Here is a 57,671-nt window from a genome sequence, read left to right as displayed (position 1 = left end):
GTTATTCCGTAATCCTCTGGCTGATCCCGGGTTGTTAGGGATCAGCAGTGGTGCAGCACTTACCGTCGCAATGGTTATTGTTCTGCCTTTCGCCCTACCTGCCAGCATTGCGTTATACGGACATATTATTGCAGCCTTTGTCGGCAGTTTATTGGTATCATCTCTGATATTCATTCTTAACAAATATAATCATGGCAATCTGTCAAAGCTACTGCTTGCAGGCATTGCCATCAACGCATTATGTATGTCATTTATTGGCGTATTGAGTTATATCAGTAACGACCAACAATTACGCCAGTTTTCCATTTGGATGATGGGTTCACTCAGTCAAATAGAGTGGCCAACTCTGACTATTGCTGCATCACTTATTATCCCTGTTTGTATGCTGGCATTCAGCCAGGCACGGAAGCTCAATTTGTTGCAACTAGGAGATGAAGAAGCGCACTATTTAGGCGTTAATGTCCAACGCACCAAATATCAATTATTGCTGTTAAGTGCCTTATTGGTCGGATGTTCAGTCGCTTTAACTGGTGTTATTGGTTTCATTGGGTTAGTTATCCCACATCTTGCCCGACTACGGTTTGGAGGAGACCATACTTGGTTACTACCGATATCAGTTCTGGGCGGCGCATGTCTTTTATTAACAGCTGACACATTAGCCAGAACGTTAGTTTCTCCTGCGGAAATGCCAGTCGGCCTTATCACTGGTTTGATCGGTGCCCCTTATTTTTTATGGCTCATTCTTAAGCCATCGGGAGGTCGTTTATAATGAAACCGATCACGCCAGCTAATTTACTTGAAGCCCAAAATTTAAATTATTTTATTGGGCAGCATCAGATAATCAAAGATGTTTCTCTTTCTATTCGTCAAGGGGAAGTTGTAGCAATTATTGGCCCAAATGGGGCGGGAAAATCAACATTATTGCGTCTGTTAACTGGCTATATCCCACCCAGTTCAGGAGACTGTTTATTAAAAGGTATTCCTATTTCCCGCTGGCCAACCCAACAACTGGCTCGCATTCGAGCAGTAATGAGGCAATATAGTTCCCTATCTTTCCCTTTTAGTGTAGAGGAAGTCATCGCCATGGGACGTGTTCCCCATGATAATGTATACAAAAGAACCGCCATTGGTGAAGCTATTGCATTAACAGAATGTGAAGAACTGAGAAACAGGAATTATCAGCAGTTATCTGGGGGTGAGCAACAACGAGTTCAATTAGCAAGAGTTTTGGCTCAACTTTGGCATCCTGAACCTACTGAATCTTGTCTATTTTTGGATGAACCCACTTCAGCACTGGATCTTTATCACCAGCAGCATACATTGCGATTGGTTCATCGCCTGACGCGACAACAGCCTATTGCTGTCTGCTGTGTACTCCATGATTTGAATCTTGCAGCACTTTATGCCGATAAAATTATTCTATTGCACAAAGGACGATTAGTTGCATCCGGCATTCCACAAGATGTATTGCGTGACGATATTCTTAAACAATGGTACCAAGCCGATTTAGGTGTTACGCAACATCCTGAAACTAACCAGCCACAAATCTATCTTCGGCAATAAAGGCTACGGTTTATCCTCCTTCTTTAATGCCCTTTTCGTTGGTAATAATTTGAAATCTACTTAGTAGATAGCGATAAGGTAAAAATAAACCCTATGTAACAGTTATTAACCGGAAACAGCACATTTTGCGTATACGATAAAAAAGAAATTCTTAAAATGGCTCACACAATAACGTAACTAATTATTTATCTGTATTTTTTTAGCAAAAGCCCACCTATGTGGGAGGTAAACATGTTAGAAAATGTTATCAACGATATTGTCAGATGGTTAGAAAGCCAGCTTCAACAGACTGAAGGCATCAAAATAGATGCTATAGCCCATAAAAGTGGTTATTCAAAATGGCATTTACAACGCATTTTTAAGGAGTTGAAAGGCTGTACATTAGGTCAATATGTGCGCCGACGCCGCCTCCATGAAGCAGCCAAATCTTTGCGTGAAGACAATTTGCCGATTCTTGATATTGCTCTTCAATATGGTTTTAGTTCTCAGGCTACATTTACTCGAATATTCAAAAAACATTTTAATACCACACCAGCTAAATTCAGGGAAAATGGGCAATTGCCTGAGTTAAAAACATTTTTACATTGTGAGGGATAGACCTCTTGAGGAATAAACCTCATGAGAAATAAGCTTCATGAGAAATAAATACCTCAAGAAATCGATACTGCAAAGAATAAATACCCCACCCTATACTTCGGAACCGCATTTATAATAAGTGCCACCCTTTATGGTCAACTTCCCTATCGTTGACCATTTTTTTGCATTTTATCGAACGCCCTTCAATTATTTCAGCTCATTCATCAGCCAGTGGTTAAACTGCTGCAATTCTGCATCCAAAGAGGGATATTGTTCACTGATTTGCTGAACCATTTTCCCAATCGTTTCTGGCTGATACTGCACTCCGACTAGTTTTTCAGACAACACTTCAAGCGGAGCAGGTTCCAAACTGTCAGTAAACATTTGGCAACGGCTAATCACACCATGTTCAACATCAACATGCAGCTCAACACCACCCCAATGAAATCGTGTATCCAGTACATGACTGAATGAAGAAGCCTGACCAAAGTTCCATTCCCAACTGCTCTGTTTAGCAAAAATATCACTAAAACCGGGTAAATCAGGCAAAGCCTGTGGTGAAATAACTTCTGCTTTGACTGCTTCACCGAAGTATTCAAAAAATGCGTCTATAATCCCCTTACAAACGGTTTCATGTGTGATATTTGGCAACAACTCAGTCAAATTCGTTACTCTGGAGCGAACCGAAGTGATACCTTTCGACTGTAATTTTTTAGGGTCTGGATTAAGATAATCAGCAAGTCGATTTAAGTCTGCATTAATCAACAAGGTTCCGTGATGAAAGCCTCTATCTTTAGTTTCCTTATATGCAGAGCCAGAGATTTTACGCTCCCCTTCAGGGGAAGATAAAACCAAATCATTGCGACCAGAAGCTGTGGCATGAATTCCTGATTTTTTTAAACCTTCAAGGACGATTTGTGTAGAAATAGTTTTATCATATTCAGGTTTACCTGCCATAAAAGTAAAACACGTATTGCCCAAATCATGGAAAACCGCGCCACCCCCACTGCTACGTCTAGCCAGTTTGATTCCATCTTGCTCCATTTTTCGAGTATTACACTCTTTCCATGGATTCTGCGCACGTCCCACCACAACAGTATTAGTATTGCGCCATAAAAACAAAACGCGCTGATTTGGAGGCATCTGTCGAAAAATACATTCTTCAACCGCAAGGTTAAACCAGGGATCATGAGAATCTGAAAGCAACAGACGTAATGAGGACATTTTTGACTCCGGCAGAAAAACAGAGCCTTAAGATATCATAAAGCACTGCCGGAATAATGAGATGAAAATGAAGTCACATTCTACGGGCTTGCCAAAAAACACGACGCCAATACACATTATCAAGAGAAGAACGTATTACGCCTTTACTTGTGGATGCGTGAATAAATTCATTGTTAGTATCATAAATACCCACATGCAACCCACTTTTTCCACTACCCGTTTTGAAAAACACAAGATCCCCTGGCATCAGGTCATCTTTGCTGATCTGTGAGCCCAACTTGGTTTGTTCACTTGTTGTCCGGGGTAGCAGGATATTAAAGCGATCATAAAAAGTTCGGTAAACAAAGCCTGAACAATCAACACCATGTCTATCCATACCACCGTAGCGATATGGTGTATTATGCCATTGGTCTAGTTGATCTCTTAACTGAGCGATGACCATTATTGGATCAGAGAGAGCCGCCTTCAATGGAGGCGAGTCAGACTTAGTTACAGGATTGGTACAACCAATAAGAAAAAAACCAAATAATAAGCATAAATGCCCTATTCTTATTGCCATCCGTTTTCCCTCAATCATCATATATACCCTTGGTCTTTCAAGTTACCTCTTTGTTAGCTGCGACGCACCTTGGAATCCATTGGGTATAGAAACGATAAACTTTATCGAGCGAGAAATAAAAAAACAAGCACCGCTTCTGAAACTTTTCATAATAATATGACGTTATATGACGCTTTTATTTATCAATCTTTATAAAAATAATCAATGACATTGATTTTTTTCCGGCCTGCTAATTAACCAAACGCCTAATAAGATGAAAAAAATGCCCAATGTCTTTAACAGTGAGATGGTTTCATTGAACCAAGGCAATAAAACCGCCATTAAATAAACAAAAACATAACTCAAGCTAATAATAGGGTACGCTTTATTCAATGGCAGGTATTTCAACGCGAAAAACCAACATAACATGGATAGCGCATAACCCGCCAATCCGACCATAATCAGCAATAAAGGATTATGATTTGTCCAAAACCAGTCAATGTCCAGCCAATGCGTTGACAACGAAAGTTCTGGCAGGTGGGCAACTCCCCATTTCAATAGCAATTGAGCTACAGTGATCAACAAGACACTCGCCACTCCCCAAAGGTAACCCTTCATTGGCTCAAGCTCATCAATAAAATTCCGAACATAATTGCTAAAACCCCCATCCAGTGCTTTAACCCCACTTTTTCCTGATACAAAAATTGCCCAACCAAAGTCACTATTACAAAATTTATACTAAGCATAGGGTAAGCAGTACTCAGTGGCAAAAATTGCAATAATCGCAACCAAAATATCATCCCTATACTCAATAAAATAATAGCGCTAAGCAACCATATCGCCATAAATACCCCTTTATAAGGGGTATCTTTTTTCTGCCAACAAATAACTGCCTGTTTCTGGCATAATTGTCCCGCGCAGGTTAGTAAACTAACCAAAATCAATAAGGTTATATTGCTGCTCATGGCTGTTTCTTATAAATCACAAGCGCGAATCTATGGCTACGACGCACAAAATCCGGCTCTGGTAATTCAGGCAATTCACCTTTTGAAGATAAGAGAAAAACAATAGCAACTTGACCTTCTTTGCGTGTTTTCGCTAACCATGTAGGAAATCCTTCCTCTGTGATATATCGATATTGGCTATCAGGATAATCAAGTCCATATTTTAATTCCCCTTGACGATCATACATGTAAATATCACTGCGTTTTAACTCCCACGCAATCGACGCACCTACTCCAACAGATTGAGTCAAAATATATTTACTGTCAGCTAACTCTTTTTTATTTTGCTGAATGAAATGCTGGGGAAGCTTGGAATTTATCGTCTTGTCCGGCAATGCACTACCTATAGATAAGCTGATCATAATTGAACAAGCAGCAGCCCATAGCCAATATTTACCATTGCGAATGAAACATAGATAACCAATCCCCCCCCAAACACCAAAGGCAATAATTCCCATCATCCATTTCAACGATTCATCAGGCTGATAAATTGAAGAAATCTTCAAGGTTTTCATAGCAAAAAGTACCAAAATGGCAAGCAATCCGATGAAGACATTCACCAGTCCATTCATTTTCAACGCTTTCATATTGCCATTTTTGACACAATCGACACTATATTTTGCCATCATCAGTGCTAAAGGGCCGATGAAGGGCAAGATATAAGTTGGCAGCTTTCCTTTTGCAATACTGAAAAAGACAAACGGAACAACAAACCAACAAAACAGGAAAAACATTTCCGGATGACTTTTTTTCTCTTTCCAACTTTTAATTAAAGCACCAGGCAGTAAGCCTAACCACGGGATCACCCCTAAAATCAATATCGGTAAGTAATACCAAATAGGTGCAATATGCTGAGCTTCCTCAGAAGCAAAACGCTGTATATGTTCTACCCAAAAGAAATAATGCCAGTAATCCGGTTCACGCAGAGCAATCGCAATTACCCACGGTAGGCTAATCAAAATAGCGGAAATCACGGCAAGAGGCCCAAAACGAACCATTTCCCAAAAGCGTTTCTGGTATATCGTGATGGGTATCATGGCAATCACGGGCAGTGCCAATGCCAGAAATCCTTTTGTCATAAAAGCCATACCACAGGCTAACCCGAGAACAGACCATGCCAGAATCCGTTCTCGGGTCTTAGCAGCCTTAAGCGCCCAATAACAGCCCACAATCCCCGCAGTCACCCACAAAGAAAACATAGGGTCAAGAACACTATAAGTACCAATGGACAAAACAATGAACATGGAAATGTAAATCAGGCTGGAAACAAAAGCAGTCTGGCGACATTTCCACATCATCATTGCCAAACGATAGAGAAGAAATGCGCTGATTAGAATACTGAACACGGAGCCAAAACGAACAGCAAAATTATTGTGACCAAAAATCCATTGACTGATGTTATTGATCCAATATCCTGCTACTGGTTTTTCAAAATAACGAACATCCAGAAAGTAAGGTACTATCCAATCCCCACGTTGCAGCATTTCTCGGCTAATTTCAGCATACCGTGTTTCATCCGGCTGCCATAATAGACGACTATCCAGAGGCAATAAGTAAGTAAGAATAAAAAAAAGAGCCATCAAAACGGCTCCTGCTTTACTCGTCCGAGTATTCAACATATTTGTGTTATACCTCTTGTTGGCAACCTAACCAGCCTTCTCGACCAAAAAAATTCGAACGAACAATTTTCCCAATAGGAAGTGAATCTCTGTTTGCTGGTAACAAATGACTTAATTTGCAGAATTGAATTTCTTGTCGGTAAAGCATGTTCAACAATGTTTGAAACTGTAAAGACTTCGACATGCCTTCGACTTCGGTATGAATCGTATAAACAGGCACACCATGATCATTTTTAATAGCATCAAGGATAAAGTGATTAAAATTTGCATCGCTGACTAATGTTCCAACAACTTCATCATAGGTAGGTAATGTGACAGGGATTTGTACCGTTCCCACACTTCCATCGGGCAAGAGTGGCCTGAATGGATGTGTACCCCGACAATCACTGTTGTAATCGAAACCAAAACGTTGTTTAACAGCCACCACACGTTCATCTGCTCGCCACCCTGCAACAGCGGAACATGTAACGGTTTTCCCTATTGCCTTTTCTAGCGCATCAACTCCCAATCTCACTTGTTCAGCTAATTCATTCTCCGACCAACGCTCTACTTTTGCCTGCCAACCTTGATGATCCCATGCATGCAAACCAATTTCATGACCTGCATCCACCGTTTGCTTCATCAAATGCCCCAGATCTTTCGCAATTTTTTTCCCCGGCCAAGCTGTACCAGCCAGCAAAATATCCAGACCATAGAGAGATGCTGCATTTGATCTCAGCATTTTCCAGAGAAACTTAGGACGCAACAGGCGCCATAAATGTCGCCCCATATTGTCTGGACCAACACTGAAGAAAAAGCTGGCTTGAATATGGTGCTTTTGTAAAATATCAAGCAACCGTGGTACACCTTCCTTAGTGCCTTGATAAGTATCCACATCAATCCTTAAACCAACTTTCTTCATGAAGTTATCTCTCTTCCTAAACCTTCACTTGCTTTTTAGTTTTTCCCTTTGGATTCTTCAACTGCTCCACGAAGAAAGAAGTCCAATGTTTCATCAATGGTTTGCTTCATATCAATGGTGGGTTTCCAACCTATCAGACGCTCTGCATTTTTAATGCTGGGTTTACGGTGTTCAACATCCTGATAACCTTGCCCATAATAGCTGCTACTTTCGATCTTTTTGAATCCAGCAAATGGAGGAAAATGCCCTCGCAATTCATGTTTCTCAAAGCTATCCAACAGCATTTCAGCCAGTTGACAAATGCTCGCTTCATTTGTTGGATTACCAATATTAATTATTTGACTGTCACATAACCCATTCTGGTTTTCAATGATTCTGAACAGTGCTTCAATGCCATCATTAATATCAGTGAAACAACGTTTTTGCTCACCACCATCGACCAACTTAATCGGAGAACCTTCCACCAAGTTCAAAATCAATTGGGTAATAGCCCTTGAACTACCAATACGCGCTGAATTCAAGCTATCCAGCCTCGGCCCCATCCAGTTAAATGGACGGAATAAGGTAAATTTCAAACCTTCTTTTGCGCCATATGCCCAAATGACTCGATCAAGTAATTGCTTAGAGACGGAATAGATCCAACGCTGTTTATTGATAGGCCCGACAATCAGACGCGAAGTGTCTTCATCAAACTCCTTGTCATCACACATACCGTAAACTTCAGATGTCGATGGGAAAATAATCCGTTTATTGTACTTAGCACAATAACGAACAATTTTAAGATTCTCTTCAAAATCTAACTCAAAGACTCGCAAAGGATTACGGGTATATTCAATCGGAGTCGCGATTGCCACTAATGGAAGGATGACATCACATTTTTTGATGTGATATTCAATCCATTCAGTGTGAATGCTGACATCCCCCTCAATGAAGTGAAAGTGAGGATTACCAAGGAATCGTTCAATGGCAGAAGAACCAATATCCATCCCGTAAATGTCATAATTGCCATCACGCAACAACCGTTCAGTCAGATGATTACCGATAAACCCATTGACTCCCAAAATGAGCACGCGTTTGCGACGACTGACTTGAGTTGTTGCTTTCGGACCAACATAGCCTCCTGCCACAATGCCCATTTCAAGCGCTAATCGGTTGCCTTGAACATAAAGCCCTGATTCTCCTTGTCCGCTCATGATTTCCAACACGCCATCACCACAAGCAATAACAAATGGGTTAGTAGAAATTACGGTTCCGGGGCGTTTTTCATGGGCCTGATTAAGTGGTCGTGAACGCCAAATTGTAATTTTACGTTCGCCCAGAAAAGTAAATGCGCCTGGGTAGGGTTCTGTTACTGCCCTCACTAAGTTATTAATCTCTTTGGCAGACTTATTCCATACTATTTCACCATCGTTTGCTGTGCGACGGCCAAAATAAGTTGCCTGACTTTCGTCCTGTGGAATTGATGGATAATGATCTGATTTTATTTGAGGCAGAATATCATTCAATAACTCAACTGTTGCTTCGCATATTTTTCCATGTACTACCAAAGAAGTATCATTTTCATCAACCTGTACAGACTGTTGCGCGATAATATCTCCCGCATCCGCCCCCTCCAGCATTTTATGTAATGTTACACCTGTTTCGGTTTCTCCATTGAGTACTGCCCAATTAACTGGAGCACGACCACGATATTTCGGTAACAAAGAACCATGAAGATTAAATGCGCCTTTTTCAGCCAGTGATAAAATTTCCTGACTAAGCATGTTGCGATAATAAAAAGAGAAGATGACATCCGGCTTCATTTCGCGAATGCGCTCAACCCAAAGTGGATGATTAACATTTTCTGGCGCAAATACTGGTAAGCTCAAATCAGCACCGACGCGCGCAACAGAAGAAAAAAAGTGATTTTCATTCGGATCATCAGTGTGAGTAAATACAGCCTGAATATCAAAGCCAGCTTTTACTAAAGCACTGAGTCCAACACAACCAATATCGTGATAGGCAAAAATAACTGCTTTCATTAGCTTTCTTCCTGATTATCATTGGTCTTTTTAACTCCGACCACCTTTTGAATAAAATAACGCGGGCGAGCACGAACATCGTTATATATCCGACCAATGTATTCACCCAATAATCCCATTGCGACGAACTGTGCCCCGATGAACATGAAAAGAATAGCAAATAGGGTAAACACTCCTTCCGCAGCCCACATTGAGCCAAATATAAGACGTAAAGCAATCAACAACACCGCTAATAGAAAACCCATTATGGCAATGATGCTTCCCACTACACTCAATAACCGCAATGGCGCGGTTGTTAAGCACGTCAGAAGGTCATACATCAGGTTGATCAAGTTCATAAAGCTGTACTTGGAATCCCCAAATTCACGCTCTGCATGGGCTACTTCAATTTCTACCGTTTTGCGTGCAAAAGTGTTAGCAAGAATGGGGATAAACGTACTGCGTTCGTGGCATTGAAGCATCGCCTGAACGATGTGATGTCGATAGGCACGCAACATGCAACCATAATCTCCCATCGAACGCCCCGTCGCCTTGGTTATCATTGCATTGATCATTTTGGAAGCGGCTTTACGGAACCAAGAGTCCTGACGATTAGCCCGACGAGTCCCCACAACGTCATATCCCTCTTCTGCCGTTTTAACTAAACGGGGAATTTCTTCTGGCGGATTTTGCAAATCAGCATCAAGCGTAATAATCAAATCACCGTCAGCTTGATGGAAACCTGCCATAATTGCTGAATGTTGCCCATAATTACGATTAAGTAAGATCGCAATCACATGATTTTCTGGAGATTCAGCCGCTTGAGTTAAAATTTCAGCAGAGCTATCACGACTGCCATCATCGACCAAGATTAATTCGTATTTCTGTTCTAATTTTTGGCACACTGCAAGAGTTCTTTCCAATAACTGGGGCAAACTTTCTTCTTCGTTGTAAACAGGAATAACGACTGAAACTTTTTTAATCTTCTCAAATATCACTTATATGCTCCGCAAGAATTTTAGCTATCGCATTTACGACACGATCCACATCGTCATTGTTCATATCTGGGAAAAGCGGTAATGAACAAAGTGTTGACGAATTCCACTCTGACATTGGCAAGAAAAGTTGTGGATAACGCTCACGATAATATTTTTGTGTGTGTGCAGCCCTAAAATGCAGCCCCGTACCAATATTTCTGTCTTTTAGACGTGCCATGAAAGTATCGCGGTCAATACCACAAATATTTTTATCAACGCGTACCATAAAAAGATGATTGGAATGCAAATGCTCATATTCGGGAACTTTCAGCATTTGCAAAGATGAACCAACAAGAGCAGCAGAGTATCGAGCTACCAACTCCCGACGACGTTCATTCATTGATTCCAGTTTGCCTAGTTGCACAACAGCCATTGCCGCATGAATATCTGATAAATTGTATTTAAAACCTGGCTCAATAACTTCTGCTTGGGGTTTTCTACCCTGAATTTGTCTATCAAACGCGTCAACAGCTAACCCATGAAATTTTAAACAACGGATCCTTTGGGCAAGTTCATCATCATCTGTAACAAACATGCCACCTTCGGCACAGGTCATATTTTTGATCGCATGGAAAGAAAAGATTGCTGTCCCTCGTTCTCCGATCCATTCATTTTTATAGCGGGTGCCGACAGCATGGGCCGCATCTTCAATCAGGGGAATATTGGCTTCTTGAGAAACAACGCGCAGAGCGTCAAGATCACAAGGTGCTCCCGCATAATGGACAGGAATAACAGCTTTGGTTTTTGATGTAATCGCTTGTTTGATTGTTTCTGCGCTGACCATCAATGTATCACGGTCAACATCAACCATGACAGGTTCAGCGCCCAACAAGCAAATCATATTGATAGTGGAAACCCAAGTTTGGGAAGGTGTGATAACTTCATCACCTGGGCCTATGCCTAATGCCAACAAAGCCAAATGCATTCCCGCAGTAGCGGAACTTAAAGCAATAGCATGCTTGCATCCAAACATCAGAGAAAAATCTTGCTCTAGCTGATAGTTTTGTGGGCCTGTAGTAATCCAACCTGAGTGTAAAACTTTCTCGATCGCTTCTATCTCTTCACTGCCAATCGCAGGACGAGAAAATGGCAAAAAACTATCCATAACCGCCTTATGCCTTGTATATCCCAAATTGTATTTTAGTTAGCCAATTCTAACTGATTATTTTTTAACAAAACATCAACAAAAAACAACTTTGGGCCAACTAAACACCAAATGCAAATAGCAGACAATGATTATGGTGGATTTCACTTGTGGAAATTATGCGTGGTTGACCCTCCATAATTTATAGCTGGCATTTTTGATATGTCCAATATTTGCTTCAAAAATCTCTGATAAATTTCGTTCTGTCATTACATTCTGTGGTATACCTGATGCCAACAATTTTCCATGTGAAAGAAGCCATACTTCTGTAGCCTGTTCATACGTGTGGTCAAGATCATGGCTACTCAATATTACCGTCCCCTCCAATGTGCAAAACCTTTTAGTGAGCTTATCTAAAATCGCTTTCTGGGTGATATCAAGATTATTAGTTGGCTCATCGAGTAAGAGTAAATTCCCATCGGGATTCAGATCTGGCCATATTTGCAAAAAAGTGCCTGCTAATCTGACACGCTGCCATTCTCCACCGGAAAGTTGACCAATTGATGAAGAAAGCAATGGAAGGAGTTTCATTTGCTGGCAAAGTTCATGTAACACATTTTCACTCTGAGCCAATGGAGCGGATTCAGGGCGGAACATGTCTAAATACTGGAAAACCGGCATAACAGGAACAGAAGCAGATTGAGAGAGCCACGCGCGGCGCTTCGCCAACTCATGCTGGCGGTAATCCTGCAAATTCCGACCATTCAAACAAATATTGCCGCTATAGGATAACATTCCCGCAATCGCTGAAAGCAATGTACTCTTCCCTGAACCATTTAACCCAACCAAATGAATTTGTTTTCCTCCCGTAACAGATTCGGACAATGACCTCAATCTGTTGTCGACAGTAATATTGTCCAGTTCCAAAATCGGCTGACCGATCATGTTATTATCCTCATCTTCCTGTCCACATTAACAGGCAGAATGATATTTCTTAATAGTGACGTGTTCTTAATAAAAGCCATATAAAAATGGGGGAGCCTAAGGTTACAGTGACAACCCCAATAGGTACTTCTGCATGAGATAATGACAGGCGGGAAACTAAATCTGCCAACAATAAACCACTACCTCCTGCCAATGCACTGGCCGGAAGCAATGCTTTATGATCAGTCAAGCCAATCAACCTTAAGATATGAGGAATAACCAAGCCGATAAAACTGATTGCTCCCGCGAGAGCAACACTCAAACCAACTAATAATCCAATCACCAAGACAAATAAATTACGCCATTTGTGGTGAGATATCCCCAGTTGCCGGGCCTGTAATTCCCCAAGAGAGAGATAATTCAAAATATTGCCTTTGCTGCTTAACCATAAAATGGCGGGAAGCAATGCAATAACTAACCACTTTTGGCGCCAATCAATACCACTAAAACTTCCCATCATCCAATACATCAATTGCCGGAGATCCAAACTTGTACTGAAATAGACCATCCATGTCATCAAGGCACCAAAGATCACGCCAAAAGCAACACCAATCAATAACAGACGGGTATTGGTCACTTGATATTTTCTGGAAAATCCCAGCAAAATAGCGGTCATGAAAAGTGCCCCAAATACCGCTCCAACACTTAATAACCACAATGGAGCAATACCATGAAAGATGAGTATTAAACATACCACTACAACACCGGCGCCATTACTGATCCCAAGCAATCCCGGCTCTGCCAACGGATTCTCAAACAAAGCCTGCATAATTGCCCCTGATAGGGCCAAACTCGCACCAACCACCATCACTGCAATCGCCCTGGGCAACCTCAACTGCCAAACAAACAACTGGGCAGGTTCCGATAACCATTGATCAGGCCAAAACCAGATTTCACCTGCGCATAATGACAAAATAAATAGAATAACGAATAAAACAGACAAAATAGCCATCACTTGATGGTTACGTTTTTTCTGATAAGTGATCAACTCATAAACTGAGTGCATGTGATGTGAGGCCATTTAGAAAATATGTATCCTTCCCATTGAGCGCAATGAGATATAAAAGATAAGAAAAAGGCCGCAAATGCGACCTTTTTATGTACTTATTCTTTGGGTAACGCTTTTTCCACCCGGTTTTTTAGCTTTTGCCCAGGACGAAAAGTGACAACACGGCGAGCCGTAATCGGAATATCTTCGCCCGTTTTGGGATTACGGCCTGGACGTTGATTTTTGTCCCTCAAATCAAAGTTTCCAAAACCAGATAACTTTACTTGCTCCCCATTCTCTAAAGAACGACGCACTTCTTCAAAGAATATTTCTACCAGATCTTTAGCGTCACGTTTGCTAATACCCAGTTTCTCAAATAGATTTTCAGACATCTCAGCTTTAGTAAGCGCCATAGGTTCAGTTCCTCAAGGATTCTTGGAATCGCTGTGCTAATGCAGCTACGCTTTGTTTGCTAATATTCAGTTGCTCAAATAGATTTTCAGATATTTCAGCTTCAATGAGCACCATAAATTCAATCCCTCAAGGATGCTTGGAATCGCTGTGCTAATGCAGCTACACATTTATTGATGGTCGCTGAAATTTCTTCTTCTTCCAGTGTACGTGATATATCCTGCAAGATTAAGCTTATTGCAAGGCTCTTGTAGCCTTCTGCGACCCCTTTACCACAATACACGTCAAATAAGTTTATGCCAACTATATGATTTACGCCAACTTTCTTACATTCAGCCAGAACATCTTCTGCGGCTACATCTTCAGGCACAACTATGGCTATATCACGGCGGTTAGATGGGAAGCGAGAAACTTCCTTCATCTCAGGAATCATGCGATCTACCAGGCTACCCCATAATAACTCGAATACTACGGTACGACTATTTAAATCAAGTTTACGCTCCAATTCTGGATGAACAACACCAATATAACCAATGTAACTATTTTCCAGATAAATCCCAGCACTTTGTCCAGGATGCAAAGCAGGATGTTCTTCTGCTTTGAAGGAAATTGCAGATAGTTTACCAGTCATTTCTAAAACAGATTCTAAATCGCCCTTCAAATCAAAGAAATCAACTGGTTTTTTTTCAACCGACCAGTGCTCTTCGAAACGATTTCCTGCAATAACACCACCGAGCATCAATTCCTGACGAACACCATGTTCCGCCTTGTCATCTGGCACAAAACGCAATCCTGTTTCAAATAAGCGGACGCGATTTTGCTGACGGTTTTGGTTATAGGCGACAGTAGTCAGTAACCCTGTCAGTAAAGACAAACGCATCGCAGACATATCCGCCGAAATCGGATTAGGCAGGATTAACGCTTTTTCCTGTGGGTGAAGATGTTGCTGAACCTTAGGATCAACGAAACTATAAGTAATCGCTTCTTGATAGCCTCTGTCCACCAACATTGTTTTAACCCGCTTCAGTGGCAAATCAGCTTCACGATGTGAAGTCATAATCAGATCTGCACGCACTGGCACATCAGGGATATTGTTATAACCGTAAATACGGGCAACCTCTTCAACCAGATCTTCTTCGATCTGCATATCAAAACGCCAGCTAGGTGCAACAGCTTGCCAGCTATCATTCTGGACAGTTACTTGGCAACCTAAACGCGTCAGGATATCTGTTACCTGTTCATCAGCGACATGATGACCAATCAAGCGATCTAATTTATTGCGATTAAGAGTAATCGTTGCTGGTTTTGGTAAGTGAGATTCGCTAGTAACATCAACAAGTTCCCCTGTTTCTCCACCGCAGATGTCAATCAACAACTGAGTGGCATATTCCATTGCTTTATGTTGAAGTTGTGGGTCAACACCACGCTCAAAACGATGAGAAGCATCGGTATGCAAACCATAACGACGAGCCCGGCCGGTAATTGCCAACGGTGCGAAAAATGCACTTTCCAGCATAATATGCTGAGTTTCCGCATTAACACCAGAATGCACCCCACCGAAAATCCCTGCCATAGCAACTGGTTGCTTTTCATCAGAAATAACAAGTGTTTCAGCAGAAAGTTCTATTTCATTGCCATCTAACAGAGTGAGTTTTTCATCTTGCTCAGCCAAGCGAACAATAATTGAACCATTCAAACGCTCCAAATCGAACGCATGCAATGGCTGACCTAATTCGAGCAAGACATAATTGGTGATATCAACAATCGGATCAATAGAACGAATGCCACCACGACGCAATTTTTCACGCATCCACAATGGAGTGGTCGCCTTGACGTTCACATTCTTAATTACACGCCCTAAATAACGTGGGCAGGCTTCAGGAGTATCAACACGAATAGAGAATGTCGCATCTGTGGTTGGTTTAACCGCTTCTATTTTCGGCTCTGCCATGGACAATTTATTGATGACCGCAACGTCACGGGCAACACCCATGATGCTTAGGCAATCAGCACGGTTTGGTGTAATGCTGATTTCAATCGCGTTATCATCCAATTTCATGTAATCACGCAGATCAACACCAATCGGAGCATCTGCCGGCAGTTCAATGATGCCATCCTGATCGTCAGCAATACCTAGTTCTGAAAATGAACACAGCATTCCTTCTGACGGCTCTCCACGCAATTTAGCTGGCTTAATTTTAAAGTCACCCGGTAGCACAGCTCCGATAGTGGCGACAGCAACACGAAGCCCTTGTCGGCAATTTGGTGCTCCACAAACAATATCCAACAGACGTTCGCCACCGACATTAACTTTTGTAACACGTAACTTATCTGCGTTTGGATGTTGTCCACATTCAACAACTTCACCAACAAATACACTGTGGAATTGACCTGCCACTTTTTCAACACCATCAACTTCCAAACCAGCCATGGTGATTTGATCAGACAATGCTTCACTACTAATGGCTGGGTTTGCCCACTCGCGTAACCAGAGTTCACTGAATTTCATGAGATATACCCGCCTTATTTAAATTGTTTGAGAAAACGCAAATCATTTTCGAAGAATGCACGCAAATCTGTAACACCATAACGGAGCATGGTCAAACGCTCCATTCCCATGCCAAAGGCAAAACCAGAATAGACTTCAGGATCAATACCAACGTTGCGCAATACATTAGGATGCACCATGCCACAACCCAATACTTCCAGCCATTTACCATTTTTACCCATCACATCAACTTCTGCGGAAGGTTCTGTAAATGGAAAATAAGAAGGACGGAAACGTACCTGCATATCTTCTTCAAAGAAGTTATTCAAAAAGTCATGCAGTGTACCTTTCAGATTGGTAAAGCTGATATTTTTATCAACGATCAATCCTTCTACCTGATGGAACATAGGAGTATGCGTCTGATCGTAATCATTGCGATATACACGCCCTGGCGCAATGATACGGATCGGTGGCTGACGCTCTTTCATGGTGCGAATCTGTACTCCAGAAGTCTGGGTACGCAGCAAACGCGTCGCATCAAACCAGAAAGTGTCGTGATCAGCACGCGCAGGATGATGTGCGGGAATGTTCAGAGCATCAAAGTTATGATAGTCATCTTCGATTTCTGGGCCTGATTCAACAGAAAAGCCTAGCTCGCCAAAGAAAGTCTCAATACGTTCAATCGTGCGAGTAACAGGATGTAAGCCACCATTTTCCATACGACGGCCAGGCAATGAAACATCAATTTTTTCTGCAACCAAGCGCTCATTCAGAATAGCAGCTTCCAGCATTGCCTTACGCGCATTCAATACTTCTTGAACTTCTTGTTTCGCCTGATTAATAACAGCCCCTGCCGCTGGACGCTCCTCGGCTGGTAAATCACGCAGCGATGACATCTGGAGCGTTAAATGGCCTTTTTTTCCCAGGTATTCAACTCGTACCAGATCCAACGCGGCAACATCCTGGGCCTCTTCTACGGCTGCTTTTGCCTTTGCAACCAGCTCAGTAAGATGTGACATCGCTTTCCTCTTCCTTTGGCCAGATGGCCCATTAGTTATTAGACTTTGTCCTCACATTATCAATTAATGAGGCCATAAAAATAAAAAAGCCTCCAAACTGGAGGCTTAAGCGCTATTTTTCGTTTCTTTTCTTACGCGCAAAGCCTCCTGATTTCAGGCGCTAAAGTAAAAAAAGAAACGAAAAAAGGCTAACTTCATCATTTTGTTCTTTCTCCTGTATCCTTTTTGCACTCACCAATCGGACTAAATTACAATATTATCTAGTCACATATACTATCTGATCACATACATTTTCCGATCAATAGTAAGCCACATTTTGGAAAAAAGTAAAAGAGGGAGCAAGCTCCCTCTTCTAACCTGACTTATGCCAGAGCGCCCTTCGCTTTTTCAACCAAAGCAGCGAATGCTACTTTGTCGAATACAGCGATGTCAGCCAGAATCTTACGGTCGATTTCAATAGAAGCCTTTTTCAGGCCATTGATGAAACGGCTGTAAGACATGCCGTTCTGACGTGCAGCAGCGTTGATACGTGCAATCCACAATTGACGGAACTGACGTTTACGCTGACGGCGGTCACGGTAAGCGTACTGACCAGCTTTGATAACAGCCTGGAAAGCAACACGATAAACGCGCGAACGGGCACCGTAGTAACCTTTCGCTTGTTTCAAAATTTTCTTGTGACGTGCACGGGCAATAACACCACGTTTTACGCGAGCCATATACTTCTCCTATCGTCTCTAAATTCTAATCTAAAAAATTTGCTTATGCGTATGGCAGACAAGCAATAACCAGGCCCAGATCACCTTTGGAGACCATGCCTTTTGGACGTAAATGACGTTTACGCTTAGTTGATTTTTTAGTCAGAATGTGACGAAGGTTAGCGTGCTTACGCTTGAAACCGCCGCTTGCGGTTTTTTTGAAGCGTTTAGCTGCGCCGCGTACTGTTTTAATCTTTGGCATTTTAATTTCCACTTCGCATTGTTGATTACAACGAACTAGTAAGGCGAATAAACTCCAACCAAAATTAGCTGGAGTCTATTACTTGCTTGCCTGACTATTTCTTCTTAGGAGCGAGCACCATGATCATCTGACGGCCTTCAACCTTCGATGGGAAGGATTCGACCACAGCCAGTTCAATCAGATCGTCACGGATACGGTTAAGCATTTCGATACCAATCTGCTGGTGCGCCATTTCACGCCCACGGAAACGCAGGGTGATTTTGGCTTTATCGCCATCTTCCAGAAAACGAATCAGGTTGCGTAGTTTGACCTGATAGTCGCCTTCATCTGTACCAGGACGGAATTTAATTTCCTTAACCTGAATAACCTTTTGTTTCTTTTTCTGTTCTTTGACTGACTTACTCTTCTCATAGAGGAACTTGCCGTAATCCATAATACGACAAACCGGCGGTTCGGCATTTGGGCTGATTTCAACTAAATCAACACCAGCTTCCTCAGCTTTCTCAAGAGCTTCTCTCAGACTGACAATACCAATCTGCTCGCCATCTAATCCAGTTAAACGAACTTCAGAGGCGCGAATCTCTTCATTAATGCGATTTGGGCGCGCCGGTTGAATTCTTTTTCCGCCTTTAATACCTTATTCCTCCAATTGATGAAGATTACGACTGCGTATTTCTGTCAGCAGCTTTTCTGTAAACTCACTGACGTTAATGCTACCTAAATCTTTGCCGCGGCGAGTACGAACAGATACTTTTCCTGATTCGACTTCTTTATCACCACAAACAAGCATGTAAGGTACACGACGCAGAGTGTGTTCACGGATTTTAAAACCAATCTTCTCATTTCTCAAGTCTGCTTTTGCACGAATGCCTGCATCTTGAAGTTTTTTAACCAATTCCTGTACATAATCTGACTGACCGTCAGTGATATTCATGACAACGACCTGCTGAGGAGCCAACCATGTTGGGAAAAACCCAGCGTATTCTTCTGTCAGAATACCGATAAACCGCTCCAGAGAACCCAGAACAGCCCGGTGAATCATTACAGGAACCTTACGTTCATTATTTTCACCTACATATGACGCATTTAGACGTGCTGGCAGTGAAAAATCGAGTTGCACAGTACCACATTGCCACGCACGATCCAAACAATCATATAGAGTAAATTCAATTTTAGGGCCATAAAATGCCCCTTCACCCGGTTGGTATTCAAATTCAATACCATTTTGGTTCAATGCTTCAGCAAGATCTGCTTCTGCTTTATCCCATTGTTTTTCCGTACCAATACGTTTTTCTGGACGAGTTGATAATTTAACAACAATCTTCTCAAAGCCGAATGTGCCGTACACATCATAAATCATTTTGATGCAGCTACTGACTTCTTGAAGAATCTGATCTTCAGTACAGAAGATATGTGCGTCATCTTGAGTAAAGCCACGTACACGCATCAAACCATGTAAAGCACCAGATGGTTCATTACGGTGGCAACTACCAAACTCAGCCATACGCAAAGGTAAGTCACGGTAGGATTTCAACCCTTGATTAAAGATCTGGACATGGCCCGGGCAGTTCATCGGTTTTACGCAATATTCACGGTTTTCCGATGAGGTTGTAAACATATTCTCTTTATAGTTTTCCCAATGCCCTGTTTTTTCCCACAGGATACGGTCCATCATGAATGGACCTTTTACTTCCTGATATTGGTACTCTTTGAGCTTCATACGGGCAAAAGTTTCCAACTCGCGGAAAATGGTCCAGCCATCATTATGCCAAAATGCCATGCCTGGTGCTTCTTCCTGCATATGGTACAGGTCAAGCTGCTTACCAATTTTACGGTGATCGCGTTTCGCAGCTTCTTCCAAACGTTGTAAATAGGCATTAAGCTGCTTTTTATCAGTCCACGCAGTACCATAAATACGCTGCAACATTTTGTTGTCGCTATTGCCGCGCCAGTATGCACCAGCAACTTTTTGCAGTTTAAAGTGATGGCAAAAACGCATGTTAGGGACATGTGGCCCACGGCACATATCAACATATTCTTCATGGTGATACAGACCTGGACGATCATCATGGCTGATATTTTCATCCAAAATCTGAATCTTATACTCTTCGCCACGAGCCGCAAATGCATCGAGTGCTTCCTGCCAGCTAACTTTTTTCTTTATAACATCGTAATCTTTTTTGGCAAGTTCCAGCATACGTTTTTCAAGCAGCTCGATATCTTCCTGCGTCAAAGAGCGATCCAAATCGACATCGTAATAGAAACCATTGTCAATGATAGGGCCGATAGCCATTTTCGTATCAGGCCACAACTGTTTAATTGCATGACCCAATAAATGTGCGCATGAGTGACGAATAATTTCCAAACCTTCTTCATTCTTGCTGGTAATAATAGCAAGATTGGCATCGGTTTCGATTAATTCACAGGCATCAACTAATTCACCATTAACACGACCAGCAATACACGCTTTTGCCAAGCCAGCACCGATATCACTAGCTACATCCATTACGGAAACAGCATGCTCAAATTGACGTTGACTACCGTCAGGAAGAGTAATTACAGGCATTTAAAATCCTTATATACAGTGGTGACCCACACGAAAGATCACTTGCATTAAATCAAATTCATTATTAATTAGCACGTTAGAAACAAATTCTTGCTTCACTCCGCAAGATGTGTACACATTTAAGGACACAATTTCAAAAGCATCCGGTACATTTACCCTAACTCGCCCGACATACTATCACACAGAGTCGGTGTTAAAATAGTTCATCTTGACATTAAATCAGCTTCATCAATAGCCGATGAATTCAGGGAGGCAAAGAGTTAACACGCCATACGTATACCCGGATGTGCTTAACCTGATTATTCAATAGGTGCTGGTGAATGGTTACTCAAATCCTGCTAGAATACGCGGCGTGAAATAAGCATTATCGTAGTGAATTGACAACAAATAACACCAACAGGTTAATTAAATGGAAAGTATGTGCCATAAACTGAATATTCTGCGTAAAGTTGATAACTTCTTAATGGCTCATAAGCCCAATAACAGCACAGGTGTTAAGCGATTTATTTTAGAGTTTCTTTTCTTTGGATTGATTAATGCACGCTCGTGCTTATTTGCTGGTTTCTTTTTTTTGGCTTTATTTTTGATTCCAGCAAAAGGCATCGTGGGCATACCGCGTTATGATGTACTATTAGTATTTGCAGTGACCTTTCAAGCATTACTAATATGGTCAAAACTCGAAACATGGGATGAATTGAAAGCGATCTGCGTCTTCCACTTAGTCGGTTTTATGATGGAGCTATTTAAGACATCAGCATCTATTAGTTCATGGCAATATCCTGATGCTGCGTTTACTAAGCTTTGGGGAGTCCCACTATTTACAGGTTTTATGTATGCGGCCGTGGGGAGCTACATCATACAGTCATGGCGCTTTTTTAAAGTACGCATTGAGCATTACCCACCGTATTGGATGGCAACACTGGTGGCACTGGCAATTTATATCAACTTTTTTAGTCATCATTATATTGATGATTATCGCTGGTATTTAACTGCTTTTATTTTCGGTTTGTATGCACGTGGTACTGTTTTTTATACACCGTTGGATAGAGAATGCAGAATGCCACTATTACTTGCTTTTATACTGATTGGTTTTTTTATTTGGTTGGCGGAAAACTTCGGTACCTTCTTTGGGATCTGGCAATACCCGAATCAATTAGGCGCTTGGTCTGTTGTTCATGCAGGAAAATGGGGGGCATGGTCATTATTGGTGGTTGTTACCTTTACGATTGTAGTTCACCTTAAACACATCAAAGCGAATGTGACAATTGCCCGTTAATTTAGTAATGTTACTTTTTCCCCATTTAGAAATGTTCCTTTTTCATGCATAACAGTATGAAACGATAAGGGGCATTTTCTACCGATAAAACCGTTAACTATGATTGCTGCCATCAACCGACCGATATTTATTATGAACGCCCATTTTTTTCTGTCGATGATATCGATACCTTATGCCCTTGGTGTATTGCGGATGGCTCTGCCAGTAAAAAATTTGATGGTGAATTTCAAGATAGTACCAGTGTAGAAGGCATCGACTATAAATATGATGAAATTGGTGAATTTTCAGGCACAAAGAATCCGTTTGTGTGACAACCGAATGGTTTGGCTTGTAATCAAACGACCCCGCACCTTGAAAAACATCAACTGTCATAGTTCTTAATGATTTCATGGCTTCAAGTGCAATCGCCAGCATAGACTTTCGCCTCCTGTATGAGGCATGACATGAACTGCCAGTATAGATGATAATTTTCCCGCTATATTTTTACTACCAGAAAAATAGGGGAATTTGGAATTATATGTGTTATTAACAATTACACAGAATTTTATTCTTTTGTTCAACAAGCCAAAAATGCCCACTACCACATACCAATCAATCCTCTTTGGCCTAATGAGTTAAGAAAATTAAGAAGTGACAGCTTTACGCACAGTAAACAATTTTTCGAAAACCAATATAAGAAAAATCTGTAGATACAGCGATAGTTCTGGATATTTATAGAAAATATAAACATCCGTCAGTATGTAATTTTCAGTTAGTCAATAATGGCTAAAGAACGATAAGCATTTTTCACTTTCCATAAATAACGCGGAGCCTGTGGTGCAGGATGGTTATTTTGAACATATTGATAAAACTCATTTGGCGTCATTCGATTGATTTTATTAATTGCCAAAGCCCGGCTTGAATCAAACGTTCGCAACAAGGCTCCTGTACCATTTACATAAGCAACTATCGTTGCATAGTACAACGTTTCTGGATTGGAAATACCTTCCAAATGCTGTTTTTTCAGGATACTGATATAAGCAGTTCCAAGATCAATGTTAGTTTCAGGATCTTTTAATTCACGTATTGTGGGCTGCCCTGATTTTCCTTTCATTTTATAAGCATCTCGCCCAGCCGTAGATGCTTTAATCTGCATTAAGCCAACCGCATTAGATTTACTAACAACCTCTGGACGAAATCCAGATTCCACCTGAATAATTGCTTTTATAAGTGTTTCATCAACACCATAACGTTTTGCAGCTCGTTCAATAAAACTATCAAATGGTGTGGGAACGGATCTATTGGTCAATTTGCGGGAAACAAAAGCAGGCTTGTTGTTATTAAGCATACGTTTTGCCACTGTTTGTCTATTGATGTCTGATTGATGTACTTGTTGGCCTGCACATCCTGTCAATAATAATACGAACGCAATATAGCGGAATTTAAATTTCACGCTGCTTCCCCTAAATAAAATTAACCCTATAAAGCATATATAATTTTACCGATAAGCCAAAAATATTTTTCTGTTATTTATCAAAATAAATTTCTTAATTGATCAGGGTTAACTCTGGACAAAATGCTGTTTTTTTGTTCGCATGAAGTTTATCACTATAATATCAAGCAACAGAAACTTAAAGAGTGATTATCGAGTCTATTATCAATTTCATTCGTTATCATCTTGACTTTACCAAAATGATACTGATAATCATTATCAATAATATATATAACAAGTAAGGTTTACCATAATGAACAAAAAACGTTCGCTTTCTACTTTTACGATATTCAATCTGGTGATTGCCCTATTCACAATAATGCTATTCAGTCAACAAGCTCATGCGGACAAAAAATTCAGGGTAGTCACGACATTTACTATTATTCAAGATATGGCTCAAAATGTCGCAGGGGATGCCGCAATTGTCGAATCAATCACAAAGCCAGGTGCAGAAATCCACGATTATCAACCAACTCCCAAAGATATCATCAAAGCACAGCGTGCAGACCTTATCCTCTGGAATGGCTTAAATTTAGAACGCTGGTTCGAACGCTTTTTTGAAAATATGAAAGATATACCTTCTGCTGTTATAACCGAAGGCATTATTCCTTTACCTGTCCGTGAAGGACTCTACAATAAAAACTCTAATCCCCATGCTTGGATGTCACCCAAAAATGCGCTGATTTATATCGAAAATATCCGTAAAGCTTTTGTCAAATACGATCCAAAGAATGCCGAAGTTTACAATCGCAATGCCAAAGCTTACGCAGAAAAAATAGCTCAACTGGATGTGCCTCTCAGAGAACGTCTTTCCCGTATTCCAGAAGAACAACGCTGGCTGGTAACCAGTGAAGGAGCTTTCAGTTATCTCACACAAGATTATGGTTTCAAAGAAGTATACTTATGGCCAATCAATGCTGAGGAACAAGGTTCTCCTCAACAGGTTCGCCGTGTTATTGATACAGTAAGGGCCAATAAAATCCCAGTTGTCTTCAGTGAAAGTACTGTTTCAGATAAGCCGGCAAAACAAGTCAGTAAAGAAACAGGGGCCCGTTATGGCGAAGTACTTTATGTAGATTCTCTTTCCGCTCAAAAAGGGCCAGTACCAACTTATATTGATCTACTGAATACTACTGTAGACACCATTGCAAAAGGATTTAATCAATGAATCGCTCATCATTAAACCAACAGCCATTATTTGAGCACCCCCATTTAATTGTGGATAACGCCACCGTCACTTACAATAACGGACACACTGCTATTTATGACGCCAGTTTTGATATTACCGGCGGCACAATTTGTGCGCTAGTTGGCATGAATGGCAGCGGAAAATCCACATTATTCAAAACAATCATGGGATTAGTAACACCTTCACAAGGAAAAGTTACCCTCAACGATCAACCTATCAAAACCGCATTAAAGCAAAATATCATCGCATATGTTCCTCAAACCGAAGATGTAGATTGGAATTTTCCAGTTTTGGTTTCCGATGTTGTAATGATGGGACGCTATGGAAAAATGGGGTTCTTGCGCCGTCCCAGCAAGCGTGATCACGAAATCGTCAATGAAGCACTTGGACGTGTCGGGCTGGCAGGATTACGTGATCGCCAAATTGGTGAACTTTCAGGTGGTCAGAAAAAACGAGCATTTTTAGCCCGCGCATTGGCTCAGGAAGGGAAAGTTTTGCTGCTGGATGAACCTTTTACCGGAGTAGATGTTAAAACAGAAAATGCCATTGTTGATTTGCTCCGTGATTTACGTGACGAAGGGCATTTGATCTTAGTATCAACGCATAACCTCGGCAGTGTCCCTGAATTTTGTGATCACGTTATTTTGATCAACCGCACTGTGCTCGCAAGTGGTCACACAGAAAACACTTTTACTCAAAAAAATCTGGAAATCACCTTTGGTGGTATTTTGCGTCATATTAATCTTTCCGGCCCTGAATTACATGAAGATGATGACCCACGCTCACTAACAGTCATTACTGATGACGAACGTGCTGCCGTCTTTTACGGACATGATCATCATGTTCCACCGCGGCAAAGCCCAAAACAAAAGGACAACCAACCATGATGGAACTACTTTTACAACCATTCAGTTACAACTACATGGTAAAAGCCATGTGGGTAAGTGCCATTGTTGGGGCTGTTTGTGCTTTCTTATCCGCTTACCTGATGCTAAAAGGTTGGTCGTTGATGGGAGATGCCCTCTCCCACTCTGTTGTACCTGGCGTGGCAGGAGCTTATGCTCTCGGTTTACCTTATGCAGGTGGCGCTTTTTTTACGGGGATGCTCGCCGCACTATCAATGACACTGGTTCGTCATATTACTCGGTTACGTGAAGATGCGGTGATCGGTTTTATCTTCTCTACTTTTTTTGCCGTCGGGTTATTGATCGTTTCTTTAAACCCTACATCCGTAAATGTACAAACCATTATTATGGGCAATATTCTGGGAATCGCTGATGAAGATGTTTTACAAGTTGAAATCATTATCTCAATTTCCTTTATTACCTTAATGATACTTTGGAAAGATTTATTGGTTGTTTTCTTTGATGAAACTCATGCACGCTCTATCGGGTTGTCACCATTACGGTTAAAAATCATTTTCTTCACTTTATTAAGCGCCTGTACAGTTGCTGCATTACAAACAGTAGGTGCTATTTTAGTTATCGCAATGGTAGTAACTCCGGGCGCAACAGCCTATTTATTAACAGATAGGTTTAAACACTTGTTGATCATTGCTGTCACCATCGGTTCACTCACAAGTGGTATCGGCACATATCTGAGTTATTTCCTCAATGGTGCAACCGGAGGTGTCATTGTCACAATACAAACAGTGATTTTCTTACTCACATTTTTCTTTGCCCCAAAACATGGCATGTTGGCCTCCCGCAGACGAGCTAAAAAAGAATCTCTGTCATTGATTCAGGAACGACGCTCATGAACACATTTATTGAATTAATTACTGAACCCTTCATGCATGAGTTTATGCGACGAGCCATCTTTGCTGCCATTATTGTGGGAGCTGTCTGTGCAGTGCTTTCCTGTTTCTTGGTTTTAAAAGGCTGGTCATTGATGGGAGATGCTATTTCCCATGCTGTTTTACCCGGTATCGTACTCGCTTTTGTCGCAGGTATACCACTTGCAGTAGGTGCGTTCCTCTCCGGTATATTTTGTGCATTTGCCACTGGGTATCTCAAAGAACATAGCAGAATCAAAGAAGATACTGTTATGGGTATTGTTTTCTCAGGCATGTTTGCATTTGGGTTAGTACTGTTTACTCGTATAGATACGGATCAACACCTGACACACATTCTATTCGGCAGCATACTCGGTATTACCCAGCATGAATTATTCCAAACGCTGTGCTTTGCAGGGATCACGCTGGCTATTGTGTTGCTAAAGAGAAAAGATTTCATGCTCTACTGCTTCGATCCTAATCAGGCACGAGTGATTGGTCTTCCTGTGAAACTACTTCATTACGGATTGTTATCTCTGTTGGCCCTAACAATTGTCGCATCATTACAAGCCGTTGGCATCATCCTAGTCATTGCAATGTTAATCTCACCGGGCATTATTGCTTTTATGCTTTGCCGGAGTTTTGATCATATGCTCATTGTGGCAATGATTGCTTCTGTATCATCCAGCGTACTTGGAACAATCATCAGCTTCCATATTGATGCCGAAACAGGCCCCTGTATCGTAATCATTCAAGCCATTTTCTTCACTATTGCACTAATTTATGACCAAATAAAATTGGCTCGTAAAAAAGCAAACAAAGAAACGTTGGAAAAAATGCCATCTCGACTATCATCAACTCCTGAAAAATTAAATTAAAAAATAGAGCGCCATATCAAATTTGAGATATGGCCTTATTAATTTCCATTAAAACCCCTTTTAACCTGTTCAAATGTTGCATCTGTCTGTAATATAAGCATAGCAATTATCAACTTAATGAGGTGAACCATGTGGCAAGCAGTGAACCATCTATTAAGTGAGCATTTTGGTGACGCTGAAATTCACAATAAAACGGAATTGGCAGGAGGAGATATTCACCGTGCTTGGTACATTGAATATGGTGAACAACATATCTTTATCAAATCCAACGTGAAAGACATGTTGCCAATTTTTAAAGCAGAGGCTGAACAACTGGAGTTGCTGGCTCGCAGCAAAACAACCCGTGTTCCCGATGTTTATGGTGTCGGTCACGACCGAAACTATAGCTTCCTGTTACTGGAACATTTGCCTATAAAACCATTTAACGCACATAGCGCATATCTTTTCGGTCAACACCTTGCAAAGCTGCATCAATGGAGTGAACAACCTAAATTTGGTTTTGATTTTGATAACATGCTGGCAACCACCATACAACCAAATGGGTGGCAAAAACGCTGGAATCATTTTTATGCCGAAAAACGCATCGGGTGGCAATTGCAACTTGCCGCAGATAACGGAATGATATTTGGAGATATTAACCAAATTGTCCAAATAGTCAGTGAAAAATTATATCATCATCACCCTCAACCCTCTCTTCTGCATGGCGATCTATGGCCCATGAACTGTGCATCATTGAACAATAATTGTGCAGTTACTTTTGATCCTGCTTGCTATTGGGGTGATCGTGAATGTGATCTGGCAATGTTGCCATTTTACCCGGATCTTCCTTTGCAAATATTTGATGGTTACCAAAGTGTCTGGCCATTACCTCAAGATTTCCTTGAGCGCCAATCTATTTACCAACTCTATTATTTGTTGAATAGATGCAATCTTTTCGGAGGAGATAACTTTATTGTAGTACAAAATATGATTGATAAGCTTTTATCTGAATAGACATGAAAAAACTTTATTAACACCATCTTTGAAAATGAAAAATATTATCTTTAAAAATAAGAATTATTGTTTTTAGCTCTGAGTTAACATTTTATTTTTTAATAAAATGGATATCATTCACGGCATAAAAAACATTAATTTACTTTAACTAAAATACTGAGCAGAGCATCCTTGCACAGTTATCAACTATTATTTTATTACATTACCATCCCAACAATTTACATAAAAAATAGGCAATTGCACCGATAATGATTGGTGATATATAAAGGATAAAAATCTGGCTGAATAAAGAATGATGGGGAAATTTAATTTTAGCCTCCAATTGTTCTTTGGTTATTTCACTTTCCTTCGCATGTTCAAGGATCATTTGATCTTCAATGCGTTCTTTGATGAATCTAAATTGACGATACATTCTTAACCCCGACGCACTCATTGCCAGACCAACAAACATCAGAATATAAATAACTAGAAAACTAATATTTTCTCCTGTAATTCCAACAATATAATCAGGAGTTGGAGAATGTTTCCAGAAAAAATCCAAAAATGGTGTATTGAATTTAATCATTTCTGTCATCATCTTGAGAAAATCATTCAATACCGCGTTAATACCATCACCTTTAACACCATGTCGCCATGCTAGATTAATCACAGAAACAAACGTTGACAAAAGGGCTGGCACAAAAATAATCCAGCCCAAGATTCGTTTAGCAATAGCAACATATCCAGATTGTTGATACGTCATTACATTCCCCATAGGTATAAATCATTTTATTTTTACTCAATGATAGCTCATAAGGAACTAACTTTAACCCTATTTGTAGGGTAATTATTTTATTTTTCCTATAAAACTATTTCTTTCTTTGTTATCACCTATAACGAGATTTAATTTATTGGAATTGCTACAATCAAATTTCATTAATCATAACTATCATCGCGGAGAGATATGAAATGTCATTTTGTTTATCTATAGAGGCTGCCATTTTTGATATGGATGGCTTGCTGATTGATTCTGAACCTTATTGGGAACAAGGCGAAAAAAGTGTATTCCGTGAATTAGGGCTAGATTTGAATTTGGCAGCAGTATTACCTGATACACTGGGGTTACGAATCGATCACGTTGTTGAGCTATGGTATCAAGCATCACCTTGGCAAGGTGTCTCCAAAAGTGAAGTTGAGCAACGCATCATCAATCACGTAGTTCAGTCAGTTAAAGAAAAACGTCCTTTACTACCTGGGGTAGAATATGCTTTAAATCTCTGCCGCGAACGTGGATTGAAAATCGGTCTGGCCTCTGCCTCTCCCTATGAAATGCTCGAACAAGTACTCGAATTATTTAGCCTCCGACATTATTTTGATACTGTAGTTTCTGCCGCACACTTACCTTACAGTAAACCACATCCCGAAGTGTATTTGTTAGCAGCTAATCAACTTGGAGTCAATCCAATTAACTGTCTCACATTAGAAGATTCATTTAACGGCATGATAGCAACCAAAGCAGCAAGAATGCGCTCGATTGTCGTTCCTGCTGCCAGCCATTTCGATGATCCCCGTTGGTCAATGGCTGATATTAAGCTGAATTCGCTGGAAAAATTAACAATAAAAAATATTACTTAATAACCACCGCGCTGCCATTATCCAATATCTATTTCTCTGTATATGGCAGCGCAAATATTAACCTCTTAAAAAATAAAGGGGATATATTAATAAATAAAAGATTTTTCTTATTTACCCTCTATCATCCTTATGCAAAACCCTCTATACTCCTTCACTGTATGTTTAAACAGCAATCAGCATGAATAATTAGTATAAATCGTTATGACAGCAGAAGGGCACATTCTTTTTTCCGTTGCCAGCCTTGTATTGGCTCACCAGCTAGAAATTACACCAGAGATAGCACAGGGAGACTGGTTACATATGCTTCCCGGCGTGCTTCTGGCTTCATTGTTACCAGATATCGACCACCCAAGCTCAACTTTAGGTAGACTATTCCGCTTTATATCCATTCCAATTGCGCGTCTATGTGGACATCGTGGATTTACACATAGTTTATTAGCGCTGCTCGTAGGGGTTACATTATTCCAGACTGAAATACCTTCTGATTGGCCTATTCCAACTGACTTTGTCCATGCCATGATTATCGGTTACATCAGCCATCTTATTGCTGATATGCTTACTCCTGCCGGTATCCCACTCTTATGGCCCCTGAGAATACGTTTTTGCATTCCTATTCTTAGAGGTAAAGAGCGCAAAAAAGCCGAACGCTTCATTGCTGTACTGGTAGTGGTGATCGCGATTATCCTTCCACAACATATCAATTTTTCATTCTCTCACTATTTTGACAAAGTACAATTTGACAAAATACAGTTCGATAAACTGCATGATAAGCTACAGAATTTCTACAAGTAGCTAATCAATCCATATACAACAAACTATCGTAACCCCACTTAAAAGTGGGGTTACCTAAAAAATATAAACAATTCTTTTTAATTACTTCTTATTGTTTGCCTTAAAGAACTCTTAACTCACCTAATTATCACGTTAATGGTCTGATCGGAATAAAAAACAAACAGAGATACATTAATATATATAACCAATTAAACTGGTTAGTAAAAAATAATTATATTAAATTCCATTTAATTATAAGTAAGAGACTTCTTATACTGATAACATTCTACTTTAAGCATTTCATGGTATGTATTCGATAGATTTCAAATTGAAATACAGCTTATAAATCAGCGGATTGGGAGAAAGATAAAAAGTATTTTTCTCATCATACAGAACGATTATATATCATGCAAAAAAATATATATCATATACAGATACACTTATATCCATATATTGCAAGCTGCACACTGCAACTAGAAATATAAAGAGTATATAAGTTTTGGAGACTAGGGATGAATTTACCACTCATCATTAATGTGCTCGTTTTTGTAGCACTACTTATTTTATTAGCAAAAACGAGTTCAAATAATTGGAGCTTGTCTAAAAAAGTTCTTGTGGCTCTAGTCGTAGGTGTCATTTTTGGGCTGACATTAAACATCATTTATGGAACAGACAATGTTACCGTGAAAGAATCAATTAAATGGTTCAATATCGTCGGTAATGGTTATGTACAATTATTACAAATGGTTATCATGCCGTTGGTTTTTGCTTCTATCCTAAGTGCCGTTGCGCGCTTACACAAAGCATCTTCCTTAGGAAAAATCAGCTTTTTTACCATTGGCACTTTACTGTTCACTACAGCGATTTCTGCTCTAATCGGCATTGTAATCGCCAATTTATTTGGACTAAGTGCAGCCGGGCTAATTCAAGGCACTCAGGAAACTGCTCGTTTATCAGCAATTGAAAGCAATTATATTGGCAAAGTTGCAGATATGAGTGTACCTCAGATTATTCTTTCTTTTATTCCCAAAAATCCCTTTGCTGATCTGACGGGAGCACGCCCAACCTCTATTATTAGTGTTGTAATTTTTGCGGCATTTTTAGGCATCGCTGCACTACAAATGCTTAAAGATGATCATGAACGTGGTGACCGAGCCCTGGCTGCCATTGATACTATGCAAGCATGGGCAATGAAGCTGGTTAGATTGGTTATGCGCCTTACCCCATACGGTGTAATGGCTTTAATGACTAAAGTTGTTGCCAGTTCCAATATCCATGATATCACTCAATTAGGTAATTTTGTCGTTGCTTCCTATATCGCCCTTGGCCTGATGTTTGTAGTACATGGCGGACTTTTGGCATTTACTGGGATTAATCCCCTGAAATTCTTTAAAAAGGCAGGCCCTGTACTGACATTTGCATTTACCAGCCGTTCAAGCGCTGCATGTATTCCCTTAAATGTTGAAACACAAACTCGCCGCCTCGGTATTCCTGAGTCTATCGCCAGTTTCTCCGCTTCTTTTGGCGCAACTATTGGGCAAAATGGCTGTGCTGGTATTTATCCAGCCATGTTGGCAGTGATGGTTGCACCAACCGTTGGTATTAATCCTTTTGATCCATTGTGGATTGCAACTCTTGTGGGAATTGTGACTATCAGTTCTGCGGGTGTCGCTGGCGTTGGTGGTGGAGCAACATTTGCAGCATTAATTGTTTTACCAGCTATGGGGCTACCTGTCACTTTAGTGGCACTGCTGATTTCTGTTGAGCCTCTTATTGATATGGGACGCACAGCATTAAATGTTAATGGCGCTATGGCTGCTGGTACAATCACCAGTCAATTGATGGGAAAAACCAACAAAGAAGTGTTTGAGCAAGACGAAGAAGCGACGTTAAGCCAATTTTAATTCGAACCTAATAAAGTAGAATTTAAATTTAGACTAGATAAAACTTAGCCCCCTTTGAACCTTGCAGTCAAAGGGGGCATTTTTACAACTTTTTTCCCTCTTGTTTACACCTTCGTCCCTTTAATTTCCTCTGAAAAGCATACTGTTATGTCACCAACATACATTTTCTCTGTGGATAAAAGAGATTAAAAAGAAGATAAAAAAAGCCGAGATTCATCATGACGCTCGGCTTTGTGTCTACTAACCTACTAAATATTTGCTATAGATTAAGTCTCTTTCTCATTCTTACCAAGAAGAAACTTATAGTATTATTTTATATATTCACCGCTACGAAGAGCTTCAATACGCTTATCCAGCGGAGGATGGGATAAGAACAACTCACTGAAACTCTTAGATTTACCATTAATACAGAATGCCTTCACAGGCCCCTCCTCCTGAGGTTCATAGCTGGTCTTCAAACGTTGCAACGCAGCAATCATTTTTTCACGTCCAACCAATTTCGCTGATCCTGCATCCGCATGGAATTCACGATAACGGGAGAACCACATGGTAATAATACTTGCCAGAATACCAAATACGATCTCCAGCACCATGGAAATCACTATGTAGACGACTGGATTGCCATTACTGCTTTTATTTTCATCATCGTTGCCGGAAAAAAAGTCTGCAGCAGCTTTCGCAATGAAACGTGAGATGAAGATAACAAACGTATTCACGATCCCCTGCAACAATGTCATCGTCACCATGTCACCATTAGCAATATGGCTAATTTCATGTGCAATGACGGCTTCAGCTTCATCACGGCTCATGTTGTCCAGTAACCCTGTACTAACAGCAACCAGAGAAGCATTACGGCGCGCCCCTGTAGCAAATGCGTTAATATCCAAAGCATCATAGATAGCCACTTGTGGCATAGTAATTCCAACCTGACCTGCTTGACGACGAACAGTTTCCATCAACCAAGCTTCAGTTTCATTGGAAGGTTCTTCAATAACCTGACCACCAACAGAATGCAGAGCCACCCATTTCGACAGTAACAAAGAAATGAATGCACCACCAAAACCAAACAAACCAGCCATAATCATGAGGCCAGTAGTACTAGCCTGCTTAATGCCTGTAAGTGAAAGTATTATTCCAAACACCACCATGACAGCGAGGTTCGTGAGAAGGAACAAGACGATTCTCATCATATAAATTTGCTTCCTTTAATTATCAAACAGTTCAACTAAGAGCTAAGCCATTAAGATGGGGACTTTCCCATATTATTCAAATTTTTTCAGATGCTAAGCGATAGAAACAACATAACTTTACAATATGATAAAAAGGCCAGCTATCAAGCCGGCCTTTCGTTTATAACTAATTTTAAATTATCTCGTTACAGCTACTTCAAAGGCTGATTCGCCAAATCCAGTGCAATTTTTACAGATTCATCTAAGTAAGGATCTGGCCCTTTATAATCTTTTGGTAAATCATCAAGTGATTTAAGCGATTTTTTACCTTCTCGTTTAAAGCGCTCATTAATACGATTCAATTTGTTTGTTTCGTCTTCCTTGTTTTCTTTCTCTCTTTGAGCATAGTTCAAAGAATAAACACCATTACGTTCTTTAATGACTTTGTAGTAAGCAATATCCTGTTTGATATATTTGAACTCAGGATCATTAGCAATCCGTTGGTTATGCAGTTTAGTCAGTAGCGGCGTTAACTCTGAAATTACTTTCGAGGAAGTATAATGTGCAGGCTGGATACTATCCCAAGGTAACGCATTGTCTTCTTTGCTTTCCCCTATATCAGAAGGCTCTTCCCCAGTTGGCATAATTAGATCAGGTGTTACACCTTTAAGCTGAGTGCTACCGCCATTTATCCGATAAAATTTCTGGATCGTATATTGTACAGAGCCAATCTCTGGCCACTCAGGTCGCAGCATTTGGTCATAAATACGATTCAAAGGACGGTATTGCTGAACAGTACCTTTACCAAAAGTAGGCTCACCTACAATTAATCCACGACCATAATCTTGTATCGCGGCTGCAAAAATTTCAGACGCAGAAGCACTTCTATTGTCAATCAGAACAACCAGTGGGCCTTTATAATATATTGCCTCATCCATATCTGATTCTTCTTTAATTCTACCAGTATTATCCCGAATCTGAACCACAGGGCCAGTAGAAATAAACAAGCCAGATAACGATACAGCTTCTGTCAATGCACCACCACCATTGCCTCGCAAATCAATTATAATCGAGGAAGCGCCCTCTTTAGTGAGCTTCTGCAATTGTACTTTTACATCGTTAGTCAAGCCGACATAAAAACTTGGTATATCTAAGACACCAACTTTCTCTTTCCCTACCGTTTTCACCGACATCTTGACAGCATTATCTTCAAGACGAATATTTTCACGGGTCAAGGTAACAATGTGGTTTTTTGCCCCTTTCTCACTTGGAGTGATTTCAAGGCGGACTTTACTCCCCTTCGGCCCTTTGATAAGAGCAACAACATCTTCCAAACGCCATCCAACAACATCTACAATAAGCTTGCCGACCTGTCCAACACCAATGATTTTATCCCCAACTTTCAATGAATTACTCTTAGCCGCAGGGCCTCCCGCAAGCAATGAACGAATAGAAATATATTCATCGTCATATTGTAAAACAGCACCGATACCTTCAAGAGATAAACTCATCTCTGAATTAAATTGTTCTGTATCACGAGGTGAAAGATAACTAGTGTGTGGATCTATTTCACGGGCAAAAGCCATCATGATATTTTGAAAAACATCTTCACTCTTGGTTTGTGTGAGACGTTTCAACAACGTCCGATAACGTTTGGTCAGAGTTTCTTTGATTTCTTTATTATTTTTGCCGGATAACTTGAGATTTATCCAATCAAATTTGATTTTAGCATCCCAAAGTTTATTCAGTTCCTCAACACTCTTTGGCCACGGAGCTTTAGTTCGGTCGGTTTCAATTGTGTCATGACCGTTTAAATCAATAGGTTGATCTAAACGAGAAAGCACATATTGATAACGTTCAAAGCGGCGCTTTTGCATCAAATTAAATAGGTCATAAGGAAGTTTTAGCTCTCCCTTTTCAAGCTCTTCCCCTAATTTTCCCTTTTGAGTCGCAAACTGCGCGATATCAGATACCAAAAAAACATTGTGCCAGTAATCCAGTTGATTCAGGTAACGATCAAAAATTTTTCCTGAAAAATCCGCATCCAAATAAAACTGGCGATAATGAGAACGAAGAAAGCGGGTAACAATCCGCGGGCTTACCGTAAGATGCTGCGGTTCCGGTTTTAGATCTGGCAACTGACTCAGACTAATAACAGCTGTATTGTGACCATTAATGACATTGGCGTTGGTAGCATGACCACCATTAGTTGCATTGCCATTAGTAGTATCTGCATAACCTGTACTAAAAAATGATAGACCTAAAACGAAAGCCAAAATAATGAGTTTGTTCATGCCCAAGTTGGCCTCCGTATCAGAACTTTAAGTGTTCTGCGCGTACAATCATTGCTAAACCTGTAGGTAACTGCACTCTTACACCATCTTTTGCAATTTCAAGTACAGATGCATCCATTAAACTTGTTCCTACATTTACTTTGATTGTCTGCCCGACTTTCAAAGAGGATACATCAGTAACTGAGATTAACTCTGGCTGTACAATTTTCTTTGTGGTTTTATCTGCAGGTTTACGCGATTGTTGCATACGGTTTTGCGAACGAACTGGACGTTTTTCACCATCACCCGATGTCTTCTGACGGCGAGGAGCCGGCTTTTTACTCACAGGGCGTTCACTTTTCTTGTCAGATATGTTTTCAGTTTCACGTTTCTTGGCGCGCTGTTCAGCACGTTGGGCCTGTACTCGTCCTTTCGCTTCTGTCAGTTGCTGATGCGCATGTTCAATATGTTCAACTTCCAGCTCACCACACGCATTCCCATCAAGGTCAACACGTTGAGCCCCCTCTTTAACGCCATAGAGATAGCGCCAACTGGAAGTATACAAACGCAGAGCAGAACGAAGCTGTGTTTTACTCAAACACTCTTCGCCCTGAATACGTTCAACAATGTCCTGGAAGATCCCGATCTTCAAGGGACGTGCTTCACCTTCTGCCACGAAACAAAGCGGGAAACGCTCAGCCAAGAAAGCAATGACTTCTTTACTACTATTCAACTTAGGTTGCTTTTCCATGAAATTTCCTGATTACAACGGTTTTGCCAACCAGCGCAGGCACGAACAGGCGACATTATAATGGCGTTGCTGATAAATGCTAGGTGATACATATGTTAAGTTAGGCTCTATTGTAGATATTTTGAAACAATACATTGTTCCAAATGCTCACAAAGCCTGATAACTAAGGCTTTCAAGCCATTTTCATCATTCTCGTCAAACTGACCAAAAACCGTGCTATCAATATCCAAAACTCCAATAATTTGTCCATTGATTTCCAAAGGAAGTACAATTTCAGCATTACTGGCGACATCACAGGCTATATGACCAGGGAAAGCATGCACATCAGAAATACGCTGTATACTCTTATTTGCTACAGCCGTTCCGCATACTCCCTTTCCTATAGGAATGCGAACACAAGCATTTTTGCCCTGAAATGGCCCTAATACTAGGGTATCACCATCCACTAAATAAAAGCCAATCCAATTAACATTATCCAAACGTTCATATAACAATGCGCTTGTGTTAGCAAGAGAAGCGATAAAGTCGTACTCACCCGATAGCAGTGCCATCAAACCATCCGCTAACTCTTGATAAAATTCATTCCTATCCATAAGCTCCTATACAACTAATAAATATTTAACAAAATGAATACAATAATTTCATGTAATATTTTTACCATATTTAACAGGTTATTTCTAAGAATAAACTATCTCTATAACTTTAAATTTTTTCAGAATGCCACCTGTCTTATTGAATTTAAATTTCCTTTAATTATTTTTACCAGTATTTACTTATAAAACTTAGGGTTATATCACAGCTTATATTAAAAGATAAACTAACTTGCACTCAGAATCGTGCTCTTATTCATATTCTTATTATAAAACACCTTACCATTATTCTAATCAGTTGTTTTATTTTCACTTATTTATTATACATATAAGAAAATAGGATAATTTATTGAAAAGAGAGTAAAAATACTCGCTCTTTACGATAAACAAAAAAAGGCCGAGTTTACTCCTCTACTCGGCCTAGGGAAAAATAGCTCTGTTAAAGAGCCTTACACAAAAGTTGCCATTGAGACGTAGAACAACTTATCATCTAAAGCGTAGTTGACATGCAATAATTTACCAAATTTTAATCATTATCGGTTGAATGAAGTGATGATTTTCTTCCGAAGACATCAATTAACCATTACTTTTTATCACCTATTTATCACCTGAATGATCACATAAAGCCAACGCTGCTTTCTGGAATGGCTCAATGCTCATTTTTTGGTTAGGATGTTCGGGATCACTTAAGAGGATCGTATCTAATGATGATGCAATAACTTTATTGGATTTCATAAGTTGTGTTGCACGGTCGTTCAATGGATACTGCATTAATGTGCTGGGATTTATTACAAATAACGCGCCGCCTGATCGACAATCAAGCATAACCTCTTCGCGAGTAAATGCCCATTGTTTGCCAAACTGTAGCTTGCTAATGGTTTTTATCGGTGCTGCTACCCCCTGAAAAGAGAAAAGCAAAAAAGGCAGAGCCCAGAATAGTCGTTTCATTATCATTCTCCTGATAGATACATATCGTGATTTTATCGCTAATTTTTCTGTTTATGTACCCGGATTTTCACCCACCATTCAAGAATCATGCAGGAGGTTGTGTTGCAAAAATAGCCACACATAACAGTGCAGTTGTACCCAGAATAATTTCCAACCAACTATTGATTATCAATTGTTGATAGCACCTTTTCTGCTTTAATTTTGGAACTAAAATATAGCGGTTTATCAAGGCCAAAAGTACCATACCAATAACCAGAACTATTTTTAGCCATAGCATGGATTGATATTCAGAAAGAGCTCGACTGAAAATGGGCCAACCCGGAATTAGAATTACACTACTTACAATTCCCGTCACAATCACCAGAAAAACAGCAAAATGCCCATAAAGAGAGAATTTTCTCATGGCTAATACGCTGTCTGAATATAAATTCATCGCGATATTTTCACTATTATCCAGATTATTGTCTATATCATTGCTTGTTTTTTCCCCCATGTTTTTTGCATATGCCCCATTACCTGAACATGCATTATTAGAGGATAAATTTATTTCTGATGTTTGCCTTAAACACAAAAATTGTAAACACAGTAAGAATGGCCACAATCCCCCAAACCAATAACCTACGCTCAGTAAATGAATAACCTGATTGATTTGAAGTAATAGCCCTATGTTTCCTTCATGCATGGCTGCATGCCCAATGAAAGCATGACTGGAAAGTAAAATGATTGAGCAACCCAATAACAGAAAATTTCTGACCCTAATATTGGAAAGGAACAAACCACCAACAGCAAAAGCAGCAATCAATAACTGCCATTTCCATACTTGCCCAAACGAGGTTCCCAATACAGCTAGCCAGATACCCGGAGCATAAACATCGTACCAGCCATCCCCCATTAATCCAGCTTGTACAATAAACCAGACTATCGAGGTTATAAAAGCCAGTACAGTACTAATTAAAACTCCAACTTTCAACCGTTCTCTCATTAGTGTCGATAAATGACCAGAAACAAGCATTACCGTGAATAAGCTAAGGCCAAACATCAACATAACGACCACAAAATGAGAGAAACGACAGAATACGTATAGCGCCTCTAGAGAGATCATTATTTTACAGTAAAGCTATAAACGCCTTTTGTCTTATGGCCGTCGACAGAGAGTACACTCCAGTCAACACTGTATTTACCCGCAGCAAGCAGGCCTTCAACTGGCAGAATTAACTTAGTTTTAGTTTCAGGATCGAGTTCCAACTTACCCGTTTTAATCGCAGTCTTTTCTGGACCAATCAATTTTACCTTACTGAATCCAAGTTCAATACGTTCTGAAAAGCTCAGAGTAATGGCTTGTGGGGCGGCTTCAACTGTTGTGTTTTCTGTAGGAGTCTGATCTTTCAAATGTGCATGAGCCAAAGCCTGCTGACAAGACATACCGACAAACAGAACCACAAGAGCAGATAATTTGGTCCAGAATGAACGTATGTTAAGAATAAACATATAGATAACCCTTTAATATGCAGATGAATTTTTTATAACTGAGCGGGGATTCTATATCAAAAAATTTGTTTAATCTGCGGCAATCGGCAAATAATGTCTTGACCTGTGAAGCACTACGCAAAAATAGAGATAAAAAGAGGGAACCGTAACTCCAATTTCACAATGCATGAAAAAACACGCGAAAAACAGGAAGTACGGTGGAAAAACAGATCAAATTGGTTTATCTGGCTATCTCCACCCTGTCGATTTCAAGTAGCAGAGTAGCCAGCAAAACAGCAAATTGAAAGATGAAGAATATATATACCCAATAGATTTCAAGATGCGTCGCGGCGGCAAGGGAGCGAATCCCCGGGAGCATAGATAACTATGTGACCGGGGTGAGTGAACGCAGGCAACTTGAAAGACGAAGGGTATATCAGGCGTGTGCTGGTGCCATAGACAATCCCTTAAGCTCTTTATCCAACAAGAACAGAGCCTTTCCACTTTCACCTACCATACCCAATTTATCTAGAATGGATTTGAACAGTTTTTCTTCTTCATGCTGTTCAGCAACATACCATTGCAAGAAATTAAAAGTGGAGTAGTCTTGTGTCGTCATCGCTACATGAGCAAGTTTATTGATCTCTTCTGTGATCAATTTTTCATGCTCATAAGTCTGATTAAACACATCAGAGATAGAATTGAACTCAACAGGAGGAGCCTGAATAGCACCCAATACAGGCATTGAACCAGTGTCCCCCAAATAATCAAACAGGCGTTGCATATGCTGCATTTCTTCTTGTGAATGAGTTCTCAAAAATGCTGCTGCGCCTTCATAACCGTTATCACTACACCATGCACTCATTTGCAGGTATAAATTCGCAGAATAAAATTCTAAATTTAATTGCTCATTTAATTTTTTGATCATTTCTTGTTTTAACATCGGCCACCCCTCCTAATAATTCATTAAACTCGGCGTATTATGCCAATTAAAATCACATAAGACAAAAATAAAATTAAAATAACTAACAATTTGATAAATAACCATTTATAAATAAAAATCAACAAGAATAAATCTCATTAAACATAAGGAAATAAGAATCAGTTTTATTTAATTATACTTTTATTCAAAAAAGCATTTTTTAATATAAATGAGAATTGATATTATTTATATTTACAAGACGTTTTTTTGACCTTATTTAAACAACTTGCTAAACAAAAACGAGTCGATTAATTTTCTTCCAAGAGAAATAAAAAATAAATTTTCAGAGAGGTCATAATGGAACATAACTTAGCCAAATTATCTAAAGATGAGATGGATAAGATCAATATTGATTTAGCAGCATCCGGTGTTGCTTTTAAAGAGCGCTATAACATGCCTGTTATTCCTGACACCGTTGAGCAAGCACAACCACCACATCTGCGAGAATATTTCCAACAACGCTTGCACCACTACCGCCAGCAATCGAGATTTCTGTCACGTTTGCCTTATGAGCCAAGAAGTCGTTAAGAAAATGAAAAGGATAACCACCTCTTTGCGGGTGGTTATTTCAGCTATTTTCCAACAAACTTATCAGTCGCCTTGATTAGTTGGTGCAAAATACCCGCTTCATCAAAAGAGTGGCCAGCACCTTCCACAATACACAACTCAGCCTCCGGCCATGCCTTTGCCAAATCCCATGCATTCTGTACCTGACATGCCATATCATAGCGTCCATGTATAATCACGGCGGGGATATGCCTGATTACATCAATATGATCCAGCAATTGCTGAGTTTCATCTATAAAACCATTATTGATAAAGTAATGATTTTCAATGCGTGCAAATGCCAAAGCAAAATTATTTTCTGAGAAAGAACCTGAGCTTTCAGAAGGCAATAATGTTACCGTTTCGCCTTCCCAAAGACTCCATAAACGCGCTGCTTCCAACTGTACTTGCAGATTTTCACTTGTCAGCCGTTTATTATAGGCAGCTATCACATCTTTACGCTCTTCTTCCGATAGGATAGATAAAGTACGTTCCCATTTTTCTGGGAAAAAACGAGAAGCGCCTTCTTGATAATACCAATTCAACTCTTGTGGACGGAGCAGAAAAATTCCCCTCAGCACCAATTCTGATACACTATCCGGATGTTTTTCAGCGTAAGCCAAAGACAATGTTGATCCCCATGACCCACCAAAAACCAGCCATTTCTCAACTCCCATCAAATTACGCAGCCGTTCAAGATCCTCTATCAAGTGCCAGGTTGTATTATTTTCCAGACTAGCGTGGGGCTTAGAACGCCCACAGCCACGCTGATCAAATAACATAATATGGTAGCGTTCTGGATCAAATAACTGGCGATGATAGTTTGCGATCCCACCACCAGGGCCACCATGAATGAATACTGCGGGTTTACCTTTCGGGTCCCCACATAATTCCCAATAAATCTGGTGTCCGTCTCCTGTATCTAAACACCCTGTTTGATACGCATCATAAGCAGGATAGAGTTTTCGTTGTTCCACCATAAAGCCTCTTCACTCTTTAAACAAAACGGGATACCTTCCCAATATCCCGCACATATTTAAAAGATAACGTGACAAATTATTTATTTTACTTCACTATAACTAATTGACTCTTTTTGGCAATCAATTGTGACACTGTAACTTTTGTCCTTTTTTGTACCCCGGACAATAAGTGGAACCTGCAAAGAGTTTGTATCACCAGTAATATCATTGACATTTACCCATGCAATCAGTTTTGCAGTACCTAATTGCTTTCTGTCTTTATCCCAGTGATTAATACGATGTTGTAAAAAATCTTGCTTAACCTGTGCCGCTACTTGATCTTTGGTTAAATTTTTACAAGAAATAAACTTTGCCACACGCTCATTCTCAGCAGCCGTTACAGTGAACGAAACAGAAAGCAGAACACCTGCACTCAATAAACCAATACGACGAATAAACTGATTTGCCTTCATTATTACCTCCTATTACCATCCAAATAATATGGATTAAAAGTTTCGGTAAATTAACATGTAGTAGAAAGTAATTATGTGAGTTTTGTTAAAAATGCGTTGCAACTATTCTTCATCATCCTCAAATAAAACATGGATCTGCTCATTATCTTGATGATTTTCACGTAATTCCTGAGCTACGATGACAATGGCTTCTCCACTGCTCATCCCTTCTGAAATGAGCTGATGGATCCTTTCTACAGCAGCTTGCTGCTCTTCATGGGATAATGCTGGCATACCTGAAAACATAGCTATAACCTCAAACAAAATATAACGATTAATGGCAAATGGCGATTATAGCCTTTTTTATCCCAAGTCAGGAGTAAGATTGTGTGATAATCTCCGCGGATTAATATGTTATTTCTTGTGAATTTGCCAAATACCAACACTGATTCCGTCATGAAAATTGCATTACAAAAACGACAACTACCTTATTCTCCTAATCTTGCTATTCACTATTTTGCTCCCCTTTCTGCATTACCTTGGGCCATGTTGCTACATTCTGGAACTGCGGAACATCCACATAATCGATTTGATATTCTCGTCGCAGAACCTGTGACAACACTTGTTACCCAAAGAGAATCGACCGAAATTAATCATAATGGTAAGGTTTCTCTTTCTCAGGAAGATCCCTTCCTGCTATTAAAAGAACATCTTCGTACCTATGATATCAATGCTCAGTTTGATCCTGACCTACCTTTTCAAGGAGGGGCATTAGGTATATGGGGATACGATCTCGGGCGACGCATCGAAAAATTACCCGAATTAGCCGTCAATGAACTGAATTTTCCCGATATGGCCATGGGTATCTACGATTGGGGTTTGATTATTGATCATCAGCTACAGAGAGCGACATTACTGAGCTACCACAATATTGACGAACGACTGACATGGTTAGAGTCTCTGCGAGAAAATAAAAAAGAAGACTTTACTCTGACAAGTCAATGGCAATCCAACATGGCAGCACAGCAATACCAAGAAAAAATTGCTCAAATCCATCGCTATCTACGAGATGGAGATTGCTATCAAGTCAATTTATCGCAGCGGTTCCATGCCAATTATAAGGGAGATGAATGGCAAGCATTTACCCAGCTCAATGAGAGTAACCGTGCTCCCTTCTCTGCCTTTATCCGTTTACCTGAACACTGCGTTATCAGTGTTTCACCTGAACGCTTTATTCTTTTGGAAGACAATCACATTCAGACCCGTCCGATAAAAGGAACATTGCCACGATTGGAAGATCCTGCAGAAGATCAGCTACAAGCAAAAAAATTAGCCAATTCACGAAAAGATCGCGCTGAAAACCTGATGATTGTTGACCTACTGAGAAATGACATTGGGCGGGTTGCGATACCAGGCTCTGTCAAAGTACCTGAGTTATTTATTGTTGAGCCTTTTCCGGCAGTACACCATCTTGTCAGCACCATAACAGCAGTTTTGCCTGATATCTATCATGCTACTGATTTACTCCGCGCTTGTTTTCCTGGTGGTTCAATTACTGGCGCCCCTAAAATTCGAGCCATGGAAATCATTGAAGAGTTAGAACCGCATCGCAGACATGGATATTGCGGTGCTATTGGCTATATTAGTTTCTGCGGTACAATGGACAGCAATATTACCATCCGTACCTTACTGACAGAAAAAGGAAAAATTTACTGTTGGGCAGGTGGCGGTATAGTCGCAGACAGCATCGCTGAAAAAGAATATCAGGAAGCATTTGATAAACTCGGACGAATCTTACCTCAATTAGGGGAACTCTATATACCATGATATCGATTTCTGACTTCATCCATCGGTTTCAATTACAACTTCCTGCACACCCAGCACATTTGCCGAGCAACCAACGGAATGCCGCAGTATTATTACCGATTATATGTAAGCCAGAACCAACGTTGTTATTCACCCAACGTTCTGCAAATCTTCGCTCTCACGCAGGACAAATTGCTTTTCCGGGCGGAGCAGCAGATCCTGAAGACCCTTCCCTTATTGCCACTGCCTTGCGTGAGGCAGAAGAAGAAGTCAGTTTACCGCAAGATAAAGTGCAAATATTGGGGCAATTAGCCCCTTTAGATAGTATTGGAGGTTATTGTGTCACTCCAGTAATCGGGCTAATTTCCGAGCCCATTTCTTTTCAGACAAACCCCGCAGAAGTAGCAAACATTTTTGAAATTCCACTGTTTGATGCGCTTTCCCTTCCCCATTATCGGTATCTGGATATAAAACGCCGTAACCGACAGCACCGAGTCTATTTTTATTGGCACCAAAAGCATATGATTTGGGGATTAACTGCCGCCATTATTTATCGCTTAGCACAACAAGTTCAAAAAACACCTTGAATTGGACACAAAACGCTATAAAACTGTGCATTATTTATCCATAATCATATCAATTGCTATTATAATTAAAAAAAAACTGTAAACTCCTTTATCAACACTACTAAATAACAGTAAAGTAGCGCGCTTTAATATATATAACTATATCTCTTTCTTCTTAAAGGAGTCTGGCGTGATTAGCGTTTTCGACATGTTTAAGGTGGGTATTGGCCCATCCAGCTCTCATACTGTTGGTCCTATGAAAGCAGGCAAACAATTTGTCGATGATCTTGTAAACCAGGGAGTAATGTCCTCTATCACGCGTGTAGCTGTTGATATATACGGCTCACTTTCATTAACCGGAAAAGGTCACCATACGGATATCGCTATCATCATGGGTCTGGCGGGTAATATGCCAGCAACCGTTGATATTGATTCAATTCCAGGTTTTATTCGTGATGTTGAGCGAACTCAACGTTTGCCATTGGCAAACGGTTTACAGGAAGTCGATTTTCCTCGCGATGGCGGTATGAACTTCCGTAGCGATAACCTATCACTGCACGAAAACGGCATGCAAATTCATGCGTTCGCTGGTGATAAAAAAATCTACAGCAAAACCTACTACTCTATCGGTGGTGGTTTCATTGTTGATGAAGAACATTTTGGCAAGCCATCCCAAAATACCAGACCTGTTTCTTACCCATACAGCTCCGCGGCAGAACTGCTGATGAACTGTAGCAAAACAGGTTTGTCCGTTTCTGGCTTGATGATGAAAAATGAATTGGATTTACACAGCAAAGAAGAAATCGCTGAGTATTTCGCAGATGTATGGGCAACCATGCAAGCCTGTATCGATCGTGGTCTGACCACAGAAGGGGTTTTGCCAGGCCCATTACGTGTTCCTCGTCGCGCAGCAGCATTACATCGTATGCTGACATCATCGAACAAATTGTCCAATGACCCAATGAATGTTGTTGATTTAATCAATATGTTTGCATTGGCCGTCAATGAAGAAAATGCCGCTGGTGGCCGTGTTGTTACAGCACCAACCAATGGCGCATGTGGGATCGTCCCTGCCGTTTTGGCCTATTACAACCACTGTATTGAGCCAGTAACACCAGAATTGTATACCCGCTATTTCCTGGCTTCTGGTGCAGTCGGTATCTTATATAAGATGAATGCCTCTATTTCTGGCGCTGAAGTCGGCTGTCAGGGTGAAGTTGGTGTTGCTTGCTCTATGGCAGCAGCCGGCCTTGCAGAATTACTTGGGGGTAGCCCTGAGCAGGTATGCATCGCAGCAGAAATTGGCATGGAACATAACCTTGGCCTGACTTGTGACCCTGTTGCAGGCCAAGTGCAAGTTCCTTGTATTGAACGTAATGCTATTGCGTCAGTCAAGGCAATCAATGCTTCTCGTATGGCAATGCGCCGTACCAGTGAACCACGTGTTTCACTCGATAAGGTCATTGAAACCATGTATGAAACTGGTAAAGATATGAACGCGAAATACCGTGAAACTTCACGCGGCGGCTTAGCAATAAAAGTTCAGTGTGACTAATACAAAATATCACTTATTCATCCTGTAATGAGTGATATTGTTGCCTATCTTTGCTACATCTACAGTCTATCTGAAATAATATCCCTTCTATTCGGTAGGGATATTTTTTTGGCTGAAACGAATTACTAAAGTACATTATTTTCCATTTCGCGATAAAAACATCACAATTTTTTTATCAAAAAATTAATAAAATGTTACCGGAAACAGATGTAAATCCCTATTCACAATAAATATACAATATTAAAAAATAAAATTTTACAATTAATTAGTATAAAATCTTATTTTGGCCTATCAAAACAGTCTATCTTAATTTTTCTGACTGATAGCAATTTTCTTGAAGGCTTCAAATGATAATCTAACGACATATTTTCTTATGTAACGAAATATAAAACCATACGAAATGAAATTTTGAGATAGATTTTCGATACAGTTTCATATTCACAACTATCCTATTCATTGATAGAAGATTCAATACATTAGAAATATTGAGTATGTGCTTGCAGTAGGTTTGAATTCAATTGTTAAAGAAAGGGGAAAACAAGTGAGTATAGCCATTATGATTGGCACACACGGGGCTGCGGCAGAACAACTGCTTCATACCACAGAGATGTTGATTGGAGAGCAAGAAAATGTTTCTTATATCGACTTTGTGCCCGGTGAAAATGCTGATACATTATTCGATAAATACAATAAAAAACTAGAATCGCTTGATACAGAACAAGGAGTTCTGTTTTTTGTCGATACTTGGGGTGGCAGCCCATTCAATGCCGCAAACCGTATCGTTGTTGATAAAGACAACTACGAAATCATCACCGGTGTAAACATTCCGATGCTTGTTGAAGCTTTCATGTGTCGTGACGATGATCCATCCATGGAAGAGCTGGTTTCTGTTGCATTAGAAGCTGGGAAAGAAGGAGTTCGAGCCCTTAAAACAGAGCAAGCCGAAGAGCCAGCAAAATCCGAACCTGTCAAACCAGCCATTGCACCTGCTTCAGCAACCACTGTGTCACCAACTACTGCTGCGGGCGGTCATATGAAGATTGCCCTCGCCCGCATTGATGATCGCCTTATTCACGGTCAAGTTGCCACCCGTTGGACTAAAGAAACTAACGTCAAGCGTATCATTGTGGTTAGTGATGAAGTTGCTCAAGATACTGTTCGTTCGACTTTGTTGAAACAAGTCGCACCTCCCGGCGTCAGCGCCCACGTCATAGACGTTGCCAAGTGCGTCCGGGTTTACAACAACCCCAAATATGCTGGTGAACGTGTCATGCTGCTATTTACCAATCCAACAGATGTCCTGCGTATTGTAGAAGACGGCGTAAATATCGAATCTATAAACATCGGTGGCATGGCTTTCCGTCAAGGAAAAACCCAGATCAATAATGCGATTTCCGTTGATGGGACTGACATTGAGGCCTTTGAAAAACTGAACTCTCGTGGCATAGAACTTGAAGCCCGCAAAGTTGCCAGTGATACCCGTTTAAACATGATGGATTTACTGAAAAAAGTTTAACAATAAAAACAGATGTCATTTTACTAACCATTACTCAATAACGAAATGCTTACCAAATTACATTTGGTTACAGGAGAAAGACAATGGAAATTACCGTTGTTCAACTTGTGTTGATATTCATCGTTGCCTGTATCGCAGGTATGGATTCGATTCTTGATGAATTTCAATTTCACCGCCCATTGATCGCTTGTACATTAATCGGCTTAGTGCTTGGCGATATAAAATCCGGCATTATCATCGGCGGTACACTGGAAATGATTGCCCTTGGCTGGATGAATATCGGTGCGGCCGTCGCCCCCGATGCAGCACTGGCGTCCATCATTTCAACCATTCTGGTTATCGCAGGTGGGCAAGATGTTGGTGCCGGTATCGCACTGGCTATTCCACTGGCAGCAGCAGGCCAGGTTCTGACTATCATTGTCCGTACCCTGACTGTTGGTTTCCAGCACGCAGCCGACAAGGCAGCAGAAAACGGCAATCTTCGTGCTATCAGCGCCCTTCATATTTCTGCGTTGTTACTTCAGGCAATGCGTATTGCTCTTCCGGCATTGGTTGTGGCGCTGTCTGTCGGCACTTCCGAAGTCCAAAATATGCTGAATTCTATTCCAGAAGTTGTCACTACTGGCCTCAATATCGCAGGTGGAATGATTGTTGTTGTTGGTTATGCAATGGTAATTAATATGATGCGTGCCGGCTACTTGATGCCTTTCTTTTACCTGGGTTTCGTGGCCGCAGTATATATCCACAATCTCGTTATACTTGGTATCGCCGGCGCTGTCTTGGCGATCCTGTATATCCAGCTTAGCCCTAAATACAATCAATCACAGGTAGCTGCACCTGCCGGCAATACCCCAAATGACCTTGATAACGAATTAGATTAAGAGGATGAACAACATGTCAGAGACAAAAAACATGGGCCAGAAAAAACTGACACAAAGCGATATTCGTGGCGTTTTCCTCCGCTCTAATCTGTTTCAGGGCTCATGGAACTTTGAACGCATGCAGGCACTGGGATTTTGCTTCTCAATGGTTCCTGCTATTCGCCGCTTGTATCCCGAAAATACTGAAGAACGCAAACAGGCTATCAAACGCCATCTGGAATTCTTTAATACTCATCCTTATGTAGCGGCACCTATCCTTGGTGTCACTATGGCAATGGAGGAACAGCGTGCCAATGGTGCCGACATTGATGACGGTGCTATAAACGGGATCAAAGTCGGTTTGATGGGACCGTTGGCTGGCGTTGGTGATCCCATTTTCTGGGGCACCGTCCGACCTGTTTTTGCCGCATTGGGTGCCGGTATTGCGATGAGTGGTAGTATGATGGGGCCTATACTGTTCTTTATCTTATTCAACCTGGTACGTTTTCTGACCCGTTATTACGGCGTAGCCTATGGTTATAAGAAGGGAATGGATATCGTTAAAGATATGGGTGGCGGTTTCCTGCAAAAAATGACAGAGGGGGCGTCAATATTAGGCCTGTTTGTTATGGGGGCCTTGGTTAATAGTTGGACTAAAGTCAATATCCCTTTCGTTATTTCCAAAGTGCCTGATCCAACAACAGGTGAGATTAAAGTCACGACTATTCAAACCATCCTAGACCAATTACTGCCTGGTATTGCCCCACTACTACTGACATTTGGTTGTATGTGGCTATTACGGAAAAAAGTCAATCCCTTATGGATTATTATCGGTTTCTTTGTTATAGGCATCGTCGGTTACCACCTTGGTTTCCTGGGCATAGCCAAATAATCAGATTGGCAAACATTTTTAATTAGAAACATTGGGGAGGAAAAATTCCTCCCCATTTATTGTAAGTTATATCATTGATTATAAGATCAGGGGATAAAATGAGCTTGAATGATATCGTCTTGATAGTTTTGATTGTGTTAATGCTCGCTTTTGCGATTTATGATGAATTTATTATCAATCAGCTCAAAGGCAAGACGTTGTTAAATATTAAACTTAAAAGAAAACATCGGATTGACGCCCTGATCTTTATCATTTTAATTTCCATCATTATTTATAATAATGTTATATCGCACGGTAACCCATTCACTACCTATTTATTATCATTTATCATACTGGTGACACTGTATTTAGGATATATTCGCTCACCAAAACTAATTCTTAAAAAATACGGTTTTTATCATGCCAACCGTTTTTTTTCTTATGAAAAAATTAAAGCAATGAACTTATCTGAAGATGGCATTCTCATGATGGATTTAGAGCAACACAAAATATACATATCTGTAACAAATTTGGATGATTTAGAAAAAATTTATCAATTCCTTGTCAGCAATAAATAATTTCACTTATTTTAATGCCAGATAGATAAGATCAATAAGTTACATTGGTCTTATTTACCCCCAAAATAAACATAGATAATGATAAGCATTATCATTTGTATATTTAAAATATAACAAAATATTTTTTGCCTTTTATTCTGAATATGATATTGTCCGCTGCAGTCATTGGGGAGTAGCCTGTTCCAGAAAATATCTGGAAAATTCGTATCAACATACTCGTTTAAAATAAAACGTGGTACGAATGACCAAATAACCTAATAAAATCTAGGTTTTTATGCTCTACAGATTACAAGTGACAGCTAACAAAGCGGAAACTTGAAAGATAACGGGTATAAATCGGTTGGCAAGACCATAGACACATAACAGCACCATTGGTTGGGGGTGTGTTGTGTGGATATGGAATCACCCAGCCGAGGCTATTTTGATGAATCTCTATGCAACACTTATTCTCGCGTTCGCCCTTTCCATGGATGCTTTTGCCGCTGCCATAGGAAAAGGAGCCGCCCTTCACCGACCTCATTTCCGCGAAGCTATCCGCACAGGTATCATCTTTGGTCTGGTTGAAGCCTGTACTCCTTTAATCGGATGGTCATTGGGCCTGTATGCCAGCCAATACATTCTGGAATGGGATCATTGGATTGCCTTTTCATTGCTGTTAATTCTTGGCTGCCGAATGATCATGAACAGTTTCAAACATGAACCTGAAACTTCCTCTAAGGCCCCTTCTCAACGTCATAGTTCAGTGACATTAGTCCTCACTGCTATTGCAACCAGTCTGGACGCGATGGCAATTGGTGTCGGCCTTGCCTTCCTGCAAGTTGATATTCTACACACAGCCATGACCATCGGCCTCATGACCATGATTATGGCTACATTAGGCATGTTAATTGGTCGCTATATTGGCCCGTTATTAGGTAAAAGAGCCGAGTTGGTTGGAGGATTAGTCTTAATTGCTATTGGCTTCAATATATTATTCGAGCACCTTAAATTATTTATGTATGCGGAATAAGCTATTATTTATGCCAATGATCTGGAGTAATATATGCTTTCGTCTTTCTAGTGGCAGCTTTATTGGCTGAAATTCAAAATCCATTAGGCATAGTGCGCACATAATTACGCCAGATCTACGATCTCATAAAAGTGACAGTAATCTTTTTATTATCAAATACGTCGATACATTTTTAACGTGAAATCTGCTTCACAATTGAACTGTTTTTTCGAAATCAAATGTGCTTTAACTTCTTCTGATGCCCGCCAAGCAAAAGGTGTCATCTGCAATAAATTATGCGCTTGTTCACCATCCAATGACATTGCATAAGCCAGCGTTTCAGTTGAAACCAATTCAAACTCACTCCAGTGCTCCTGATTCTCAGGATGTAAATGCACTTCCTGATAAATTAATTCCTTCAATTGATACAGATGGCGAGGGCCTGGCGTTACCGTCAAAACGATACCATCCGTTTTCACCACTCGAGCCAATTCTGTTGCCTTGCAAGGAGCATAAATACGCAAAATACCATCCATTGAACTATCCTCAAATGGCAACCGATGGCTGGATGCTACGCAAAAATTAACCTCAGGATAACGCTTGGCGCCATAACGGACAGCAACTTTCGCCACATCCAATCCATACACCACCAAATCTCGCTGAAGATTCAACTGCTCCTGAACCGCTGCTGTGTAATAACCTTCTCCACAACCAATATCCAACAAAGTATTAGCATGTTCTGGTAAATATTCGCTAAGTAATTCAATAGCTTTTTGTTGCAGCGCCCGATAATGGCCTGAATGCAAAAATGCCCTTCTTGCTTGCATCATTTCCACACTATCACCCGGCTCTTTTGAGCGTTTATGCTGAACAGGCAGTAAATTGACATACCCTTCTTTTGCGCAATCGAACTGATGATTATTTTCGCAATGCCATTGGGAGTTAGCAGATTGGAGGTTAGTGGATTGGTAGTTAGCAAACAGTAATGGTAAGTGGCATAAAGGACATTGATAAGACATAACATTCCGGCGGATAGGAAAAATCGGGGGCGTACTATACCATGTTTTTAAAATCCAAACCTTGCATCCCATTATTTTGCTAAAGTGAAAAAATTGAATTGACTATTTTTAACACTAAACTTGTTGTTTTTTATTACTATAAAATAACATCTTACTTACAAACAGGAAGACATGACTGTGAATTTTGGGAAATAACCAAAGATGAATGGTGTCATAGATAGTAAGCCCATACTAAATCTACACATTTAATATCTATATCCTCCGTCTTTCAAGTTGCCTCTTTGTTGGCTGCGCTCACTCACCCCAGCCACATAGTTATCTATACTCCTGTACTTTCTGTCGAGGAAACTGGGCTTGCAGGAACGGAAGTAATAATAAACCTATCATTACTGCGCAGACAGAAATGGTAATAAATAACCCCGTCCAATGGTAATGCTCTAAAATAACGGCAAAAGGATAACCGGCAAGTGCAGCCCCTGTATAGGCAAAGAGACCAACAAATCCTGTGGCTGCTCCCGCAGAATCTTTATGCGAACATTCCGCAGCCGCCATTCCAATCAACAATTGTGGGCCAAAAACGAAAAAGCCAATGGTAAAAAAGCCTATTGATTGAAAAATCAAATTAGTCATAGGCATTAACCATAAGGCTGCCACTGATAAAAAAATACCCGTTGCAAATATCAAGTTCATCGGCCCACGATTGCCGCCAAACACTTTGTCAGATCCCCATCCTGCAACCAGTGACCCCATAAATCCACCGACTTCAAAAAGTGACAATACTGCATTTGCACTCACTAAATCATAATGATGATATTCTGTCAGATAGACATTTCCCCAATCATTAATAACAGTACGAACGAGATATACCAGAACGTAACTAAATGAAAGCAGCCAAATATACTTATTGCAAAAAACATAAGTTTTCAGGATTTCTTTGGTAGTTAACCCTTGCCCTTGATCTTCGTGCACCTTTTCCAAATGATCATTACGAAATTGACCAATGGTCGGTAACCCCATTGTGGTAGGCTTGTCACGTAATCGCCAACATAAAAATACTCCGGTCAAAATACCTAAACAACCCGGCACAATAAACCCTTCTCGCCAGCTAACATGTAACGTCAAGAAACTGACAAATAATGCAATCAATGCACTACCTACATGATGTGAAGTATTCCATAGAGACCACCAAAAACCACGTTCTGAGCGAGAATACCAACTGGTGAGTAATTTAGCGCATGACGGTGAACCCCATCCCTGAAACCATGCATTTAAAATCCACAGAAAGGCAAACATTACAATCGAACTGGACAAACCAAAAAAGATATTAATAATCCCTGTGGCAATTAACCCTATTCCCATAAAATAACGCGGATTGGAGCGGTCAGAAATAATGCCGGAAAGGAATTTAGAGCAACCATATGTGATATAAAACAGCGTGCCAATAAGGCCAATTTCCGCTTTATCAAGGCCGAGATCAGTTATCATGGCAGGCACTGCATAATTAAAATTTTTACGGGTAAAATAAAATAATGCATATCCTATATAAAGGTTCAACATAATATGCAAGCGCCAGTAACGATACTGTTCTCCGATTTCTCCATCATATAAATACTTGTCATTTAATGGCTTGGTTTGCGAAAAAACTGTCATGTCCCTACCTTAAAATTTAGGCAAAATAATAGACAAATCCGTTCCTGAAGATGTCGAATCACCTTGTCGTTTTTCACCGTGAATGGAGAATTTTCCACCGAGAGCCTGCACACGTTCCCGCATACCACGTAAACCAAATCCTTTCATATGATCTTCGGCTTTACAGCCAATACCATTATCTTGAATCAATAAATGGATCATATCTTTGACAGAAAAATGCAGCTCAATACGATCCGCTTGAGAATATTTCATGGCATTATTCAACGCTTCCTGACAAAGGCGATATAACGTAATTTTGGTTGTATCACTTAATTGCTCAATTGCCATAACTGAATCTGTTGTCCAATGAATTTCTACTGATATGCCATGAGATTCAAATTTCATATCCCGCAATAATTGTTCTATAGCTTCTTTCAAACCGAGATCATCAAGAATTTTAGGCCGCAGCCGACTCAACAATCCTTTAGTCGTATCATAAATATTTAGGGATAGTGACTCGATCGTTTTGGCGCAATTAGCACTAATCGGTGCCACTTCTACCCGCTGGATAATATTGGCTTGTGTGCGAATAGCTGTAATATTCTGACCAATTTCATCATGCAATTCACGTGCAATCTCCCGCCTTACCGATTCTTCCGCTTTCACCAATTGACGGGACAGACTGTGATTACAATGGAGTTGACGCTTTAACTGTGCATTGAGATCACGCTGACGCTGCACAGCCACACCCAACATAATCCCAGTAACCGTTTGAACCAACAGCGATAACAAGAGATCTGTGATCTCCATATTTGATACACCACTACGTGCGGCAATCAATGCAATACTGTTCAGCAAAGTACCGACTACAGCACCTTGCCAGCCATAACGAAAAGCCAATAAGATAATTGGAATGACCAGACAAAATGGAGCAAAATAACGCAACTCATTCGGGAGGTTAACCTGAAGAAAAATATTCAGTACAAATAATAAAATATAAAGAACAACGTGTTTCAGATGAAACTGAATTTGATGTGATACAAGGTTAGCAGTCAGAGGCAGCCAAATATTTTGGAACAGGTAGTGCCATACTAAATAACACAAAGGAACCAACATGACACCGCCAGTTAAACTCACCAAGAATGCAATACTCAAAGCAGAATTATGATTGCTTATCGCCAACACATTAATAATGGAAGCTACTAGAATTACAGCTGCCATAACTGCAAATCGCTGCCATTGACTTTGACTGCCACAATAATAATGGCAAGCAAACCAAACAAGAGGGAAACTGGCTATACTGGCCGTTAATACAGTAAGCCATTGCGGCTGGCCCATTAAGAGCGCCAAACAAATAGTAAGTTTCCATTCTGCACCGTAAATAGTCATCCAATAACGCTTGGGAGTATGAAGTGCAATACCGAGACGTAAGGCAAAAGGAAAAAATAAGATAGCTAATTCAGAGTCATTGACAAAATAGTAAGCGATGACCCATAAGCAAAACCACCAACAAGAAAACAATAACCAGCCGCAAAATGAATTGATCAGATATCGATTAAATATAAAGAAAGATTTCCCAGATAACACGCTAACTCCCTGCCATTCCTTGCTATTATGCTGAATCCTTTGGATTTCTATTTTTGCTAATTTTCGTGCATTTAAGGGTATTTTAGGCTATTTTTGGATTACCAGCACCCCATACAGCACCCCATTAATATAGGGACCTGAATAGGAGAGTATCAAAGATGGCCTACTATAGCATAGAAAAGCGCCTGCGCGCAGACGGCACCACCCGTTATCGTTGTACCGTTGGCGTTAAATCTGGTGGTAAATATATTTACAGAGAAAACCGCACATTTGGAAAGCAGTCCCACGCCAAAACATGGGGTGCTATGCGGGTTGCTGAACTGGAACAAAACGGGGTCCCCTCGAATAATGATATTGAAGATTTAACTGTAGGTGACTTGTTGCACAAATACATCGCCGATCCCAATCTAGGAAAAAAAGCAGGACAAAGCAAAAAATCCGTATTGAACTCATTGTCAAAGAGTAATCTCACAAAACTTACTCTAACTGAACTTTCGGTCAGTCATATTGTTGAACATTGCAAGCAACGACATTCTACAGGAACCACCCCTACCACTATTAATCATGATATAGCTTATTTATCATCAGTCCTAAAATCAGCTAAGCCTGTTTACGATATAGACTACACCTCAAATCCCGCACATGAAGCCCGTTCAGTTTTAACCCGAATGGGGTTAATCAGTAAAAGCCAGCGGCGTAGTAGAAGACCAGAACGCGAGGAGTTAGAGAGAGTAATGGAGGTACTACGCAGAAAAGGGAGTCACCGGACAAGTCATATTCCTTACGAGGATATATTGAACTTCTCGATACTTTCCTGCATGCGCATTGGAGAAGTGTGCAGGATTAGATGGGATGATATCGATGAAAAGCAGAGGGCGGTGCTCGTAAGAGACAGGAAAGACCCCAGGAAGAAAACAGGTAATCATATGCTTGTTCCTTTACTTGGGGAGGCGTGGGATATTGTCCAAAGACAACCTAAATATGGTAGTGGGCTGATATTTCCCTACAATACAAGAAGTATATCTAATGGTTTTCACAATGCATGTGTTGAGCTAGGCATCCAAGACCTCCGCTATCACGACCTACGCAGAGAAGGAGCGAGTCGATTATTTGAAGCGGGCTTTTCCATTGAAGAAGTGGCTCAGGTTACAGGCCATCGTTCACTGAATGTATTATGGCAGGTGTATACAGAACTGTACCCGCAATCGCTGCATGAAAAATTCAACAAACTAATGCAGCAGAAAGAAGAATAATCCAAAGGGCATATTATGCCCTTTAACCTATGGGATACCTGCACAAATAAAAGGTGTTGGGGAAATCTCAATACCCAAGATGGGATATCCCACCTTGCGGCAACTATAGGGATTTCCCCAACAGTTGGCTAACTCATTGATTTTTCCGAGGCCGTCACTTTGACCCAACTATCATGATTTCCGTGGTGGTTGATTTACAGGCTGGACAAACGCAGTAAATTCACTGTATTTCAATGTGTTGCTTAGACACAACGAGCTGGACAAAACGACCTAACCCCTAAGTTATTGATTCTTTCGAGGTCCTCACTTTGGAGGAAGCCGGATAAGCCACTATCGACGAAATTCGTCGTCAGCCATTCAGTGACATACGGGAAAATCCCGCATGTACAAAAACATCAACTGCAAAAAATTTTTCAGTTGTGAAAATCTCACATGAGCAAAAAGCATGATCAACATGGTGATACCTGCACCATG

58 protein-coding genes, 1 riboswitch and 1 other annotated feature (1 of these 60 running past the window's edge) are annotated in these 57,671 nt (G+C 40.5%); of the genes, 23 read left to right on the top strand and 35 right to left on the bottom strand.

Annotated features, from left to right (window positions below; genetic code table 11):
- The 3 genes from PSI23_RS05175 to PSI23_RS05165 all read left to right on the top strand — a co-directional run.
- Nucleotides 1-769 carry the 3' portion of a FecCD family ABC transporter permease gene (locus PSI23_RS05175; RefSeq protein WP_273554078.1) on the top strand. 233 nt of this gene lie to the left of the window's left edge, so the window shows 769 of its 1,002 coding nt (coding positions 234-1,002); its start codon lies beyond the left edge, outside the window; the stop codon is at nt 767-769.
- The gene (locus tag PSI23_RS05170; protein WP_306309514.1) at nt 769-1,563 is read left to right on the top strand and encodes a heme ABC transporter ATP-binding protein; all 795 of its coding nucleotides are present in this window, start codon (nt 769-771) and stop codon (nt 1,561-1,563) included. Before PSI23_RS05175 ends, PSI23_RS05170 begins: the two co-directional genes overlap by 1 nt.
- Before the next feature lie 231 nt (nt 1,564-1,794).
- On the top strand, nt 1,795-2,160 hold the full coding sequence (locus tag PSI23_RS05165; protein ID WP_273554077.1) for a helix-turn-helix domain-containing protein: 366 nt from the start codon (nt 1,795-1,797) through the stop codon (nt 2,158-2,160).
- Nucleotides 2,161-2,346: 186 nt separating this feature from the next.
- On the opposite strand, the gene lplA is transcribed toward PSI23_RS05165, so the two are convergent.
- The 19 genes from lplA to thrS all read right to left on the bottom strand — a co-directional run bounded on the left by lplA (nt 2,347) and on the right by thrS (nt 20,962).
- Nucleotides 2,347-3,363: a lipoate--protein ligase gene (gene lplA, locus PSI23_RS05160; protein ID WP_273554076.1), complete on the bottom strand. Its 1,017-nt coding sequence runs from the start codon at nt 3,361-3,363 to the stop codon at nt 2,347-2,349.
- A 73-nt stretch (nt 3,364-3,436) separates the two neighbouring features.
- Nucleotides 3,437-3,922 (bottom strand): C40 family peptidase, encoded by a 486-nt coding sequence (locus PSI23_RS05155; protein ID WP_273554132.1) that lies wholly within the window; start codon nt 3,920-3,922, stop codon nt 3,437-3,439.
- Between the two features lie 201 nt (nt 3,923-4,123).
- Entirely contained in the window at nt 4,124-4,519 is a 396-nt protein-coding gene (gene arnF / locus PSI23_RS05150; RefSeq protein ID WP_273554075.1) for a 4-amino-4-deoxy-L-arabinose-phosphoundecaprenol flippase subunit ArnF, read from the bottom strand.
- Nucleotides 4,516-4,866: a 4-amino-4-deoxy-L-arabinose-phosphoundecaprenol flippase subunit ArnE gene (gene arnE / locus PSI23_RS05145; protein ID WP_273554074.1), complete on the bottom strand. Its 351-nt coding sequence runs from the start codon at nt 4,864-4,866 to the stop codon at nt 4,516-4,518. Before arnE ends, arnF begins: the two co-directional genes overlap by 4 nt.
- On the bottom strand, nt 4,863-6,524 hold the full coding sequence (gene arnT / locus PSI23_RS05140) for a lipid IV(A) 4-amino-4-deoxy-L-arabinosyltransferase (RefSeq protein WP_273554073.1): 1,662 nt from the start codon (nt 6,522-6,524) through the stop codon (nt 4,863-4,865). The genes arnE and arnT overlap by 4 nt, the downstream gene beginning before the upstream one ends.
- A 7-nt stretch (nt 6,525-6,531) precedes the next feature.
- Nucleotides 6,532-7,425: a 4-deoxy-4-formamido-L-arabinose-phosphoundecaprenol deformylase gene (arnD, locus tag PSI23_RS05135; protein ID WP_273554072.1), complete on the bottom strand. Its 894-nt coding sequence runs from the start codon at nt 7,423-7,425 to the stop codon at nt 6,532-6,534.
- A 35-nt stretch (nt 7,426-7,460) separates the two neighbouring features.
- On the bottom strand, nt 7,461-9,446 hold the full coding sequence (gene arnA, locus PSI23_RS05130; protein ID WP_273554071.1) for a bifunctional UDP-4-amino-4-deoxy-L-arabinose formyltransferase/UDP-glucuronic acid oxidase ArnA: 1,986 nt from the start codon (nt 9,444-9,446) through the stop codon (nt 7,461-7,463).
- Nucleotides 9,446-10,423, bottom strand: a complete 978-nt coding sequence (arnC, locus tag PSI23_RS05125) for an undecaprenyl-phosphate 4-deoxy-4-formamido-L-arabinose transferase (RefSeq protein WP_273554070.1) — start codon at nt 10,421-10,423, stop codon at nt 9,446-9,448. Before arnC ends, arnA begins: the two co-directional genes overlap by 1 nt.
- Entirely contained in the window at nt 10,413-11,567 is a 1,155-nt protein-coding gene (gene arnB, locus PSI23_RS05120) for a UDP-4-amino-4-deoxy-L-arabinose aminotransferase (RefSeq protein ID WP_273554069.1), read from the bottom strand. Before arnB ends, arnC begins: the two co-directional genes overlap by 11 nt.
- Nucleotides 11,568-11,723: 156 nt before the next feature.
- Nucleotides 11,724-12,491: a vitamin B12 ABC transporter ATP-binding protein BtuD gene (btuD, locus tag PSI23_RS05115; protein WP_273554068.1), complete on the bottom strand. Its 768-nt coding sequence runs from the start codon at nt 12,489-12,491 to the stop codon at nt 11,724-11,726.
- 49 nt (nt 12,492-12,540) lie between these two features.
- A complete protein-coding gene (gene btuC / locus PSI23_RS05110) occupies nt 12,541-13,536 on the bottom strand; it encodes a vitamin B12 ABC transporter permease BtuC (RefSeq protein ID WP_273554067.1) in 996 nt (331 codons plus the stop codon).
- Between the two features lie 98 nt (nt 13,537-13,634).
- The gene (ihfA, locus tag PSI23_RS05105) at nt 13,635-13,931 is read right to left on the bottom strand and encodes an integration host factor subunit alpha (protein ID WP_010847339.1); all 297 of its coding nucleotides are present in this window, start codon (nt 13,929-13,931) and stop codon (nt 13,635-13,637) included.
- A 119-nt stretch (nt 13,932-14,050) separates the two neighbouring features.
- Nucleotides 14,051-16,438 (bottom strand): phenylalanine--tRNA ligase subunit beta, encoded by a 2,388-nt coding sequence (gene pheT, locus PSI23_RS05100; RefSeq protein WP_273554066.1) that lies wholly within the window; start codon nt 16,436-16,438, stop codon nt 14,051-14,053.
- A 14-nt stretch (nt 16,439-16,452) separates the two neighbouring features.
- Complete coding sequence (pheS, locus tag PSI23_RS05095; protein WP_273554065.1) at nt 16,453-17,436, bottom strand: phenylalanine--tRNA ligase subunit alpha; 984 nt, start codon at nt 17,434-17,436, stop codon at nt 16,453-16,455.
- A 79-nt stretch (nt 17,437-17,515) separates the two neighbouring features.
- Nucleotides 17,516-17,640, bottom strand: a sequence feature (Phe leader region).
- Nucleotides 17,590-17,634 carry a pheST operon leader peptide PheM gene (pheM, locus tag PSI23_RS23150; RefSeq protein ID WP_198688755.1) on the bottom strand — a complete coding sequence of 15 codons (45 nt, stop codon included), beginning with the start codon at nt 17,632-17,634 and terminating at the stop codon, nt 17,590-17,592. Its footprint overlaps the feature before it by 45 nt.
- A 158-nt stretch (nt 17,641-17,798) precedes the next feature.
- A complete protein-coding gene (gene rplT / locus PSI23_RS05090) occupies nt 17,799-18,155 on the bottom strand; it encodes a 50S ribosomal protein L20 (RefSeq protein ID WP_010847342.1) in 357 nt (118 codons plus the stop codon).
- Nucleotides 18,156-18,198: 43 nt separating this feature from the next.
- Nucleotides 18,199-18,396 carry a 50S ribosomal protein L35 gene (gene rpmI, locus PSI23_RS05085; protein ID WP_004157374.1) on the bottom strand — a complete coding sequence of 66 codons (198 nt, stop codon included), beginning with the start codon at nt 18,394-18,396 and terminating at the stop codon, nt 18,199-18,201.
- Nucleotides 18,397-18,490: 94 nt separating this feature from the next.
- Nucleotides 18,491-19,030: a translation initiation factor IF-3 gene (infC, locus tag PSI23_RS05080; protein WP_273554131.1), complete on the bottom strand. Its 540-nt coding sequence runs from the start codon at nt 19,028-19,030 to the stop codon at nt 18,491-18,493.
- Nucleotides 19,031-19,033: 3 nt separating this feature from the next.
- Entirely contained in the window at nt 19,034-20,962 is a 1,929-nt protein-coding gene (gene thrS, locus PSI23_RS05075) for a threonine--tRNA ligase (protein ID WP_273554064.1), read from the bottom strand.
- Nucleotides 20,963-21,371: 409 nt separating this feature from the next.
- On the opposite strand from thrS, the gene PSI23_RS05070 reads away from it, so the two are divergent.
- Both PSI23_RS05070 and PSI23_RS05065 read left to right on the top strand, forming a co-directional pair.
- The gene (locus PSI23_RS05070) at nt 21,372-22,238 is read left to right on the top strand and encodes a DUF817 domain-containing protein (RefSeq protein ID WP_273554063.1); all 867 of its coding nucleotides are present in this window, start codon (nt 21,372-21,374) and stop codon (nt 22,236-22,238) included.
- 125 nt (nt 22,239-22,363) lie between these two features.
- Nucleotides 22,364-22,549, top strand: a complete 186-nt coding sequence (locus tag PSI23_RS05065; RefSeq protein ID WP_273554130.1) for a CbrC family protein — start codon at nt 22,364-22,366, stop codon at nt 22,547-22,549.
- A gap of 440 nt (nt 22,550-22,989) precedes the next feature.
- Here the strand turns inward: PSI23_RS05065 and PSI23_RS05060 are convergent, their stop codons facing one another.
- Entirely contained in the window at nt 22,990-23,670 is a 681-nt protein-coding gene (locus tag PSI23_RS05060; protein WP_273554062.1) for a transglycosylase SLT domain-containing protein, read from the bottom strand.
- A gap of 292 nt (nt 23,671-23,962) precedes the next feature.
- Between PSI23_RS05060 and PSI23_RS05055 the strand changes: the two genes are divergently transcribed.
- From PSI23_RS05055 to PSI23_RS05035, 5 genes are all read left to right on the top strand, one after another.
- Nucleotides 23,963-24,877, top strand: a complete 915-nt coding sequence (locus PSI23_RS05055) for a metal ABC transporter substrate-binding protein (RefSeq protein WP_273554061.1) — start codon at nt 23,963-23,965, stop codon at nt 24,875-24,877.
- A complete protein-coding gene (locus tag PSI23_RS05050; RefSeq protein WP_273554060.1) occupies nt 24,874-25,785 on the top strand; it encodes a manganese/iron ABC transporter ATP-binding protein in 912 nt (303 codons plus the stop codon). The genes PSI23_RS05055 and PSI23_RS05050 overlap by 4 nt, the downstream gene beginning before the upstream one ends.
- Complete coding sequence (locus PSI23_RS05045) at nt 25,782-26,657, top strand: metal ABC transporter permease (protein ID WP_273554059.1); 876 nt, start codon at nt 25,782-25,784, stop codon at nt 26,655-26,657. The genes PSI23_RS05050 and PSI23_RS05045 overlap by 4 nt, the downstream gene beginning before the upstream one ends.
- The gene (locus tag PSI23_RS05040) at nt 26,654-27,550 is read left to right on the top strand and encodes a metal ABC transporter permease (protein WP_273554058.1); all 897 of its coding nucleotides are present in this window, start codon (nt 26,654-26,656) and stop codon (nt 27,548-27,550) included. Before PSI23_RS05045 ends, PSI23_RS05040 begins: the two co-directional genes overlap by 4 nt.
- A gap of 129 nt (nt 27,551-27,679) precedes the next feature.
- Nucleotides 27,680-28,543: a fructosamine kinase family protein gene (locus tag PSI23_RS05035; RefSeq protein WP_273554057.1), complete on the top strand. Its 864-nt coding sequence runs from the start codon at nt 27,680-27,682 to the stop codon at nt 28,541-28,543.
- A 202-nt stretch (nt 28,544-28,745) separates the two neighbouring features.
- Here the strand turns inward: PSI23_RS05035 and PSI23_RS05030 are convergent, their stop codons facing one another.
- Nucleotides 28,746-29,285 carry a YniB family protein gene (locus PSI23_RS05030; protein ID WP_273554056.1) on the bottom strand — a complete coding sequence of 180 codons (540 nt, stop codon included), beginning with the start codon at nt 29,283-29,285 and terminating at the stop codon, nt 28,746-28,748.
- A gap of 206 nt (nt 29,286-29,491) precedes the next feature.
- On the opposite strand from PSI23_RS05030, the gene hxpB reads away from it, so the two are divergent.
- The 3 genes from hxpB (at nt 29,492) to PSI23_RS05015 (ending at nt 32,832) form a co-directional block, all read left to right on the top strand.
- Nucleotides 29,492-30,157 carry a hexitol phosphatase HxpB gene (gene hxpB, locus PSI23_RS05025; RefSeq protein WP_273554055.1) on the top strand — a complete coding sequence of 222 codons (666 nt, stop codon included), beginning with the start codon at nt 29,492-29,494 and terminating at the stop codon, nt 30,155-30,157.
- A gap of 201 nt (nt 30,158-30,358) precedes the next feature.
- Nucleotides 30,359-30,949 carry a metal-dependent hydrolase gene (locus PSI23_RS05020; RefSeq protein ID WP_273554054.1) on the top strand — a complete coding sequence of 197 codons (591 nt, stop codon included), beginning with the start codon at nt 30,359-30,361 and terminating at the stop codon, nt 30,947-30,949.
- 491 nt (nt 30,950-31,440) lie between these two features.
- Nucleotides 31,441-32,832 (top strand): L-cystine transporter, encoded by a 1,392-nt coding sequence (locus tag PSI23_RS05015; RefSeq protein WP_273554053.1) that lies wholly within the window; start codon nt 31,441-31,443, stop codon nt 32,830-32,832.
- Nucleotides 32,833-33,140: 308 nt separating this feature from the next.
- On the opposite strand, the gene htpX is transcribed toward PSI23_RS05015, so the two are convergent.
- The 8 genes from htpX to ftnA all read right to left on the bottom strand — a co-directional run bounded on the left by htpX (nt 33,141) and on the right by ftnA (nt 40,973).
- On the bottom strand, nt 33,141-34,022 hold the full coding sequence (htpX, locus tag PSI23_RS05010) for a protease HtpX (RefSeq protein ID WP_273554052.1): 882 nt from the start codon (nt 34,020-34,022) through the stop codon (nt 33,141-33,143).
- Between the two features lie 191 nt (nt 34,023-34,213).
- Nucleotides 34,214-36,295: a carboxy terminal-processing peptidase gene (gene prc / locus PSI23_RS05005; protein WP_273554051.1), complete on the bottom strand. Its 2,082-nt coding sequence runs from the start codon at nt 36,293-36,295 to the stop codon at nt 34,214-34,216.
- A 19-nt stretch (nt 36,296-36,314) separates the two neighbouring features.
- Nucleotides 36,315-37,025 (bottom strand): RNA chaperone ProQ, encoded by a 711-nt coding sequence (proQ, locus tag PSI23_RS05000; protein WP_273554050.1) that lies wholly within the window; start codon nt 37,023-37,025, stop codon nt 36,315-36,317.
- 107 nt (nt 37,026-37,132) lie between these two features.
- Nucleotides 37,133-37,618: a free L-methionine (R)-S-oxide reductase MsrC gene (msrC, locus tag PSI23_RS04995; RefSeq protein WP_273554049.1), complete on the bottom strand. Its 486-nt coding sequence runs from the start codon at nt 37,616-37,618 to the stop codon at nt 37,133-37,135.
- 594 nt (nt 37,619-38,212) lie between these two features.
- Nucleotides 38,213-38,563, bottom strand: coding sequence for a YebY family protein (locus PSI23_RS04990; RefSeq protein WP_273554048.1), 351 nt, complete (start codon nt 38,561-38,563; stop codon nt 38,213-38,215).
- 85 nt (nt 38,564-38,648) lie between these two features.
- A complete protein-coding gene (locus PSI23_RS04985; RefSeq protein ID WP_273554047.1) occupies nt 38,649-39,665 on the bottom strand; it encodes a CopD family protein in 1,017 nt (338 codons plus the stop codon).
- Nucleotides 39,665-40,051 carry a copper homeostasis periplasmic binding protein CopC gene (gene copC / locus PSI23_RS04980; RefSeq protein WP_273554046.1) on the bottom strand — a complete coding sequence of 129 codons (387 nt, stop codon included), beginning with the start codon at nt 40,049-40,051 and terminating at the stop codon, nt 39,665-39,667. Before copC ends, PSI23_RS04985 begins: the two co-directional genes overlap by 1 nt.
- Before the next feature lie 415 nt (nt 40,052-40,466).
- Nucleotides 40,467-40,973 (bottom strand): non-heme ferritin, encoded by a 507-nt coding sequence (gene ftnA, locus PSI23_RS04975; RefSeq protein WP_273554045.1) that lies wholly within the window; start codon nt 40,971-40,973, stop codon nt 40,467-40,469.
- A 336-nt stretch (nt 40,974-41,309) separates the two neighbouring features.
- On the opposite strand from ftnA, the gene PSI23_RS04970 reads away from it, so the two are divergent.
- Nucleotides 41,310-41,540 carry a DNA polymerase III subunit theta gene (locus PSI23_RS04970; protein WP_273554044.1) on the top strand — a complete coding sequence of 77 codons (231 nt, stop codon included), beginning with the start codon at nt 41,310-41,312 and terminating at the stop codon, nt 41,538-41,540.
- Between the two features lie 44 nt (nt 41,541-41,584).
- Here PSI23_RS04970 and pip read toward each other — a convergent pair whose 3' ends face one another.
- The 3 genes from pip to PSI23_RS04955 all read right to left on the bottom strand — a co-directional run bounded on the left by pip (nt 41,585) and on the right by PSI23_RS04955 (nt 43,275).
- A complete protein-coding gene (pip, locus tag PSI23_RS04965; RefSeq protein ID WP_273554043.1) occupies nt 41,585-42,538 on the bottom strand; it encodes a prolyl aminopeptidase in 954 nt (317 codons plus the stop codon).
- An 80-nt stretch (nt 42,539-42,618) separates the two neighbouring features.
- Nucleotides 42,619-42,990, bottom strand: coding sequence for a protein YebF (gene yebF / locus PSI23_RS04960; protein ID WP_273554042.1), 372 nt, complete (start codon nt 42,988-42,990; stop codon nt 42,619-42,621).
- Between the two features lie 102 nt (nt 42,991-43,092).
- The gene (locus PSI23_RS04955; protein WP_273554041.1) at nt 43,093-43,275 is read right to left on the bottom strand and encodes a YoaH family protein; all 183 of its coding nucleotides are present in this window, start codon (nt 43,273-43,275) and stop codon (nt 43,093-43,095) included.
- Nucleotides 43,276-43,425: 150 nt separating this feature from the next.
- Here PSI23_RS04955 and pabB point away from each other — a divergent pair, with 150 nt between their 5' ends.
- The 8 genes from pabB to mntP all read left to right on the top strand — a co-directional run bounded on the left by pabB (nt 43,426) and on the right by mntP (nt 51,730).
- Nucleotides 43,426-44,796, top strand: coding sequence for an aminodeoxychorismate synthase component 1 (pabB, locus tag PSI23_RS04950; protein WP_273554040.1), 1,371 nt, complete (start codon nt 43,426-43,428; stop codon nt 44,794-44,796).
- Complete coding sequence (locus tag PSI23_RS04945; protein ID WP_273554039.1) at nt 44,793-45,362, top strand: CoA pyrophosphatase; 570 nt, start codon at nt 44,793-44,795, stop codon at nt 45,360-45,362. The genes pabB and PSI23_RS04945 overlap by 4 nt, the downstream gene beginning before the upstream one ends.
- A gap of 169 nt (nt 45,363-45,531) precedes the next feature.
- A complete protein-coding gene (locus tag PSI23_RS04940; RefSeq protein WP_273554038.1) occupies nt 45,532-46,896 on the top strand; it encodes an L-serine ammonia-lyase in 1,365 nt (454 codons plus the stop codon).
- A gap of 541 nt (nt 46,897-47,437) precedes the next feature.
- Nucleotides 47,438-48,412: a PTS mannose transporter subunit IIAB gene (gene manX / locus PSI23_RS04935; protein ID WP_273554037.1), complete on the top strand. Its 975-nt coding sequence runs from the start codon at nt 47,438-47,440 to the stop codon at nt 48,410-48,412.
- Nucleotides 48,413-48,495: 83 nt separating this feature from the next.
- On the top strand, nt 48,496-49,293 hold the full coding sequence (locus PSI23_RS04930) for a PTS mannose/fructose/sorbose transporter subunit IIC (RefSeq protein WP_273554036.1): 798 nt from the start codon (nt 48,496-48,498) through the stop codon (nt 49,291-49,293).
- A 13-nt stretch (nt 49,294-49,306) separates the two neighbouring features.
- Nucleotides 49,307-50,164: a PTS mannose transporter subunit IID gene (locus tag PSI23_RS04925; protein WP_273554035.1), complete on the top strand. Its 858-nt coding sequence runs from the start codon at nt 49,307-49,309 to the stop codon at nt 50,162-50,164.
- Between the two features lie 98 nt (nt 50,165-50,262).
- Nucleotides 50,263-50,721, top strand: coding sequence for a DUF986 family protein (locus tag PSI23_RS04920; protein WP_273554034.1), 459 nt, complete (start codon nt 50,263-50,265; stop codon nt 50,719-50,721).
- A gap of 153 nt (nt 50,722-50,874) precedes the next feature.
- Nucleotides 50,875-51,002, top strand: a riboswitch (yybP-ykoY riboswitch).
- 143 nt (nt 51,003-51,145) lie between these two features.
- Nucleotides 51,146-51,730: a manganese efflux pump MntP gene (mntP, locus tag PSI23_RS04915; protein WP_273554033.1), complete on the top strand. Its 585-nt coding sequence runs from the start codon at nt 51,146-51,148 to the stop codon at nt 51,728-51,730.
- 152 nt (nt 51,731-51,882) lie between these two features.
- Here the strand turns inward: mntP and rlmA are convergent, their stop codons facing one another.
- The 3 genes from rlmA to uhpB all read right to left on the bottom strand — a co-directional run bounded on the left by rlmA (nt 51,883) and on the right by uhpB (nt 55,944).
- A complete protein-coding gene (gene rlmA / locus PSI23_RS04910) occupies nt 51,883-52,728 on the bottom strand; it encodes a 23S rRNA (guanine(745)-N(1))-methyltransferase (RefSeq protein WP_273554032.1) in 846 nt (281 codons plus the stop codon).
- Between the two features lie 315 nt (nt 52,729-53,043).
- Entirely contained in the window at nt 53,044-54,378 is a 1,335-nt protein-coding gene (locus PSI23_RS04905) for an MFS transporter (protein WP_273554031.1), read from the bottom strand.
- Nucleotides 54,379-54,387: 9 nt separating this feature from the next.
- Entirely contained in the window at nt 54,388-55,944 is a 1,557-nt protein-coding gene (gene uhpB / locus PSI23_RS04900) for a signal transduction histidine-protein kinase/phosphatase UhpB (RefSeq protein ID WP_273554030.1), read from the bottom strand.
- A gap of 158 nt (nt 55,945-56,102) precedes the next feature.
- Between uhpB and PSI23_RS04895 the strand changes: the two genes are divergently transcribed.
- A complete protein-coding gene (locus PSI23_RS04895) occupies nt 56,103-57,197 on the top strand; it encodes a site-specific integrase (protein WP_273554029.1) in 1,095 nt (364 codons plus the stop codon).
- The last annotated feature ends 474 nt before the right edge of the window (nt 57,198-57,671 follow it).

The sequence above is a fragment of the Xenorhabdus yunnanensis genome (genome assembly GCF_028598805.1).
Lineage (GTDB): Bacteria > Pseudomonadota > Gammaproteobacteria > Enterobacterales > Enterobacteriaceae > Xenorhabdus > Xenorhabdus yunnanensis.
The sequence above is the reverse complement of the archived record's forward strand: the minus strand, read 5'-3'. Positions and strand labels throughout refer to the sequence as shown.

Excerpts from the sequence above, each read along its gene's own strand:
- proQ (WP_273554050.1), bottom strand. The coding sequence starts at position 37,025 with ATGGAAAAGCAACCTAAGTTGAATAGTAGTAAAGAAGTCATTGCTTTC.
- ihfA (WP_010847339.1), bottom strand. The coding sequence starts at position 13,931 with ATGGCGCTTACTAAAGCTGAGATGTCTGAAAATCTATTTGAGAAACTG.
- PSI23_RS04970 (WP_273554044.1), top strand. The coding sequence starts at position 41,310 with ATGGAACATAACTTAGCCAAATTATCTAAAGATGAGATGGATAAGATC.
- PSI23_RS05165 (WP_273554077.1), top strand. The coding sequence starts at position 1,795 with ATGTTAGAAAATGTTATCAACGATATTGTCAGATGGTTAGAAAGCCAG.
- arnT (WP_273554073.1), bottom strand. The coding sequence starts at position 6,524 with ATGTTGAATACTCGGACGAGTAAAGCAGGAGCCGTTTTGATGGCTCTT.
- PSI23_RS05040 (WP_273554058.1), top strand. The coding sequence starts at position 26,654 with ATGAACACATTTATTGAATTAATTACTGAACCCTTCATGCATGAGTTT.
- arnE (WP_273554074.1), bottom strand. The coding sequence starts at position 4,866 with ATGAGCAGCAATATAACCTTATTGATTTTGGTTAGTTTACTAACCTGC.
- PSI23_RS05015 (WP_273554053.1), top strand. The coding sequence starts at position 31,441 with ATGAATTTACCACTCATCATTAATGTGCTCGTTTTTGTAGCACTACTT.
- rlmA (WP_273554032.1), bottom strand. The coding sequence starts at position 52,728 with ATGTCTTATCAATGTCCTTTATGCCACTTACCATTACTGTTTGCTAAC.
- thrS (WP_273554064.1), bottom strand. The coding sequence starts at position 20,962 with ATGCCTGTAATTACTCTTCCTGACGGTAGTCAACGTCAATTTGAGCAT.
- lplA (WP_273554076.1), bottom strand. The coding sequence starts at position 3,363 with ATGTCCTCATTACGTCTGTTGCTTTCAGATTCTCATGATCCCTGGTTT.
- pip (WP_273554043.1), bottom strand. The coding sequence starts at position 42,538 with ATGGTGGAACAACGAAAACTCTATCCTGCTTATGATGCGTATCAAACA.
- arnD (WP_273554072.1), bottom strand. The coding sequence starts at position 7,425 with ATGAAGAAAGTTGGTTTAAGGATTGATGTGGATACTTATCAAGGCACT.
- arnA (WP_273554071.1), bottom strand. The coding sequence starts at position 9,446 with ATGAAAGCAGTTATTTTTGCCTATCACGATATTGGTTGTGTTGGACTC.
- PSI23_RS04895 (WP_273554029.1), top strand. The coding sequence starts at position 56,103 with ATGGCCTACTATAGCATAGAAAAGCGCCTGCGCGCAGACGGCACCACC.
- PSI23_RS05020 (WP_273554054.1), top strand. The coding sequence starts at position 30,359 with ATGACAGCAGAAGGGCACATTCTTTTTTCCGTTGCCAGCCTTGTATTG.
- PSI23_RS04930 (WP_273554036.1), top strand. The coding sequence starts at position 48,496 with ATGGAAATTACCGTTGTTCAACTTGTGTTGATATTCATCGTTGCCTGT.
- PSI23_RS05050 (WP_273554060.1), top strand. The coding sequence starts at position 24,874 with ATGAATCGCTCATCATTAAACCAACAGCCATTATTTGAGCACCCCCAT.
- PSI23_RS05035 (WP_273554057.1), top strand. The coding sequence starts at position 27,680 with ATGTGGCAAGCAGTGAACCATCTATTAAGTGAGCATTTTGGTGACGCT.
- btuC (WP_273554067.1), bottom strand. The coding sequence starts at position 13,536 with ATGCACTCAGTTTATGAGTTGATCACTTATCAGAAAAAACGTAACCAT.
- PSI23_RS05055 (WP_273554061.1), top strand. The coding sequence starts at position 23,963 with ATGAACAAAAAACGTTCGCTTTCTACTTTTACGATATTCAATCTGGTG.
- msrC (WP_273554049.1), bottom strand. The coding sequence starts at position 37,618 with ATGGATAGGAATGAATTTTATCAAGAGTTAGCGGATGGTTTGATGGCA.
- PSI23_RS04990 (WP_273554048.1), bottom strand. The coding sequence starts at position 38,563 with ATGAAACGACTATTCTGGGCTCTGCCTTTTTTGCTTTTCTCTTTTCAG.
- PSI23_RS05070 (WP_273554063.1), top strand. The coding sequence starts at position 21,372 with ATGGAAAGTATGTGCCATAAACTGAATATTCTGCGTAAAGTTGATAAC.
- copC (WP_273554046.1), bottom strand. The coding sequence starts at position 40,051 with ATGTTTATTCTTAACATACGTTCATTCTGGACCAAATTATCTGCTCTT.
- btuD (WP_273554068.1), bottom strand. The coding sequence starts at position 12,491 with ATGATCGGTCAGCCGATTTTGGAACTGGACAATATTACTGTCGACAAC.
- prc (WP_273554051.1), bottom strand. The coding sequence starts at position 36,295 with ATGAACAAACTCATTATTTTGGCTTTCGTTTTAGGTCTATCATTTTTT.
- rpmI (WP_004157374.1), bottom strand. The coding sequence starts at position 18,396 with ATGCCAAAGATTAAAACAGTACGCGGCGCAGCTAAACGCTTCAAAAAA.
- PSI23_RS05155 (WP_273554132.1), bottom strand. The coding sequence starts at position 3,922 with ATGGCAATAAGAATAGGGCATTTATGCTTATTATTTGGTTTTTTTCTT.
- PSI23_RS04985 (WP_273554047.1), bottom strand. The coding sequence starts at position 39,665 with ATGATCTCTCTAGAGGCGCTATACGTATTCTGTCGTTTCTCTCATTTT.
- pheS (WP_273554065.1), bottom strand. The coding sequence starts at position 17,436 with ATGTCACATCTTACTGAGCTGGTTGCAAAGGCAAAAGCAGCCGTAGAA.
- arnB (WP_273554069.1), bottom strand. The coding sequence starts at position 11,567 with ATGGATAGTTTTTTGCCATTTTCTCGTCCTGCGATTGGCAGTGAAGAG.
- PSI23_RS05170 (WP_306309514.1), top strand. The coding sequence starts at position 769 with ATGAAACCGATCACGCCAGCTAATTTACTTGAAGCCCAAAATTTAAAT.
- hxpB (WP_273554055.1), top strand. The coding sequence starts at position 29,492 with ATGTCATTTTGTTTATCTATAGAGGCTGCCATTTTTGATATGGATGGC.
- PSI23_RS05030 (WP_273554056.1), bottom strand. The coding sequence starts at position 29,285 with ATGACGTATCAACAATCTGGATATGTTGCTATTGCTAAACGAATCTTG.
- htpX (WP_273554052.1), bottom strand. The coding sequence starts at position 34,022 with ATGATGAGAATCGTCTTGTTCCTTCTCACGAACCTCGCTGTCATGGTG.
- PSI23_RS04955 (WP_273554041.1), bottom strand. The coding sequence starts at position 43,275 with ATGTTTTCAGGTATGCCAGCATTATCCCATGAAGAGCAGCAAGCTGCT.
- rplT (WP_010847342.1), bottom strand. The coding sequence starts at position 18,155 with ATGGCTCGCGTAAAACGTGGTGTTATTGCCCGTGCACGTCACAAGAAA.
- arnF (WP_273554075.1), bottom strand. The coding sequence starts at position 4,519 with ATGAAGGGTTACCTTTGGGGAGTGGCGAGTGTCTTGTTGATCACTGTA.
- PSI23_RS04905 (WP_273554031.1), bottom strand. The coding sequence starts at position 54,378 with ATGACAGTTTTTTCGCAAACCAAGCCATTAAATGACAAGTATTTATAT.
- PSI23_RS04945 (WP_273554039.1), top strand. The coding sequence starts at position 44,793 with ATGATATCGATTTCTGACTTCATCCATCGGTTTCAATTACAACTTCCT.
- pheT (WP_273554066.1), bottom strand. The coding sequence starts at position 16,438 with ATGAAATTCAGTGAACTCTGGTTACGCGAGTGGGCAAACCCAGCCATT.
- PSI23_RS05045 (WP_273554059.1), top strand. The coding sequence starts at position 25,782 with ATGATGGAACTACTTTTACAACCATTCAGTTACAACTACATGGTAAAA.
- ftnA (WP_273554045.1), bottom strand. The coding sequence starts at position 40,973 with ATGTTAAAACAAGAAATGATCAAAAAATTAAATGAGCAATTAAATTTA.
- mntP (WP_273554033.1), top strand. The coding sequence starts at position 51,146 with ATGAATCTCTATGCAACACTTATTCTCGCGTTCGCCCTTTCCATGGAT.
- pabB (WP_273554040.1), top strand. The coding sequence starts at position 43,426 with ATGAAAATTGCATTACAAAAACGACAACTACCTTATTCTCCTAATCTT.
- yebF (WP_273554042.1), bottom strand. The coding sequence starts at position 42,990 with ATGAAGGCAAATCAGTTTATTCGTCGTATTGGTTTATTGAGTGCAGGT.
- PSI23_RS04920 (WP_273554034.1), top strand. The coding sequence starts at position 50,263 with ATGAGCTTGAATGATATCGTCTTGATAGTTTTGATTGTGTTAATGCTC.
- PSI23_RS04925 (WP_273554035.1), top strand. The coding sequence starts at position 49,307 with ATGTCAGAGACAAAAAACATGGGCCAGAAAAAACTGACACAAAGCGAT.